Source organism: Micromonospora thermarum, assembly GCF_012034245.1.
Taxonomy (GTDB): Bacteria; Actinomycetota; Actinomycetes; order Mycobacteriales; family Micromonosporaceae; genus Micromonospora; species Micromonospora thermarum.
Window position 1 is genome coordinate 1 of record NZ_JAATEO010000021.1, and the last position, 57,671, is coordinate 57,671.

46 protein-coding genes and 4 pseudogenes (1 of these 50 running past the window's edge) are annotated in these 57,671 nt (G+C 73.9%); 18 read left to right on the forward strand and 32 right to left on the reverse strand.

Annotated features, from left to right (window positions below):
• Positions 1-576 precede the first annotated feature (576 nt).
• From HCJ94_RS19175 to lysS, 3 genes are all read right to left on the reverse strand, one after another.
• A complete protein-coding gene (locus HCJ94_RS19175) occupies positions 577-3,108 on the reverse strand; it encodes an ATP-dependent Clp protease ATP-binding subunit (RefSeq protein WP_168002413.1) in 2,532 nt (843 codons plus the stop codon).
• Positions 3,109-3,674: 566 nt separating this feature from the next.
• Positions 3,675-4,025 carry a histone-like nucleoid-structuring protein Lsr2 gene (locus HCJ94_RS19180; protein WP_168002414.1) on the reverse strand — a complete coding sequence of 117 codons (351 nt, stop codon included), beginning with the start codon at positions 4,023-4,025 and terminating at the stop codon, positions 3,675-3,677.
• 110 nt (positions 4,026-4,135) lie between these two features.
• On the reverse strand, positions 4,136-5,644 hold the full coding sequence (gene lysS / locus HCJ94_RS19185; protein WP_168002415.1) for a lysine--tRNA ligase: 1,509 nt from the start codon (positions 5,642-5,644) through the stop codon (positions 4,136-4,138).
• A gap of 91 nt (positions 5,645-5,735) precedes the next feature.
• On the opposite strand from lysS, the gene HCJ94_RS19190 reads away from it, so the two are divergent.
• On the forward strand, positions 5,736-6,482 hold the full coding sequence (locus tag HCJ94_RS19190) for a class I SAM-dependent methyltransferase (RefSeq protein ID WP_168002416.1): 747 nt from the start codon (positions 5,736-5,738) through the stop codon (positions 6,480-6,482).
• A gap of 5 nt (positions 6,483-6,487) precedes the next feature.
• Here the strand turns inward: HCJ94_RS19190 and HCJ94_RS19195 are convergent, their stop codons facing one another.
• A complete protein-coding gene (locus tag HCJ94_RS19195; RefSeq protein ID WP_168002417.1) occupies positions 6,488-7,246 on the reverse strand; it encodes a type III pantothenate kinase in 759 nt (252 codons plus the stop codon).
• A gap of 119 nt (positions 7,247-7,365) precedes the next feature.
• Here HCJ94_RS19195 and HCJ94_RS19200 point away from each other — a divergent pair, with 119 nt between their 5' ends.
• Positions 7,366-8,448 (forward strand): DUF5919 domain-containing protein, encoded by a 1,083-nt coding sequence (locus HCJ94_RS19200; RefSeq protein ID WP_168002418.1) that lies wholly within the window; start codon positions 7,366-7,368, stop codon positions 8,446-8,448.
• 4 nt (positions 8,449-8,452) lie between these two features.
• Here HCJ94_RS19200 and nadC read toward each other — a convergent pair whose 3' ends face one another.
• The 7 genes from nadC to HCJ94_RS19235 form a co-directional block, all read right to left on the reverse strand.
• Positions 8,453-9,349 carry a carboxylating nicotinate-nucleotide diphosphorylase gene (nadC, locus tag HCJ94_RS19205; protein WP_168002419.1) on the reverse strand — a complete coding sequence of 299 codons (897 nt, stop codon included), beginning with the start codon at positions 9,347-9,349 and terminating at the stop codon, positions 8,453-8,455.
• A gap of 55 nt (positions 9,350-9,404) precedes the next feature.
• Positions 9,405-11,099: an L-aspartate oxidase gene (locus HCJ94_RS19210; RefSeq protein WP_168002420.1), complete on the reverse strand. Its 1,695-nt coding sequence runs from the start codon at positions 11,097-11,099 to the stop codon at positions 9,405-9,407.
• 106 nt (positions 11,100-11,205) lie between these two features.
• Entirely contained in the window at positions 11,206-12,096 is an 891-nt protein-coding gene (locus tag HCJ94_RS19215; RefSeq protein ID WP_168002421.1) for a septum formation family protein, read from the reverse strand.
• A gap of 192 nt (positions 12,097-12,288) precedes the next feature.
• Positions 12,289-12,717 (reverse strand): aspartate 1-decarboxylase, encoded by a 429-nt coding sequence (gene panD / locus HCJ94_RS19220; protein ID WP_168002422.1) that lies wholly within the window; start codon positions 12,715-12,717, stop codon positions 12,289-12,291.
• Positions 12,718-12,747: 30 nt separating this feature from the next.
• Positions 12,748-13,596: a pantoate--beta-alanine ligase gene (gene panC / locus HCJ94_RS19225; RefSeq protein ID WP_168002423.1), complete on the reverse strand. Its 849-nt coding sequence runs from the start codon at positions 13,594-13,596 to the stop codon at positions 12,748-12,750.
• Positions 13,593-14,534, reverse strand: a complete 942-nt coding sequence (locus HCJ94_RS19230; RefSeq protein WP_168002424.1) for a Rossmann-like and DUF2520 domain-containing protein — start codon at positions 14,532-14,534, stop codon at positions 13,593-13,595. The genes panC and HCJ94_RS19230 overlap by 4 nt, the downstream gene beginning before the upstream one ends.
• A 160-nt stretch (positions 14,535-14,694) precedes the next feature.
• Complete coding sequence (locus tag HCJ94_RS19235; RefSeq protein ID WP_168002425.1) at positions 14,695-15,957, reverse strand: phytase; 1,263 nt, start codon at positions 15,955-15,957, stop codon at positions 14,695-14,697.
• A 54-nt stretch (positions 15,958-16,011) separates the two neighbouring features.
• Here HCJ94_RS19235 and HCJ94_RS19240 point away from each other — a divergent pair, with 54 nt between their 5' ends.
• Entirely contained in the window at positions 16,012-17,139 is a 1,128-nt protein-coding gene (locus HCJ94_RS19240; RefSeq protein ID WP_168002426.1) for an SAM-dependent methyltransferase, read from the forward strand.
• On the forward strand, positions 17,136-18,302 hold the full coding sequence (locus tag HCJ94_RS19245; protein WP_205801551.1) for an NADH-quinone oxidoreductase subunit D: 1,167 nt from the start codon (positions 17,136-17,138) through the stop codon (positions 18,300-18,302). Before HCJ94_RS19240 ends, HCJ94_RS19245 begins: the two co-directional genes overlap by 4 nt.
• A 19-nt stretch (positions 18,303-18,321) precedes the next feature.
• Here HCJ94_RS19245 and HCJ94_RS19250 read toward each other — a convergent pair whose 3' ends face one another.
• The 4 genes from HCJ94_RS19250 to HCJ94_RS19265 all read right to left on the reverse strand — a co-directional run bounded on the left by HCJ94_RS19250 (position 18,322) and on the right by HCJ94_RS19265 (position 22,864).
• Complete coding sequence (locus HCJ94_RS19250) at positions 18,322-20,013, reverse strand: hypothetical protein (protein ID WP_168002428.1); 1,692 nt, start codon at positions 20,011-20,013, stop codon at positions 18,322-18,324.
• A gap of 155 nt (positions 20,014-20,168) precedes the next feature.
• Entirely contained in the window at positions 20,169-21,173 is a 1,005-nt protein-coding gene (locus HCJ94_RS19255) for a glycine betaine ABC transporter substrate-binding protein (protein ID WP_168002429.1), read from the reverse strand.
• 196 nt (positions 21,174-21,369) lie between these two features.
• Positions 21,370-22,092, reverse strand: a complete 723-nt coding sequence (locus HCJ94_RS19260) for an ABC transporter permease (protein WP_168002430.1) — start codon at positions 22,090-22,092, stop codon at positions 21,370-21,372.
• An 82-nt stretch (positions 22,093-22,174) separates the two neighbouring features.
• Positions 22,175-22,864, reverse strand: coding sequence for an ABC transporter permease (locus HCJ94_RS19265; protein WP_168002431.1), 690 nt, complete (start codon positions 22,862-22,864; stop codon positions 22,175-22,177).
• A gap of 2 nt (positions 22,865-22,866) precedes the next feature.
• Here HCJ94_RS19265 and HCJ94_RS19270 point away from each other — a divergent pair, with 2 nt between their 5' ends.
• Complete coding sequence (locus HCJ94_RS19270; RefSeq protein WP_168002432.1) at positions 22,867-23,865, forward strand: ABC transporter ATP-binding protein; 999 nt, start codon at positions 22,867-22,869, stop codon at positions 23,863-23,865.
• Between the two features lie 110 nt (positions 23,866-23,975).
• Here the strand turns inward: HCJ94_RS19270 and HCJ94_RS19275 are convergent, their stop codons facing one another.
• The 7 genes from HCJ94_RS19275 to folP all read right to left on the reverse strand — a co-directional run bounded on the left by HCJ94_RS19275 (position 23,976) and on the right by folP (position 28,589).
• Complete coding sequence (locus HCJ94_RS19275; RefSeq protein ID WP_168002433.1) at positions 23,976-24,473, reverse strand: hypothetical protein; 498 nt, start codon at positions 24,471-24,473, stop codon at positions 23,976-23,978.
• 51 nt (positions 24,474-24,524) lie between these two features.
• Positions 24,525-24,839: a hypothetical protein gene (locus HCJ94_RS19280; RefSeq protein ID WP_168002434.1), complete on the reverse strand. Its 315-nt coding sequence runs from the start codon at positions 24,837-24,839 to the stop codon at positions 24,525-24,527.
• 78 nt (positions 24,840-24,917) lie between these two features.
• Positions 24,918-26,144 carry an ABC transporter permease gene (locus HCJ94_RS19285; protein ID WP_205801562.1) on the reverse strand — a complete coding sequence of 409 codons (1,227 nt, stop codon included), beginning with the start codon at positions 26,142-26,144 and terminating at the stop codon, positions 24,918-24,920.
• A 103-nt stretch (positions 26,145-26,247) separates the two neighbouring features.
• Positions 26,248-26,784 (reverse strand): DUF3180 domain-containing protein, encoded by a 537-nt coding sequence (locus HCJ94_RS19290; RefSeq protein WP_168002436.1) that lies wholly within the window; start codon positions 26,782-26,784, stop codon positions 26,248-26,250.
• 19 nt (positions 26,785-26,803) lie between these two features.
• Positions 26,804-27,331, reverse strand: coding sequence for a 2-amino-4-hydroxy-6-hydroxymethyldihydropteridine diphosphokinase (gene folK, locus HCJ94_RS19295; protein WP_168002437.1), 528 nt, complete (start codon positions 27,329-27,331; stop codon positions 26,804-26,806).
• A complete protein-coding gene (gene folB / locus HCJ94_RS19300) occupies positions 27,328-27,693 on the reverse strand; it encodes a dihydroneopterin aldolase (RefSeq protein WP_168002438.1) in 366 nt (121 codons plus the stop codon). The genes folK and folB overlap by 4 nt, the downstream gene beginning before the upstream one ends.
• Positions 27,690-28,589, reverse strand: a complete 900-nt coding sequence (gene folP / locus HCJ94_RS19305) for a dihydropteroate synthase (RefSeq protein ID WP_168002439.1) — start codon at positions 28,587-28,589, stop codon at positions 27,690-27,692. The genes folB and folP overlap by 4 nt, the downstream gene beginning before the upstream one ends.
• A 341-nt stretch (positions 28,590-28,930) precedes the next feature.
• On the opposite strand from folP, the gene HCJ94_RS19310 reads away from it, so the two are divergent.
• The 8 genes and pseudogenes from HCJ94_RS19310 (at position 28,931) to HCJ94_RS19340 (ending at position 37,355) form a co-directional block, all read left to right on the forward strand.
• Positions 28,931-29,245, forward strand: a complete 315-nt coding sequence (locus HCJ94_RS19310) for a hypothetical protein (protein WP_168002440.1) — start codon at positions 28,931-28,933, stop codon at positions 29,243-29,245.
• A 13-nt stretch (positions 29,246-29,258) separates the two neighbouring features.
• On the forward strand, positions 29,259-29,621 hold the full coding sequence (locus tag HCJ94_RS19315; RefSeq protein ID WP_093409867.1) for a hypothetical protein: 363 nt from the start codon (positions 29,259-29,261) through the stop codon (positions 29,619-29,621).
• 34 nt (positions 29,622-29,655) lie between these two features.
• Positions 29,656-29,982: pseudogene (locus HCJ94_RS31635) on the forward strand (ATP-binding protein); the annotation flags it as partial.
• A 327-nt stretch (positions 29,983-30,309) separates the two neighbouring features.
• A pseudogene (locus HCJ94_RS19320) lies at positions 30,310-33,096 on the forward strand (ATP-binding protein); the annotation flags it as partial.
• Between the two features lies 1 nt (position 33,097).
• Positions 33,098-35,032, forward strand: coding sequence for an MFS transporter (locus HCJ94_RS19325; protein ID WP_168002442.1), 1,935 nt, complete (start codon positions 33,098-33,100; stop codon positions 35,030-35,032).
• A 4-nt stretch (positions 35,033-35,036) separates the two neighbouring features.
• Positions 35,037-35,585: a hypothetical protein gene (locus HCJ94_RS19330; protein ID WP_168002443.1), complete on the forward strand. Its 549-nt coding sequence runs from the start codon at positions 35,037-35,039 to the stop codon at positions 35,583-35,585.
• Positions 35,582-36,748, forward strand: a complete 1,167-nt coding sequence (locus HCJ94_RS19335) for a M23 family metallopeptidase (RefSeq protein ID WP_168002444.1) — start codon at positions 35,582-35,584, stop codon at positions 36,746-36,748. Before HCJ94_RS19330 ends, HCJ94_RS19335 begins: the two co-directional genes overlap by 4 nt.
• 13 nt (positions 36,749-36,761) lie before the next feature.
• Positions 36,762-37,355, forward strand: a complete 594-nt coding sequence (locus HCJ94_RS19340; protein ID WP_168002445.1) for a hypothetical protein — start codon at positions 36,762-36,764, stop codon at positions 37,353-37,355.
• Here the strand turns inward: HCJ94_RS19340 and HCJ94_RS19345 are convergent, their stop codons facing one another.
• Positions 37,356-37,913: a hypothetical protein gene (locus HCJ94_RS19345; protein ID WP_168002513.1), complete on the reverse strand. Its 558-nt coding sequence runs from the start codon at positions 37,911-37,913 to the stop codon at positions 37,356-37,358.
• A 195-nt stretch (positions 37,914-38,108) separates the two neighbouring features.
• On the opposite strand from HCJ94_RS19345, the gene HCJ94_RS19350 reads away from it, so the two are divergent.
• Complete coding sequence (locus HCJ94_RS19350) at positions 38,109-40,724, forward strand: FtsK/SpoIIIE domain-containing protein (protein WP_168002446.1); 2,616 nt, start codon at positions 38,109-38,111, stop codon at positions 40,722-40,724.
• Positions 40,721-41,458 (forward strand): hypothetical protein, encoded by a 738-nt coding sequence (locus tag HCJ94_RS19355; protein WP_168002447.1) that lies wholly within the window; start codon positions 40,721-40,723, stop codon positions 41,456-41,458. The genes HCJ94_RS19350 and HCJ94_RS19355 overlap by 4 nt, the downstream gene beginning before the upstream one ends.
• A gap of 51 nt (positions 41,459-41,509) precedes the next feature.
• On the opposite strand, the gene folE is transcribed toward HCJ94_RS19355, so the two are convergent.
• The 4 genes and pseudogenes from folE to HCJ94_RS29670 all read right to left on the reverse strand — a co-directional run bounded on the left by folE (position 41,510) and on the right by HCJ94_RS29670 (position 45,406).
• Positions 41,510-42,172 (reverse strand): GTP cyclohydrolase I FolE, encoded by a 663-nt coding sequence (gene folE, locus HCJ94_RS19360; protein WP_168002514.1) that lies wholly within the window; start codon positions 42,170-42,172, stop codon positions 41,510-41,512.
• Between the two features lie 35 nt (positions 42,173-42,207).
• A pseudogene (gene ftsH, locus HCJ94_RS19365) lies at positions 42,208-44,230 on the reverse strand (ATP-dependent zinc metalloprotease FtsH).
• 361 nt (positions 44,231-44,591) lie between these two features.
• A complete protein-coding gene (hpt, locus tag HCJ94_RS19370) occupies positions 44,592-45,167 on the reverse strand; it encodes a hypoxanthine phosphoribosyltransferase (RefSeq protein ID WP_168002448.1) in 576 nt (191 codons plus the stop codon).
• 101 nt (positions 45,168-45,268) lie between these two features.
• Complete coding sequence (locus HCJ94_RS29670; RefSeq protein WP_205801553.1) at positions 45,269-45,406, reverse strand: hypothetical protein; 138 nt, start codon at positions 45,404-45,406, stop codon at positions 45,269-45,271.
• Between the two features lie 150 nt (positions 45,407-45,556).
• Here HCJ94_RS29670 and HCJ94_RS19380 point away from each other — a divergent pair, with 150 nt between their 5' ends.
• Complete coding sequence (locus HCJ94_RS19380) at positions 45,557-46,519, forward strand: GlxA family transcriptional regulator (RefSeq protein ID WP_168002449.1); 963 nt, start codon at positions 45,557-45,559, stop codon at positions 46,517-46,519.
• Between the two features lie 40 nt (positions 46,520-46,559).
• On the opposite strand, the pseudogene HCJ94_RS30345 reads toward HCJ94_RS19380, so the two are convergent.
• The 4 genes and pseudogenes from HCJ94_RS30345 to dacB form a co-directional block, all read right to left on the reverse strand.
• Positions 46,560-48,001 (reverse strand): annotated as a pseudogene (locus HCJ94_RS30345) (gamma-glutamyltransferase family protein).
• A gap of 148 nt (positions 48,002-48,149) precedes the next feature.
• A complete protein-coding gene (tilS, locus tag HCJ94_RS19390) occupies positions 48,150-49,142 on the reverse strand; it encodes a tRNA lysidine(34) synthetase TilS (protein WP_168002451.1) in 993 nt (330 codons plus the stop codon).
• 10 nt (positions 49,143-49,152) lie between these two features.
• Positions 49,153-50,223 carry an Rv3626c family coenzyme F420 biosynthesis-associated protein gene (locus tag HCJ94_RS19395; RefSeq protein ID WP_168002452.1) on the reverse strand — a complete coding sequence of 357 codons (1,071 nt, stop codon included), beginning with the start codon at positions 50,221-50,223 and terminating at the stop codon, positions 49,153-49,155.
• 79 nt (positions 50,224-50,302) lie between these two features.
• A complete protein-coding gene (dacB, locus tag HCJ94_RS19400) occupies positions 50,303-51,724 on the reverse strand; it encodes a D-alanyl-D-alanine carboxypeptidase/D-alanyl-D-alanine endopeptidase (protein ID WP_240944347.1) in 1,422 nt (473 codons plus the stop codon).
• A 776-nt stretch (positions 51,725-52,500) separates the two neighbouring features.
• Here dacB and HCJ94_RS19405 point away from each other — a divergent pair.
• Entirely contained in the window at positions 52,501-53,007 is a 507-nt protein-coding gene (locus HCJ94_RS19405) for an inorganic diphosphatase (protein WP_168002454.1), read from the forward strand.
• A gap of 36 nt (positions 53,008-53,043) precedes the next feature.
• On the opposite strand, the gene eccD is transcribed toward HCJ94_RS19405, so the two are convergent.
• A complete protein-coding gene (gene eccD, locus HCJ94_RS19410) occupies positions 53,044-54,447 on the reverse strand; it encodes a type VII secretion integral membrane protein EccD (RefSeq protein ID WP_168002455.1) in 1,404 nt (467 codons plus the stop codon).
• Positions 54,448-54,548: 101 nt separating this feature from the next.
• Here eccD and eccCa point away from each other — a divergent pair, with 101 nt between their 5' ends.
• Positions 54,549-57,671 carry the 5' portion of a type VII secretion protein EccCa gene (eccCa, locus tag HCJ94_RS19415; protein ID WP_168002456.1) on the forward strand. 858 nt of this gene lie beyond the right edge of the window, so only the first 3,123 of its 3,981 coding nucleotides appear in the window; the start codon lies at positions 54,549-54,551; its stop codon lies off the right edge, out of view.

The window sequence follows — 57,671 nt, forward strand, 5'->3', positions numbered from 1 at the left end:
CAAAAAAGGGGGGACAGCGCCGGCGCGCTAGGAAAGGTGGACCAGCCCGGCGGAGGTGCTCGGGCGTCCGGGGGGATCAACCCGGCCTGCTGCTCGGGCGTCCCGCAGATGTAACCGACCCGGGTCCCGGGCCATTCCGGGTCCCCGGGGCCCGGACTCCACCCCCGCCGGAGGCGGGCAGCGGACCGAGCCGGGCACGGGGCCCTGCGGTCACGGCATGTACAACGACCCGACCCACCCACCGATTCCACGACGAGGGTGGCCCCGACCACGGCACACCCCACCCGAAACCGGACACGCACCCCTGACGCCCCAACCGGAACCGGACATCCCACCCAAGACCACCCCGGCGGCCGGATGCGACGCAACCACACCATCGGGATCTTGGAAGGCAATGACGGGCCCAAGGGAAGGCATGCCGGCGGCACCGCTTCGATCATCGGGACCGGCAGGGCCGCGCCGACCAACCGTCGCGACCCCTCGCGGCGGGTTCATCGGGTTGGCGACGAACGCAGACAGGGCGACGGCCCGGTGGCGGTTGCCACCGGGCCGTCGCCCGTCGTGCGGTGTGTGCGCTTACTCGTCCGCGCCAGCGGTGGCCGCGCCACCGAGGTCGGCCGGGACGGCGTCCGGCACCTCGACCGGCTTGTCCGCACCGCGGAAGACGAGCTTGGACTTGTCGATGTTGTTCGGGTCGCCCTCGCAGTCCACCACGACGATCTGACCCGGGGTCAGCTCGTTGAAGAGGATCCGCTCGGACAGGTTGTCCTCGATGTCGCGCTGGATCGTGCGACGCAGCGGACGCGCACCGAGCACCGGGTCGAAGCCCTTGGTCGCCAGGTACTTCTTGGCGTTCTCGGTCAGCTCGAGACCCATGTCCTTGTTCCTCAGCTGGGTCTCGATGCGGGAGATCATGATGTCGACGATCGACAGGATCTCCTGCTGACGCAGCTGGTGGAAGACGATGGTGTCGTCGATCCGGTTGAGGAACTCGGGCCGGAAGTGCTGCTTGAGCTCGTCGTTGACCTTCTGCTTCATCCGGTCGTAGTTCGACTCGGAGTCCTCAGAGGCCTGGAAGCCCAGCGACACCGCCTTGGCGACGTCCCGCGTGCCGAGGTTGGTGGTCAGGATGATGACCGTGTTCTTGAAGTCCACGATCCGGCCCTGACCGTCGGTGAGCCGACCGTCCTCCAGGATCTGGAGCAGCGTGTTGAACACGTCCGGGTGGGCCTTCTCGATCTCGTCGAAGAGGACCACCGAGAACGGCCGACGCCGCACCTTCTCGGTCAGCTGCCCGCCCTCGTCGTAGCCGACGTAGCCGGGAGGGGCACCCACCAGCCGGGACACCGTGTACCGGTCGTGGAACTCGGACATGTCCAGCTGGATCAGCGCGTCCTCGCTGCCGAACAGGAACTCGGCGAGCGCCTTGGACAGCTCGGTCTTACCGACACCGGACGGGCCGGCGAAGATGAACGAGCCGGAGGGGCGCTTCGGGTCCTTCAGGCCGGCCCGCGTACGCCGGATGGCCTTCGAGACCGCCTTGACCGCGTCCTCCTGGCCGATGACGCGCTTGTGCAGCTCGTCCTCCATGCGCAGCAGGCGCGAGGTCTCCTCCTCGGTCAGCTTGTAGACCGGGATGCCGGTCCAGTTGCCGAGCACCTCGGCGATCTGCTCGTCGTCGACCTCGCTGACGACGTCCAGGTCACCGGCCTTCCACTCCTTCTCCCGCTGCGCCTTCTGACCGAGGAGCTGCTTCTCCTTGTCACGCAGCTGGGCGGCGCGCTCGAAGTCCTGCGCGTCGATCGCGGACTCCTTGTCGCGGCGCACCTGGGCGATGCGCTCGTCGAAGTCGCGCAGGTCTGGCGGCGCGGTCATCCGGCGGATCCGCATCCGGGCACCGGCCTCGTCGATCAGGTCGATCGCCTTGTCCGGCAGGAAGCGGTCGGAGATGTACCGGTCGGCCAGCGTGGCGGCGGCCACCAGCGCGGCGTCGGTGATGCTCACCCGGTGGTGCGCCTCGTAGCGGTCGCGCAGGCCCTTGAGGATCTCGATGGTGTGGGCCAGCGACGGCTCACCCACCTGGATCGGCTGGAAGCGGCGCTCGAGAGCGGCGTCCTTCTCCAGGTGCTTGCGGTACTCGTCGAGCGTGGTCGCGCCGATGGTCTGCAGCTCGCCACGGGCCAGCATCGGCTTGAGGATGCTCGCCGCGTCGATCGCGCCCTCGGCGGCACCCGCGCCGACCAGGGTGTGGATCTCGTCGATGAAGAGGATGATGTCGCCCCGGGTGCGGATCTCCTTGAGCACCTTCTTGAGGCGCTCCTCGAAGTCACCGCGGTAGCGGGAACCGGCGACCAGCGCACCGAGGTCGAGCGTGTAGAGCTGCTTGTCCTTCAGAGTCTCGGGCACCTCGCCCTTGATGATCTTCTGGGACAGCCCCTCCACCACGGCGGTCTTGCCGACGCCGGGCTCACCGATCAGGACCGGGTTGTTCTTGGTACGGCGGGAGAGCACCTGCATGACCCGCTCGATTTCCTTCTCGCGCCCGATGACCGGGTCGAGCTTGCCCTCGCGGGCGGCCTGGGTCAGGTTACGGCCGAACTGGTCCAGCACGAGGCTGGTCGACGGCGCGGCCTCACCCGGCGCGGCACCGGCCGCGGCGGGCTCCTTGCCCTGGTAGCCCGAGAGCAGCTGGATCACCTGCTGGCGGACCCGGTTGAGGTCGGCCCCCAGCTTGACCAGCACCTGGGCGGCGACGCCCTCGCCCTCACGGATCAGACCGAGCAGGATGTGCTCCGTGCCGATGTAGTTGTGGCCGAGCTGCAGCGCCTCACGCAGCGACAGCTCCAGCACCTTCTTGGCCCGCGGCGTGAACGGGATGTGCCCGCTCGGCGCCTGCTGGCCCTGGCCGATGATCTCCTCGACCTGCTGACGGACGCCCTCGAGGGAGATGCCGAGGCTCTCCAGGGCCTTTGCCGCGACACCCTCACCCTCGTGGATCAGGCCCAGCAGGATGTGCTCCGTACCGATGTAGTTGTGGTTGAGCATCCGGGCCTCTTCCTGGGCCAGGACGACAACCCGTCGCGCTCGGTCGGTGAACCGCTCGAACATGCCCTCGTGCTCCTCACGTGCCGTGCGCCTTGATGGTCTAGATCTTGGCGGGGCCGGTGCGCGGACGTCCGGGACGGGCGTCCTTGCCTCATTACTCTATCGCCGCGGACCGACTCAGCTGAGGTCGTGTGTCCCCGCCAAATGCCGTGTACGCGTCGTTTTGCACAACCGTCCGCGCTCAGAAGGTGTTCCGGTAGCCCGGCCTCTACGCGCAGAGCGAAATTCGGCGACCTCCCGGACACCGCCCAGAGGGCGTACGGGGGCGCCTCAAGACCCGGATCCGAGCCGCCAGGACCCGTCCACAGGCTGTGGACAGGATCCCCACCGGCTGTGGACAACGCCCGTCCCCCCGGGTTTCTTCCCCATGGACCGGCCCGCGTTCCGCCCACCGGCGCGACACGCGCCGCCCTCCGGCGTCGACCGCCGGCCCACCGCCCGGGCCCGCGGGCCCGCCCCCGGATCCGCCGTCCGGGCCGACCGGGAGCCAGGGCGTCCGGGGCAGCCCGGAAAACGGCGACGCCGGCCCGGAGCGGTGCTCCGGACCGGCGTCGAGGCCGCGCGATTGCTCAGTGGCCGGCGCGGGAGTGGTACTCGTCGACGATCTCCTGGGGGATGCGGCCCCGGTCGGAGATGTCCTTGCCGGCCTTCTTGGCCCAGGCGCGGATCGCCCTGTTCTGCTCGCGGTCGGCGGTGGCGCCGCCCCGGCCCCGGGCGGCCCGGCCACCCACGACCACGCCGCCCCGGCCGACCTTGCTGCCGTGGGCGATGTACGGAGCGAATACGTCCCGCAATTTCTCGGCGTTGGCGCTCGACAGGTCGATCTCGTACTGAACGCCGTCCAGGGCGAACTTGACGGTCTCGTCAGCGTCCCCGCCGTCCAGGTCATCGACCAGCTTATGAATGATCTGCTTGGCCACGTCCCACATTCCTTTCGAGCAGGGTGCACCTGCGTATCGCAGGCAACAATAACCCGTATGGCGCGCGGCGCGTCAATAGGATGCGGTAAAGAGTCGGAGAGGTCGACCGCTCACTCGGGGCGGACCAGCGGGAACAGGATGGTTTCCCGAATTCCCAGGCCGGTCAGCGACATGAGTAGCCGGTCGATTCCCATTCCCATGCCGCCGGCCGGCGGCATTCCGTACTCCATCGCCCGGAGAAAGTCCTCGTCGAGCCGCATGGCCTCGTCGTCACCGCGCGCGGCGAGCTGCGCCTGCGCCACCAGGCGCTCCCGCTGCACCACCGGGTCCACCAGCTCCGAGTACCCCGTGCCGAGCTCGAAACCGAGCACGTAGAGGTCCCACTTCTCGGCCAGCCCCGGTTCGCTGCGGTGCGCCCGGACCAACGGGCTGGTCTCCTCCGGGTAGTCGCGGACGAAGGTGGGCTCGATCAGACCTGGGACGACCAGTTCCTCGAACAGTTCCTCGGCGAGCTTCCCCGGACCCCACTTCGGGTCGACCGCGAGGCCCACCTTGTCGGCGTACTCGACCAGGCGCGCCCGCTCGGTGCGGACGGTGACCTCTTCGCCGAGCGCTTCGGAAAGGGACCCGAAGAGGGTCACCGAACGCCACTCACCGCCGAGGTCGAACTCCCGGCCGTCCGCGTGGGTCACCACGGTCGAGCCGCTGACCGCGATCGCCGCCCGCTGGACGAGATAGCGAGTCAGCTCGGCGATCGTGTCGTAGTTGCCGTAGGCCTCGTACGCCTCCAGCATGGCGAACTCGGGAGAGTGCGAGGAGTCGATCCCCTCATTACGGAAGTTGCGGTTGATCTCGAAGACCCGGTCGACACCGCCCACCAGCGCGCGCTTGAGAAACAGTTCCGGCGCGATTCGCAGATACAGATCGGTGTCGAGCGCATTGCTGTGGGTCACGAATGGGCGGGCGGCCGCACCGCCGTGCAGCAACTGGAGCATCGGGGTCTCGACCTCGATGTAGCCCCGCTCGTGCAGCGAATCGCGCAGGCTGCGGACGGCGGTCGCCCGGGTACGCACCATCTGGCGCGCCTGCGGACGCACGATGAGGTCGACGTAGCGCTGCCGGACCCGGGCCTCCTCGCTCAGCGGCTTGTGCGCCACCGGCAGCGGGCGCAGCGCCTTGGCGGTGACCGCCCACTCCTCCGTCAGGACGGACAGCTCGCCGCGCCGGCTGGTGATCACCTCGCCGGTCACCCCGACCTGGTCGCCCAGGTCCACCAGGCGCTTCCAGTCCTCCAGCCGCTGCGCGCCGACCCGGTCCAGGGAGAGCATCGCCTGCAACTCGGTGCCGTCGCCGTCCCGGAGGGTGGCGAAGCAGAGCTTGCCGGTGTTGCGGATGAAGATCACCCGGCCGGTGACCGAGACGCGGTCCCCGGTGGCCGTGTCGGTGGGCAGGTCGGCGTACTTCTGCCGGATCGCGGCCAGCGTGCTGGTACGCGGGTAGCCGAGCGGGTACGGCTCGACGCCGTCGGCGAGCATCCGGTCCCGCTTCTCCCGGCGGACCTTCATCTGCTCGGGAAGGTCGTCGGCGGGGTCCACTGGCACGGCGTTCTGCTCGGTCACGGCACGCTTCCTCAGAAGGAGAATTCGGGCGGGTACAGGCCCCGAGCGTACTCAAGGGTCTGCGCGGTGGTTACCGGATAACCTGCCCGCCATGACTCACCCCACTGAGGCGCTGTCGTTCGGTGCTGCCGCAGCCGACTACGACCGGTACCGCCCCCGCTATCCCGAGGCCGCGCTGCGCTGGGCGCTGGAGGGCCTCGCCGCGCCCGCCCGGACGGTCGACCTGGGCGCCGGCACCGACATCCTCGCCCGCGGCCTGCTCGCCCTCGGCCACGAGGTGACCGCCGTCGAACCCGACCCGGGGATGCGGGCGCGGTTCGCGGCGACCACTCCGGACGCGCCGGCGCTGGCCGGCAGCGCGGAGTCGGTCCCGCTCCCCGACGGGTACGCCGACGCGGTGCTGGTCGGTCAGGCGTACCACTGGTTCGACCGGGAGCGGGCGCACCCGGAGATCGCCCGGGTGCTGCGGCCGGGCGGGGTCTTCGCGGCGATCTGGAACCTGCGCGACGACCGGGTCGGGTGGGTGGACGAGCTGAGCCGCATCGCCGAGATCGGGGACACCGTGGACCACCTGCGGGAGTTCGTGACGGGGTTCAGCGCCCACTTCAGCGAGCCGGAGTGGGCCGAGTTCCCGCACGCCACCACGCTGACCCCGGACGAGCTGCTCGGAATGGTCCGGACCCGTTCGCACTACCTGGTCGCCGACCGGGAACGGCGGGCGCGGGTCGACCGGGAGCTGCGCGACCTGCTCGACACGCACCCGGATCTGACCGGCCGGACGGCGATCGACCTGCCGTACCGCACGCTGGCCATCCGCGCCCGGACGGTGCGGTCGTAGCCCGCTCAGACGTTGCGGTCGTAGACCATCCGCAGGCCGATCAGGGTGATCATCGGCTCGTGGTGGGTGATCGTCCGGCACTCGTTGATCACCAGGGAGGCCAGGCCGCCGGTGGCGATCACCGCCTTCACCTCGCCCAGCTCCTCGCTCATCCGCTCGACGATCCGGTCCACCTGGCCGGCGAAGCCGAAGTAGAGGCCGGCCTGGAGGCACTCGACGGTGTTCTTCCCGATCACCGAGCGCGGCCGGGTCGCCTCGACCTTGCGTAGCTGGGCGGCGCGGGCGGCGAGCGCGTCGAAGGAGATCTCGATGCCGGGCGCGAACGCACCGCCCAGGAACTCGCCCCGGGCGCTGATCACGTCGAAGTTGGTGGTGGTGCCGAAGTCCACGACGATTGACGGCCCGCCGTAGAGGGTGTGGGCGGCCAGCGTGTTGACCACCCGGTCGGCACCGACCTCCTTGGGGTTGTCGATCGCGAGCTGCACGCCGGTGCGCACCCCCGGCTCGACGATCACGTGCGGCAGGTCGGCGTAGTAGCGGTCGAGCATCGTTCGCAGCGAGCGCAGCGCGGCGGGCACGGTCGAGCAGGCGGCCACCCCGGTGATCTCGACGGCGTCGCCGGCCAGCAGGCCGCGGAACATCAGGCCCAGCTCGTCCGCCGTCGACCGCGCATCGGTCTTGATCCGCCACGAATGCACCAGCTTGTCACCGTCGAACGTCGCCAGGACGGTGTTGGTGTTTCCGATGTCGATGCAGAGCAGCACGCTCGCAGCCTAGACAACGCCGATATCGGCGAAGCGCGCAGCGGCCGGTGAACCGTATCCTGGTCCACATCGCGACATGAACATCGGTCTATCCACGGCGCGCCGGACGGGGAGCGGACATGTCGGGGATCTGGTGGATCCGCGGGCGCAACGCGTTGCGCCGGCGCCGCCGGCACGTGCTCGTCCTCGCCGCCCTGGCCGGCGGGGCGCTCTGGATGGTCGTCCAGGCCTGGCGGTCCGGGCAGACCTTCCGGGGTGACCTCTACCTGAACGTCGGCGCCGCGCTGATCATGACCCTGCTGACGTACGTCGTGCTGAACCCGCTCTTCCGGGAACTCCAGACCGCCAGCATCATCGAGCACCCCCGCCTCGACCGGGACGCCCTGATCGAGCGGGTGGCCCAGTCCCGGGAGACGGTGGCGATCCTGGAGACGTGGACCAGCATGTTGGAGGGCCCGTACGCGGCCCGGTTCTCCGACGCGCTGCGGTGCGCCCTCGCCAACGGCGCCACCGTACGGATGCTGCTGCTCGACCCGGACTCGCCGGCGGTCCGGCTGCGGGGCGCGGAGCTGCGCCGGCGGGACGCCTCGGTGGCGATCCTCAACAACATCTGGCACCTGGCGCGGCTCCGGGAGGACCTGCCGGAGTCCAGCCGGGCGCGCCTTCAGGTGCGGGTCTACAACGCCGCGCCGTCGGTGCAGATGTACCGCTGGGACGGCAAGGCGTTCATCTCGTTCTTCCCGGTCCGGGGCAGCACCTTCGACACCCAGCAGATCGAGGCGTACGTCTCCACGCCGCTCGGTGAGTTCGTGGCCGACCGGTTCACCGAGCTGTGGGAGACCGCCCCGGTCCAGGATCTCGAGTCCTGCCTGACGCTGCGGCTGTGCCTGCGCCAGGCCGGGCGGGAGCTGGAGACCTGCGAGGCGCTCTACGTCCGGGTCGACGGCGACTGGTACATCGCCGGGCGCGACCTGGTCCGCAACGTCGCCCGCCACGGCCTCGGCGGGCTGACCGTCGTCCTGGAGCGGCCGGAGGCCGCCGGCGAGGTGTTCGACCTCGGGGAGGCCGACGAGCTGGCCCCGGAGGTGTACCGCCGGGTGGTGGAGCTGTTCCGCGCCAAGTACGGCCTCGACGGCCGGCACGACACCGAGAACCGGGTGATCTTCAACCTGGTGGACCCGCGGCTGACCCGCGCCGCGTGACGGGTCACTCCGTCCGCAGGTCCAGGGCGATGTCCAGGATGGGCGAGGAGTGGGTGAGCGCCCCCACCGACAGGAAGTCCACGCCGGTGGCCGCGTACTCCGCCGCCACGCCCAGCGTCAGCCCGCCGGTCGCCTCCAGCTGGGCCCGGTTCCCGACCGCGCACACCACCTCGCGCAGCATCTCCGGTCTCATGTTGTCGAGCAGCAGGAAGTCCGCCCCCGCCTCGACCGCCTGGATCGCCTCGGCGACCGTGTCGACCTCCACCTGCACCGGCACGTCCGGGAACGCCGCGCGGACCCGGCGGAACGCCGCCGCGACCCCGCCCGCCGCCAGCTTGTGGTTGTCCTTCACCATCGCGACGTCGTGCAGGCCCATCCGCTTGTTGGTGCCACCGCCGGCGCGGACCGCGTACTTCTCCAGCGCCCGCAGCCCCGGCGTCGTCTTGCGGGTGTCGAGCACCATCGCCTTCGTACCGGCCACCGCGTCCGCCCAGGCCCGGGTGTGGGTGGCCACCCCGGACATCCGGGAGAGCAGGTTGAGCGCGGTGCGCTCGGCGGTGAGCAGCAGCCGGGTCGGGCCGGTCACCGTCGCCAGCACGTCGCCGCGGGCCACCCGCTGCCCGTCGTGGGCCACCAGGGACACCCGCACCGTACCGGCGGCGCCGGTCACCTCCCCCACCAGCTCGAACACGGCGGCCGCCACCGGCAGCCCGGCCACCACGCCGTCGGCGCGGGCCACGAGGTCGGCCGTGTCCGTCTGGGTGTCGGGGATGGTGGCGACGCTGGTGACGTCGAGGAAGTCCGGGCCCAGGTCCTCGACGAGCGCGTCGGTCACCACCCGGCGTACCCGCTCCGGGTCCAGGCCGGCGTCGCGCAACGCCCGCTCGGTCGCCTCCGTCACTGTGCCTCCTTCGTTCGCGACTGCGAGGCTCGCAAACCCGGCTCGCTCCTCGCGCTCACCGTGTCTCCTCCCACTCTCGCGTCAGCCGGCCCTGCGCCCCGATCGAGCCGACCAGGTGGCCGTGCCACCGCTCGTCGGCGACCGGGAAGTCCTCCCGCCAGTGGCAACCCCGGGTCTCCTCGCGGGCGTACGCGGCGGCCACCAGCGTCGACGCCACGGTGAGCAGGTTCGTGGCCTCCCAGTCCGGGGTGCGCGGCGTGCCCCGGCTGTCGCCCAGGGCGCCCAGCGTGGCCGCCGTCTCGGCCAGCGTGGCGGCCGACCGCAGCACGCCGGCGCCCCGGGTCATCGCCCGTTGCAGGGCCGGTGTCCCGGTGGCCGGCAGCACCCACCCCTCGCCGCCGGTCCAGGCCCCGGTGCCCGCCGGCTTCGCCTGCTCCGGCAGGCCGGTCGCCAGGTCGTCGGCGATCCGCCGGGAGAACACCAACCCCTCCAGGAGGGAGTTGCTGGCCAGGCGGTTCGCGCCGTGCACGCCCGTGCAGGCGACCTCGCCGCAGGCGTACAGGCCGGGGATCGAGGTGCGGCCGTGCAGGTCGGTGCGGACGCCGCCGGACGCGTAGTGGGCGGCCGGGGCGACCGGGATCAGGTCGGTCGCCGGGTCGACGCCGATGGCCAGGCAGGAGGCGACGATCGTGGGGAACCGCCGGGCGAGGAACTCGCCGCCGAGGTGCCGGGCGTCGAGGAAGACGTGGTCCGCCCCGGTGGCGAGGAGCACCCGGTGGATGCCCTTGGCGACCACGTCCCGGGGCGCCAGCTCGGCCAGCTCGTGCTGCCCGACCATGAACCGCTTGCCGTCGCCGTCCACGAGGTACGCGCCCTCGCCGCGCAGCGCCTCGGAGACCAGCGGCTGCTGGGCGTGCCCGGCGCCGGGCGTCCGGGCGTGCTCCGGGACGATGAGCGCGGTGGGGTGGAACTGGACGAACTCCACGTCGGTGACGGCGGCACCGGCCCGCAGGGCGAGCGCCACCCCGTCGCCGGTGGAGACCGCCGGGTTGGTGGTGGCCGCGAAGATCTGGCCCATCCCGCCGGTGGCGAGCACCACGGCGCGGCCCAGGATCGCGCCGACGCCGTCCTCGCTGCCCTCGCCGAGCACGTGCAGCGTGACGCCGCAGGCCGGGCCGAGCCCGTCCGGGCCGTCACCGGGCGCCCGGAGCAGGTCCAGCACCAGGGCGTGCTCGACCAGGCGGATCCACGGGTCCCGGCGGACGGCGGCGTGCAGCGCCCGCTGCACCTCGGCCCCGGTGGCGTCGCCGCCGGCGTGCACGATGCGGTCCGCCCGGTGCCCGCCCTCGCGGGTCAGCATCAGCGAGCCGTCCGGGTTGCGGTCGAACTCGGCGCCGATCCGCATGAGCTCGCGGAGGCGGGTCGGCCCCTCCTCGACCAGGACGCGGACCGCCGCCGGGTCGCACAGCCCGACGCCGGCGATCTCGGTGTCCGAGGCGTGCGCCGCCGGGGTGTCGTGGGGGTCGAGCACCGCCGCGATGCCGCCCTGCGCCCAGCGGGTGGAGCCCTCCTCGATGTCGACCTTGGTGACGACCGTGACGTGCAGGCCCGCCTCCCGCAGGTGCAGCGCGGCGGTCAGCCCGGCGACGCCCGAGCCGACGACGACCACGTCGGTCGTCTCCACCCAGCCGGGGGCCGGGGCCGCCAGCAGGCGGGGCAGGGCCGGCAGGTCGACGGTCGGTAGGTCCATGCCACCAGTCAACCCGAAGGTGCCTCACGCGGGGCGGCGGGGGCGGGACGAGTGGTTTGGGCTACGCCGTGCCCGGCGCGGCCGGTGCGCGCCGGACGCCCGGTCCTCAGCGGGAACGGACCGGCAGGCCGGTCGCGCCCGCGCCCTTGAGCGAGCCGGTCACCGTCCGGTCGCTGAGCCACAGGTAGCAGCGCACGCCCCGGTCGCCGACCCGCCACCGGCCCGCCCCGGGCGGGCGGACCACCACGTCGGCGCGGAACCGCAGCGTCAGGTCGTCGGGTACGCCGGCGTACCGGGCGATCGTGCTGCGGCAGCCCGCGTAGAGGGGTGCCCAGTCGGCGTCCCGGGCCGGGTACGGGCGATCCGGTGCCCGCCACACCCCCACGAACTCGGCGTCGTGGCGGGTGCCGCAATCCACCGGGAGCAGTGTCGCCACGCCCCCGCCCCGGTCGCGCCGGCTCTGCTGGCAGCCGAGCCGCAACGGCGACGGGCCGGCCAGCGCGCCCCGGAGACTGCCGGTGCGGGTGACCACGGTGGCGGCGGCCTCGGTGGTGGTCACCTCGGCCAGGTCGCACCGGTACCAGCGGGAGCCGGACGTCCAGCCGGGAGCCGACGGCACCGCCACCGACAGCCGCAGCCGGCCGGCGCGCCAGTCGTCGCCCACGTACGCCGTGGCCCGGGTGTCGCACTCGGCGAACGCGCCCCGGAAGTCGGCCGAACCACCGGCCGGCGGGGCGGCCTGGCCGGCGGGGAACGCCCCCACGTGCACGGCCTCGACCCGGTGCGGTGCCGCACAGTCGACCGGCCGGTACGCCTCCAGCGTCACCACGTCCGCGACGTCGGCGTGGCAGATCCCGCCCTCCGGCGTGAAGGGACCGGCCGCCGGGAACGCCCGCCAGTCGTCGGTCAGATCACCGTCGTCGGGGCCCGCGCACCCGGCCAGCAGCGCTCCCACGACAAGAACCGCGACCACACCGCGCCCGATCCGGTCCCCCACGCCGCCTCCCCAGCCGACGCCCGCCCAACGGGACGGTCTGACCAGAGTAACCATGAATGACGCCCCGGTGACAGACCGCATGTGCGCCCCGAACCCCGCGATCTTGCAGTTTGTGCCCCGACAAACCGGTCGCAACAGCCCGAATGAAGGGCCGAAACTGCAAGATCGCGCGGGGATGGGCGCGGGGTCAGGTCAGGAGAGGGAGGCGGCGAGGGGGTTCGGGATCGGGTTGCCGGCGGTGCCGGGGGCGGCCGTTGTCGGGTCGGTGTTCAGGTGGACGACCTGGTTGTCGGCGTCGACGTGCACGACGCGCGGCTGGTACGTGCGGGCCTCGGCGTCGTCCATCTGCCCGTACGAGATGAGGATGACGAGGTCACCGGGGTGCACCAGGTGGGCGGCGGCGCCGTTGATGCCGATCACGCCGCTGCCCCGCTCGCCCGGGATCACGTACGTCTCCAGCCGGGCGCCGTTGGTGATGTCCACGATCGCCACCTGCTCGCCGGGCAGCAGGTCGGCCGCGTCGAGCAGATCCTCGTCCACCGTCACCGACCCGACGTAGTGCAGGTCGGCCTGGGTCACCGTGGCCCGGTGGATCTTCGACTTGAGCATGGTGCGCAGCATCGGGGCGGCCTTTCCAGGATGTGGTGGGGGTCAGGATCGCGGGGCGAGGTGGACCGGCGCGTTGTCGATCAGGCGGGTGGTGCCGACCCAGCCGGCGACGAGCAGCCGCGCCGGACCGGCCACCGGCCCCGGCTCCAGATCCGGGTCGGTGAGCACCAGGTAGTCCAGCTGCGCGCCGGGCGTACCCGAGCCGAAGGCGGCGTGCGCGGCGGCCAGGACGGCCCCCGCGTCCGCGCCCGCGTCGGCGGCCTCGGCACCCGCGCGCAGCGCCGCCGACAGGCTCAGGGCGGCCCCGCGCTCGGCCGGCGACAGGTAGCGGTTACGGCTGGACAGCGCCAGCCCGTCCGGCTCCCGGACCGTCGGCACGCCGACGATCTCCACCGGCACGTCGAGGTCGCGGACCATCCGGCGGACCAGGGTCAGCTGCTGGTAGTCCTTCTCGCCGAAGAAGGCCAGGTCCGGGCGGGTGAGCTGGAGCAGCTTCAGCACCACGGTGAGCACACCGTGGAAGAAGCCGGGCCGGCTCTGCCCCTCCAGCTCCTCGCCGAGCTGGCCCGGGTTGACCCGGACCCGGGGCTGGCCGTCCGGATACATGTCCGGCACGGCGGGCGCGAAGACCACGTCCGCGCCGGCCCGACGGCAGATCTCCAGGTCGGCGTCCAGCGTGCGCGGGTACCGGTCGAAGTCCTCGTTCGGGCCGAACTGGAGCGGGTTCACGAAGATCGTGACGATCACGCTGTCGGCCCGCTCGCGGGCGGCCCGCAGCAGCGTCTCGTGCCCGGAGTGCAGGGCACCCATGGTCATGACGACGCCGACGTTGCCCTTGAGCCCGTCACGCGCCGCCGCCAGGTCGGCGCGGGTGTGCACCAACTCGGTCACGCGGCCACCTCCCGGTCCCTCCCACTCAGCACGTCCAACAGCGGCTCCGCGTCCATCGGGCGCAGCCGACCGGCCGCGATCGCCCGGTCCGCGGTCCGTCGTGCCAACGCCAGGTAGGGGGCCACGGATTCCGGCGCGGTCGCCGCGAGCCGGGCCAGGTGCCGCTCGACGGTGCCGGCGTCGCCCCGGGAGACCGGGCCGGTCAGGGCGTCGTCGCCGAGGCGCAGCGCGTTCTCCAGGGCCGCCCGCAGCAGCGGGGCGAGCACCTTCTCGGGCTGGCCCACGCCGGCGTCGCGCAGCCGGTCGGCCGCCTCGTTGACCAGGGTCACCAGGTGGTTGGCGCCGTGCGCCAGCGCCGCGTGGTAGAGCGGCCGGTCCGCCTCGCCGATCCACTCCGGCACCCCGCCGAGGTCGGCGACGAGCCGGGCGGCGAGCGGACGCAGCTCCGCCGGGGCCGTCACGCCGTACGAGATGCCGGCCAGGCGGGTCAGGTCGTCCGGCGTACCGGTGAAGGTCATCGCGGGGTGCAGGGCCAGCGGGCGGGCGCCCACCTCGGCGGCCGGGGCCAGCACGGCCAGCCCGTGCGCGCCGGACGTGTGCGCGACCACCTGGCCGGGGCGCAGCGCGCCGCTGCGGGCGAGCCCGGCGACCACGCCGGCGAGCGCGTCGTCCGGCACCGCGAGCAGCAGGAGGTCGGTGGCGGCCCGGGCCACCGAGGTGGCCGAACGGCGCGGGACCGAGGGGAGCAGCAGCGCCAGCCGGGCGCGCGACGCGCCGGACACCGCGGCGGCGGCCACCACCCGGTGGCCGGCGGCGGCGAGGGCGGCCCCCAGGACGGCACCGACCCGGCCGGCGCCGATCACGCCGACGGTCAGGAAACGGGGAGCGGGCGCGTCGACCGGCCGTGCGGCGGGACGCGGGCGCAGGGGAGCGCTCATCGTGACGATCCAGTCCTCGAGAAGGGGTACCGGTCGATCGCAAGTATGCGCCGCAGCGGCGGAGCCGAAACAGAAGGTGTGAAAACCTTCACCAATGGGCCGACAGGGGGTTAAGAAGGGCCCTTCCGCGACCGATGACGTGCGGACGGGGCCCGTCCTCTCACCTCAGGAAGCCGGCGTCCAGGAACTTGAAGTTCGTGTCCGGGCGGGCCTCGCCGTCCCGGCCCGGGGTCTCCGGAGTGTTCCGCCCGTCGTGCACCACCAGCAGGCCGCCCGGGAAGCCGGGCAGCGGCGTCGCGACGACCGCCGCGCCGTCGCACTCCTGCGCGCCGTCCACCCGGCCGTCGACCACGGCGAAGCGGCCCGTCGGGCGGTTGGTGCGCCGGTCGTACGTGTAGAAGCTGTCGTCACCCTGGCTGGACACCACCAGGGTGCCGGTGAGACGGCCCGTCGGGTAGATCGTCAACCCCTCCACGTCCTGCGCGATCCGGCCGCCGAAGCCCGGGTCGGCCGCGTGGTCGGTCACGCAGTCCTCCTCCGGGTCGTAGCTCGCCGGGATCCCGAACTCGCGGACCCGCTCGACCGGCACCGGCGCCTCGGCGAACCGGCCGCCGGCCAGCCGGGTCCGCCACAGGCCGACCTTCTCCTGGGCCAGGTACACGACGCCGGTGGCCGGGTCGACCACCGTCCCCTCCACCTGCGGGCCGTCCCCTGGATCGGTGCACGGCGACCAGGAGCTGCCGTCCGGCAGGGTGAACGTCGACGGCAGCGTCAGCCGGTCCACCGGCCGGTAGGTGACCTGCCCGGCCCGCTCCACCAGCCGGAACACCCCCACCTCCGGGGTGCTGCGCCGGCTGACCACCGCGTACACGCGCCCGTCCCGGTCGGTGAACGTGCCCAGCCCGTACGCGGTCCGCTGGGTGTTCACCTCGGCCTGGTCGCTGCTGAAGGCGTACGGCACATCCGGTGCGGTGACGTCGACCAGCCGCCGGGTCACCGGGTCGATCCGGTAGAAGCGAAGCTGGTCCCGCCCCCGGTCGGTGACGACCGCCAGGTCGACCGCCCGGTGACCGAGCCGGAATCCGCGCACCAGGTCCACGTTGTTGAACCGGCCCGCCTCTTCCTCGGGGCCGGGCGCCGCCGGGGTCGGGATCGACTGCCGCTCCCGCGCCCGCAGGTCGTACACGCGCAGGCCGCCGTTCTTCGCGGTCGCCACGACCAGGCTGCCGGCCGGGTCGGTCGGGTGCACCCAGATCGCCGGGTCGTCGGCGTCCGCGTCACCGCCGGCTTCGTCGTCGAAGAGCGAGGGGGTCTCGGCCACGGCCCGCACCGGCCGGGGCGCGTCGGCGGGCGCGGCGCCGGCCGGGACGCCGGCCAGCAGCAGGGGTACGACCGCCAGGGCGGGGATGGTGAGTAGCCTCATGTGCGCTCACCGTAGGGTCGGTACGGTGACGCACGCTGAAATCAGGATGAACTGATGTCGATGCGCTGGCGGGACGCCATGGACCGGGCGCTCTACGGCCCGGGCGGCTTCTTCGTCTCCGGCCCCGGACCGGCCGACCACTTCCGTACCAGCGTGCACGCCTCGCCGGCGTTCGCCTCAGCCCTGCTCCGCCTGATCCACCAGGTCGACGCAGCCCTCGACCATCCCCCGGCGTTCTCCGTCGTCGACGTCGGGGCGGGGCGCGGTGAACTCGTGCGTTCCCTCGCCGCGCTGGTCACGGCCGCCGCCCGCCCGTTGCCCTCGTCGCCGGGGTCCGCCGGTCCGTCGGCCGCCGCGCCGGTGCCGCTGGCCCAGCGGGTACGGTTCACCGCCGTCGAACTCGCCCCGCGCCCCGAGGACCTGCCCGAGCAGATCACCTGGGTGGCCGAGATCCCCTCCGGCATCACCGGCGTGCTCCTCGCCACCGAGTGGCTCGACAACGTCCCCCTGGACCAGGCAGTTCATGTCGAGGATGCCTGGCGCTACCTCCTGGTGGACCCGGCCTCCGGCGAGGAGACCATCGGCGACCCGGTCAGCTCCGCGGATGCCGAGTGGCTGACCACTTGGTGGCCGGTCCCCGCCAACAGGCCGTCGATCAAGAAGTTTTCGGCTTCGGACGGTCTTGGCGTTGACGAAAAGCTCTTGATCGACGAGGTGGGTGGCCGGGCGGAAGTCGGGCGGAGTCGGGATGAGGCCTGGGCGGACGCTCTGCGACACGTCGACCGGGGACTGGCCGTGGCCGTGGACTACGGGCACCTGCGGGCGGAGCGGCCACTTGACGGGTCGTTGGCCGGGTATCGGGGTGGGCGGCAGGTTCGTCCGGTGCCGGACGGGTCGTGTGATGTCACCGCGCACGTCGCCATGGACTCGGTCGCCTCCGCCGGTGAGCGGGTCGCGCGGTGTGCGTACTCCCTGGTGTCGCAGCGGGAGGCGCTGCGGGCGCTCGGGGCCGACGGCGGGCGACCGCCGCTGAGCCGGGCCGCCGGCGACCCGGCGGGGTACGTGCGGGCGCTGGTCGCCGCGTCGGCGGTGGCGGAGCTAACCGACCCGGCCGGCCTCGGTGGACACTGGTGGCTGCTCCAACCGGTCGGCGTCGCCCTCGACCCGCTCGTGGCACGATGACGGGCATGACCACGGACGCCGACCTCCGCGAACTGACCGTCGGCACCGGCGCCGGCGGGGAGCAACTCGGTGCCGACATGGTGCTCAACATCGGCCCGCAGCACCCGTCCACGCACGGCGTGCTCCGGCTGCGGCTGGTGCTCGACGGCGAGCGGGTGGTGAGCGCCGAGCCGATCGTCGGGTACATGCACCGGGGCGCGGAGAAGCTGTTCGAGGTCCGCGACTACCGGCAGATCATCGTGCTGGCGAACCGGCACGACTGGCTGTCGGCCTTCGCCAACGAGCTCGGTGTGGTGCTCGCCGTGGAACGGCTGATGGGCATGGAGGTGCCGGAGCGGGCCACCTGGCTGCGGATGGCGCTCGCCGAGCTGAACCGCGTGCTCAACCACCTGATGTTCCTCGGCTCGTACCCGCTGGAGATCGGCGCGATCACGCCGATGTTCTACGCGTTCCGTGAGCGGGAGACCCTCCAGGCGGTGATGGAGGAGGCGTCCGGCGGGCGGATCCACTACATGTACAACCGGGTCGGCGGGCTCAAGGAGGAGGTGCCGGCCGGCTGGACCGGCCGGGCCCGGGCGGCCATCGGCGAGGTACGGCGGCGGATGCCGGACCTGGACAACCTGATCCGGCGCAACGAGATCTTCCTGGCCCGCACCGTCGGCGTGGGGGTGCTGTCCGCGGCGGACGCCGCCGCGTTCGGCGCGTCCGGGCCGGTCGCCCGGGCCTCCGGGCTCGACCTGGACCTGCGCCGCGACGAGCCGTACCTGGCGTACGACCAGCTCGACGTGCCGGTGGTGACCCGCACGGCCGGGGACTGCCACGCCCGCTTCGAGATCCTGCTCGACCAGGTGTACGCGTCACTCGACCTCGCCGAGCAGTGCCTGGACCGGGTGGACCGGCTCGCCGGCCCGGTGAACACGCGGCTGCCGAAGGTGCTCAAGGCGCCCGAGGGGCACACCTACGCCTGGACCGAGAATCCGCTCGGCATCAACGGCTACTACCTGGTGTCCCGGGGCGAGAAGACGCCGTGGCGGCTCAAGCTGCGCACCGCGTCGTACGCCAACGTGCAGGCGCTGGCCACGCTGCTGCCCGGCTGCCTGGTCCCGGACCTCATCGCGATCCTCGGCTCGATGTTCTTCGTGGTCGGCGACATCGACAAGTAGGCGGGGCGGCCCGCCGGGGTCAGCGCCAGCGGTCGGTCGAGCGGGGGCCACCGGCACGGGGGGCGTCGTCCCGGGGCGGGTAGCCGTAGCGGCCGGGCTCGGGCGCCCGTTCGGGTTCCGGCTGCCGCTGCCGGGGAACCCGCCACTCGTCCGGCACCGGCACTCCACCGGCCGGCAGCGCCGCCCGGTCCTCCGGCTCGGCCCACGCGCCCCGCCACGCGTCCGCGCGGTCCCGCCCCGGCTCGTCCCGGCGGACCGACGCCCACCGGTCCGCCACCCGGAACTCGGTGCCCGTCTGGTCGGCGAGCACCTCGGCCCGCCGCTCGCCCATCCGCATCTCGCGACCCCGGTCGTCCTCGCGGACGGCCGCCCACCGGTCCCCGGCGCGGAGCTGCGACCAGTACTCGCCGTCCTCGCCATCACCGTCCGGCTCGCTCGACCGCCCCCGGCCGTACGCCTCGGCGGACGTGTCCCAGGACTGCTCACCGCCCCAGCCGCGGTCGTCGCGCTGCTCCGACCAGCCGCGATCGTCCCATTGCTGCCCGGCTCGGGCGGGCTCGTCGCGCTCGCCCCACCCGCGGTCGTCGCGCCGGTTGCGCTCGTCGCGGCCCGACCACGACCGGTCGTCGGTGTCCGGTTGACCGGACCAGGAACGGTCCTCGCCGTCCCCGGTCCACGGCCGCTCCTCCGGGCCGGGCGACCAGCGGCCGGCGTACCCGCCGTACCGGGTGCCGGTCTCGCCGAGCACCGGGCCGCCACCGTCCACGATGGTGTGCCGGGTCGTGACGTGCACGGTCTCGGTGTGCCGCACCACTCCCATCGGCCGGTGACCGGGTTGGGCGTCGTCCGCCGGCCAGGGGCCGTAGCCCGCCCGCTCGGCGCCGTAGCCGGTGCCCGAGCGCTCACCGCCGTAGGTGCCGCCGGAACGCTCCCCGCCGTACGTGCCGCCCGGGGCATGGTCGCCGCCGCCGTAGGTGCCGCCCGAGGAACGGTCAGCGCCGCCGTAGATGCCGCCCGAGGAGCGGTCGCCGCCGCCGTAGGTGCCGCCCGAGGAACGGTCGCCGCCGCCGTAGGTGCCGCCGGCGGAGCGGTCGCCACCCCCGTAGACGCCCGGCGCAGGGCGGTCACCGCCGTACACGCCGGCCGAGCCGGTGGCCGGTCGGTCACCGCCGTAGACACCCGCCGAGCCGGTCGCCAGGCGGTCGTTCGGGTGCGGGTCGGCGCGCCAGGCCGTGCCCTCGTCATCGCCCTCCGAGCCACCCCAGCGGGGATCCTCGGCCGGCTCGTCGGCGGCGCCCACCCGGGCGCGGCCCGCGCTACCCACGTCGGCCGGCCCGGCGAGGGCCGCGGTGCCGGCGTCGAGACGCCGGCGCAGGGCCCCGACCGCCTCCTGGGCCCGGTGAGCCTGGTCGAGGGCCTGGTTGCCGCGCTGGGCGGTGGCCACGATCTCCCCGCGCAACTCCCGCCGAAGCTCCTCGATCTCCTCGCGCAGTTCCTCGCTCGCCGTGCCGCCGTCGGCCCGCAACGCGATCGACAACCCGATCAGCACCACGGCCAGGATCGCAAGGACGGCTGCGAAGCGTAGCGGGCCGTTACCGTCCGCGACGAGAAGGATCAGCGCCGCGACCGGCGCAAGGGCCACGCCGACCCAGAAAAGCACCGTCAGCAGGGACGGATTACGGGTGTCGGTGGTGTCGGCCGGGGCGGGCATGGCTGTGCAGCCTACCGAGAGTTGCGTCACCTGGGAACGGTCGAAAGCGCCGTCCGACCTGGTTACTCAAGAGTAGTTTTCGCAGGTGACATGGGCCGGCCGCCGGTGCCCCAGGGCGACCGGTTGCCGGCCCACGTCGTGCCGCCGCTGGACGGTCAGCCGGCGGCGAGCGCCCCGTCGGAGGAGAAGACGAGACCGACGCTGGCGGCGCCCGTCTTCAGCGCGTTCTTCGTCTGGGGACCACCCGCGTCGAGGGAGCTGAACGACCCGGCCTTGAAGTTGTAGACCTCGATCAGCCCGGCCTGGCACTTCGGCCGCTGCGGGCACTCCGGCGGGCCGGCCAGCACCGTGGCCTGCCCGGAGCACTTCTCGGCCAGCTCGGAGAGGGTGCGCACCCCGTACTTGTCGGCGAAGGCACCGGTGACCGCGAACGCGTTCTGGTCCTGCGCGGCGGACGGCGTGCCGAACACCAGCCCGGCCTTGTCGCCGGCGGCCTTCAACGCGGTGACGGTCTTCTCCAGCTCCGGCGAGGAGACCGGCTGGGCGTCCTTCCCGTTGGCCTTGGTGTTGAGGAACTCCGCCATGGTGGCCGCGTACTCCGGAACGACCTGGATCTCGCCCTTCTCCAGGGCCGGCTCGTACAGCTCGCGGCTGCCGATCTGCTGCACCGTCACCTGGTATCCGGCCGCCGTCAGCGCGATCTTGTAGAGCTCGGCGAGGGTCTGGCTCTCGCTGAAGTTCGCGGCACCGACCACGATCCGGCCACCGCTGCCCTTCGCGATGCCGGCGGTCAGGTCGTTGGCGGTGGCGAACTCGCTCGCGGCGACCGCCGGCGTCTTGCGGTCGATGTCGACGGTCTTGTTGAGCTGGATCAGCTTCGGCGTGTCCAGCGCCGCGGAGACCTTGTCGAGCGCGGCGATGAGCTGCGGCGTCGCGACGTCGGCGTTGACCGCGGGGATGACGTTGTCGGTGTTCTGCAGCTTCTTGTCGTCCTCCAGGACGACGAGCTGGTCACCGGCGACCGGGGCGCAGCCGGCCCCGGACGCGGCCTGCTCCGGCGCCTCGGTGCCGGACGAGCCGGCATCGCCGCAACCGGTCAGCAGCCCGGCCGCGGTGAGAGCGCCGACCGCTCCGATCGCCAGGCGTGTGCGTGCGCGCATGTGTGCCCGCCTTCCGTGTCCCGGCGCGACCCCTTCGGGCCGGCCGCGTGTCCGACGGGCGATCCCGAGCCGCCCGCGCGTTCCACCCAACATCCTCCACGCAGGTCCGACAAACTTCGGCCGGGCTTTGTCACCCGATCGTCACCCGCCGATCATCCGCCGGGATTCGAGGCGCGACGCCGGCCGCTCCGGGCCGTCAGGCGCCGGCGACCGCGTCGGCCGCACGGCGGCTCGCGCGGCGCCGGCCGGTGCGCAGCGGGCGCGGGGTGACGAGCCGCTCGACCAGGGCCAGGAGCAGCTCGACCAGCACGGCGAGCCCCGCCACGAGCAGGCCGCCGGCGAGGATCTGCCCACCACCGACGGCGATGTCCAGGCCGAACCCCGCGCGGATGATCTGCCCCAGGCCGCCGCCGTTGACGAAGGAGGCCAGCGCCGCGGTCGCCACCACCTGCACAGCCCCGGTCCGGAAGCCGGCGGCCAGGTACGGCACCGCGAGCGGCAGTTCGACCCGGCGCAGCAGCTGCCAACCGGAGAAGCCCATCCCGCGCGCCGCGTCCCGGGCCTCCGGGTCGGCCTGGCGCACCCCGGTGTACGCGTTGGCCAGCAGCGGCGGCACCGCGAAGACGGCCAGCGCCACCACCACCGCCGGCCGGCCGAAACCGAGGAAGGTGAGCGGGAGGATGGTGAGCAGGGCCAGCGTCGGGACGGCGAGCGTGAGGTTGGCCACCAGCACCACCAGCCCGCCGCCCCGCCCGGTGTGCCCGAGCCAGAGCCCGATCGGCCACGCGACCAGGCAGCCCAGGGCCACCGCCGCCGCCGACATCGACAGGTGCTCGCCCAGGCGGTCCAGGATGCCGCCCGGGTTGGTCCAGTTCAGCGGGTCGTTGAGCCAGACCACCGCCGCCTCGATCGGGCTCACCGCCACCGTCCTCCCGTACCCCCGTAGGTGTTCCGCCGGGACGCGCCGTCAGCGGCCGCCCGGACCGTCGGCACCGCGGCGCTCACGTCGGGCTCCGGCGGCGCAGCCACGGGGTGAGCAGGCGGCCCACACCGGCGAGCAGCAGGTCCAGTACGAGGGCGAGCAGGACGCAGAGCAGCGTCCCGGTCATGATCTGGGCCTTGTAGAAGTTGTTCTGGAAGCCGCCGAAGATGAGCTGGCCGAGACCACCCCGCCCGACCACCACACCGACGGTCACCAGCGCCACCGTGGACACCGTCGCCAGCCGCAGCCCGGTCAGGATGCCGGGCAGGGCGAGCGGCAGCTCGATCCGGAACAGCCGCCCCCAGCGGCCGTACCCCATCCCCTCCGCCGCCTCCCGCACCTCGGGAGGCACCTGCGTGAGCCCGGCCAGGGCGTTGCGCACGATCACCAGCAGGGCGTAGAGCGCCACCACGCTGAGCACGGTCACCGCGCCGATGCCCAGGTACGGCGCGAGGAACGCGAACAACGCCAGCGACGGGACCGTGTAGAGGATGCCGGTGACCGCCAGGATGGGGCCCGCCAGCGGGCGGAACCAGTACGCCGCCACCGCCAGGGGCAGCGCCACCAGCACGGCGACGAGCACCGCCCGCGCGGTCAACGAGGTGTGGTCACGCAGCGCGGCGAGGATCGTGTCAGAGTTGTCCCGCACGTACTGCCAGGAGAACCACGGGTTACCCGGGTCGGCCCGGTAGCTCAGGCGGAAGGACATGTGTGGACGTTACCCCGGAGGGGACCGCCGACGACGGGGCGCGGGCGGCGTCGATCACGCTCGACGCGATCAGCAAACGCTACCCGGACGGCACCGAGGCGGTCCGGGAGCTGACCCTGGACGTCGCCGCCGGTGAGCTGGTGGTCCTGATCGGCCCGTCGGGCTGCGGCAAGTCGACGGTGCTCCGGATGGTCAACCGGCTCATCGAGCCGACCGGCGGCCGGATCCTGCTCGGTGGGGAGGACGTGACGCGCGTCGACCCGGTGCGGCTGCGCCGCCGGATCGGGTACGTCATCCAGAACGTCGGCCTCTTCCCCCACCAGACCGTGAGCGCGAACGTCGCCACCGTGCCCCAACTGCTCGGCTGGCCCCGGGAACGCCGTCGCGAACGGGTCGCGGAGCTGCTCGAACTGGTCGGGCTGGACCCGGCGCAGTTCGGCCGCCGCTACCCGCACGAGCTGTCCGGCGGGCAGCGGCAGCGGGTGGGCGTGGCCCGGGCGCTCGCCGCCGACCCGGTGGTGCTGCTCATGGACGAGCCGTTCTCGGCGGTCGACCCGATCGTCCGGACCCGGTTGCAGGAGGAGTTCCTGCGGTTGCAGGCCGAGGTCCGCAAGACCATCGTGCTGGTGACCCACGACCTCGACGAGGCCGTCCGGCTGGGTGACCGGATCGCGGTGCTCTCGCAGGGCGGCCGGCTGGAGCAGTACGACACACCCGCCGCCGTCCTGGGTTCGCCGGCCACGCCGTTCGTCCGCGAGTTCGTCGGCGCCGACCGGGGCATCCGCCGACTCGCCGTCACCCCGGTCACCCGGGAGGCGGTCGAGCCGCTGCCCGCGGGATCGGACGGGCTGCCCACGGTCCCGCTCGGCGGATCGGCGTACGACGCGCTGGGCGTCCTGCTGACCTCCGCCGCCGACCGCGTGGTGGTGACCGAGGACGACCGGCCGGTCGGTGTGCTCACCCGGGCGCGGCTGCTCGACCTGGGCCGCCCGGCGACCTGACGGCAGCCGGGCTGCTTGCGGCCGCCGTCATGCGGCCGCTGGTGCCGTCACCGGGTTCCCGCGGCCGTCCGGCGGCCGTCGCCTCGCGCAGCCGTCGGTCGGCGGCGACGTCAGGCGCGGCCGCCGAGGCTCGCCGTGCCGACGATCCAGCCGGAGAGGAAGCCGTACGTGGCGCCGGTGCCGCCGGACTGCACGGCGGTGAGCAGGGACGGGTCGGGGCCCGCGGACGCGGCCACCAGCGAGGCGAGGCCACCGGCCAGCGCGTACGCGGCCCAACCGGTGAAGAACTGGCTGGCCGAACCGGGCACCCGGGCCGCCTGGGCGGCGGGCAGCAGGTAGAGCAGGCCCGCCGCGAGGACCACCAGCAGGACGGCACGCAGGTTGGCGGCGAACAGCCCGCCCGGCACCTCCGGGTCGTACGACCACGCGGGCCAGGCGAGCAGGCGGAGGAACCACCCGCCGGCGGACGAGGAGTCGGTGTTGCCGCCGGCCCACCCGACGTACGCCGGGCTGCCGCCGACGGCGACCAGGATGAACGCGGCGGCCGCCCCGGTGCCCGCCGCCGTCCCGTACCGGCCGGTGGCGCCGGTCCGGTTGGTGAGCGTCATGATCAGTTCAGTTCCCGGGCGGCGGCGGGGCCCAAACCTGCCCGGCCCCGGTCACTCCGGGTGCTTCATGAGGTAGTCGATGAAGGCCGCGCGCAGCAGCGGGGCCGACTCCTCGTAACCGTGACCGGTCAGTTCCCGCCACAACGCCACCGCCTCGTCGATGGTCGGCCCGACCGAGTTCGGCGCCCCGTCGAGGGCCGCCGCCTCGTCGGCGTTCGGCAGATGCCGCAGCACCGACCAGAAGAAGCGCACGTCACGGTGCTCCCGGGCCACCGCGAACGCCTGCTCGCGCAGCTCCTCGGTGGACCGTGCGTCCAGTTCCTCGAACGACCGGCCGGTGGGGGACGTCGATGGTGTCTCGGTCATGTCGCCGAGCCTAACCGCCGAGATCACCGACGGCCCGGTGGAACGCGGGGCTGCGCGCCGCCGAGCACGCGGCGGAGCTCACCGGTCGCCGGAGTCCCAGCGGCGGCCGGCGTCCCACTGCGGGACGTTCCACGGGTCCACCGGGTTCTCGGCGTGGTGGGTCGGCAGGGCCGGCGGCCACTCACCGATCGGGTCGGCGCGCTGCACCGCCCAGCCGCTGCTGATCCGGCCGTCCGGGTCCAGGATCCCGTCCGTCGCGGACGCGCCGGCCCGCGGCCGTCCGTACGTCTCGACCAGCCGGGTGGCCAGCAGCCCGACGCCGAGCGCCGCCGCACCGACCGCCCACCGGCTCACCGAGTGGTCCTCCGCCCGGAGGTCCGCCATGACGAGCGTCACCAGCGACACCGCCAGCAGCGTGCCGAGGATCCCGCCGCGGCGGCCGAAGGCACTGGTGCCGGCGAGCAGGGACGTGCCGACGGCCAGGACCGTCCAGTCGAGTCCGGTCACCGGGGCGACCGGACCGGCGTCGCCGGTCCCCAGCAGGGCCCCGGCGAGCGCCGCCAGCACGGTGGACGCGACCAGCGCGGCGCCGGCCACCACGCCGGCCAGCGCGCCCCGGCGGCGGGCCGGGTCGACGACCGGCCGGAACCGGCCGATCAGCCGGCGGACCGGCCGGAGCGCGGCGAACAGCCCGGCGAGCACCGCGACCGCCGCGAACCCGGCGGCGAGGTACAGCGCATCCCGCGCCGGATCGTAGTCACCCTGCGGCAGGACGGGCGCGGACCGCTGCTCGATGAACACGACCACCGCCGCGCCGGCGGCGAGGCTGGCCGCCCAGCTGGGCACGTGCAGCACCACCACCGCGAGCGCCAGGACCAGCCCGCCGAGCGCCGCGGCGACGAGGGCCGGGCCCACGGCCGCCGGCATCCCCCGGTCGCCCTGTTCGGCCACGTGCAGGGCCGCCGCGACGGCCACCGGCCCGATCGCCAGGTTGACGGCGGCGGTACGCAGGCTCAGCCCGGCGGCGAACGCCAGCAGCCCGAGCACGACCGCGTCGACGAGGAGCCGGCGCAGGCCGTCGCCGCGGAACGTGTCCGGGGCCTCCCGCCAGAGCAGATAGGCGACGCCGGCCAGCCCGGCGAGGAGCAGGACCTCCCACCCGATGTGGACGACGAGCCGGTCCCGGCCGGGCTCGCCGTGCGCCGGGTCGTCGAAGACGTTCTCCAGCACGGAGGCGGGGATCCCGGACGAGGTGTCGGCGGACTCCCGCCCCGGTTCGTCGTACCCCATGCGCCCGCCTTCCAGGTGGCCGCCCGTCCAGGGTCCGACGCGCGGGCGGACCGGCGCGGCCGTTGCTCTCCGGTCGCAGGCACCGTACCTGTGCGCGAAGGCTGGCGAAAGCCCCTGCTCAGCGCCGACCCGGGCGGCCCTCCCGGTCGCCGGGCTCCCGGTCCTCGTCGACCTCCTGCTCGGGGACCCGGCACGACCGCTCCAGCCAGAGCGCGGCACCCACCAGCGCCAGGGAGGCGAGCAGGCCCGCGCCGGCCACGGGCCGGTCGTCCATCGCGGCGTCCGTGGTCTCCACGAACAGCCACCCGGTCAGGCCACCGTAGAAGCCGGCGAAGATCGCGCCGGCCAACGCTGATGCCTTGGCCAGCACCACGAAGCGGGCGACCAGCAGCGGATTCACCGGTTCACGACCGGGCCGCCGCTCGATGCGCCCCCGGGTGTTGACGGCGGCGTACGCCTCCAGCACGGCGAGCGCGGCCAGGGTGACCACCGGCAGCCACGGCAGGTCGGGCAGGTAGTCGTAGTACAGGAAGCTGATCAGCAACCACGCCACCGCGGCGGCCGCGAGACCGGCCACCACCAGCGTGGAGATCCGCGTGGGGCCCATCCGACCGGAGCCCGTGCCACCCGGAGGTGGCGACTGCGCCTGCGTCATGTCGGACGGCTCCACTGCCTCATGCCGTCGACTCTAACCCCAGATCGGGACGAGGGCGCAGTTCCAGCGCGTCCGCGGCGATCGGCTCGGCGTTGAGCAGATCGGTCAGCCAGCCGTGCCCGGGCAGGCTCCCGTACGGCTGGATGTCGATCCACGGCCGCAGCACGAACGCCCGCAGGTGGGCGCGGGGATGCGGCAGGGTCAGCTCCGGATCGTCGCGGAGCACCGGCTCGCCGTCGTCCGTCCAGACCGCGATCACGTCCACGTCCAGGGTGCGCGGCCCGAAGCGCCGCGCGGGGTCGCGTTCGCGCCCGGCCGCGCGCTCCGCCGCCCGGGCCCGCTCCAGCCAGTCGTCCGGGGTCGCGGCCGGATCCTCCGCCAGCACCGCCGCGTTCAGGTACGCGGGCTGGTCGGTGTCGCCCCACGGCGGGGTCTCGTAGACCCCGGAGACCAGCAGGACCGACTCACCCAGAGCGCTGACCGCCGACCGCAGGTGATCGAGGCGGTCGCCGAGGTTGCTGCCGAGGGAGAGCAGGGCGCGGGTCACCGGGCACGCGTCCGGGTCATCGTGACGGCCACGTCGGTGAAGGCGTGCGGCACCGGCGCCTCCGGCTTGTGCACGGTGACCGTCGCGGTGTGCACCCGGGGGTCGGCCAGGCAGACCGCGAGCAACCGGTCCGCGAGCGTCTCGATGAGGTTCACCGGCTCCCCGGTGACCACCGCGACCAACCGCTCGGCCAGCTCGCCGTAGTGGACGGTGTCGCCCACCTCGTCGGAGCGGGCGGCGGGCGCGAGGTCCAGCTCCAGGACGGCGTCGACGACGAAGTCCTGCCCCTGGGCGCGCTCGAAGTCGTACACCCCGTGCCGGCCGTGGGCCCGCAGCCCGGTCAGGGTGATCCGGTCGGTCATCGTTCTCCTCCCTCGACGGCCGGCGCCGGCCGGGCCCCCTCACCCGCGCGCCCGCCGGGCGCCAGGCGGGGCGACCCGGTCGCCTGCCAGACCGCCAGCGCGTCCACGGTGGCCCGGACATCGTGCACCCGCACGCCCCAGGCACCGGCCGCCACCGCGAGCAGGCTGGTGGCGACCGTCGCGATCTCGCGGCCCCCGGTCGGCCGTGGGGTGCCGTCGGGCGCGGCCAGCAGCGCACCCAGGTACGACTTGCGGCTGGCCGCGAAGAGCAGCGGGAAGCCCAGGTCGAGCAGCTCGGGCAGCCGGGCGCTGAGCTCCCAGTTGTGCGCGGCGGTCTTCGCGAAGCCGAGCCCCGGGTCGATGACGATGCGGTCGGCCGCCACTCCGGCCCCCAGCGCCGCCTCGACCCGCTGCGCCAGCTCGGCCCGGACGTCGGCGACCACGTCGCCGTAGCGCGCCAGCTCGCGCATCGTGCGGGAGTGGCCACGCCAGTGCATGAGCACCCAGGGGCACCCGGCGTCGCGTACGACGCGGGCCATGTCGGGGTCGGCCAGCCCTCCCGAGACGTCGTTGACCACGGCGGCGCCGGCGGCGAGCGCCAGCTCGGCGACCCGCGCCCGGGTGGTGTCGATGCTGACCCGCACTCCGGCGGCGGCGAGCTCGCGGATCACCGGCACCACCCGGGCCGCCTCGGTCTCCGCGTCGACCCGGTCGGCGCCCGGCCGGGTGGACTCGCCGCCCACGTCGACCAGGTGGGCGCCGTCGGCCCGCAGCCGCACGCCGTGTGCGACGGCGGCGTCGAGGTCGGCGTACCGTCCGCCGTCGGAGAAGGAGTCCGGCGTGACGTTCAGGACGCCCATCACCACCGGGGCCGGAGCCCGTACCAGATCGGTCACGGGTAGACCGTACCGGTCCTCGCCGACGGCCTCGTGCAGCCCGGCCCGGGGGTGCTGACATGCGGGTTAGCACACGTGTACGATCGGACGCCGGGGTCGGATCGGGCTGACTCTTCGCGGGTTGTCGCAAACAGTGGGTGGCCGTACGCTTTGGAATTGCCCAGCATCGAGATGGCGAAGCCTGGAGGGAGGGCCGAAGCGGGAAAATCCGCCCAGAGCTCACCACTCGCCGTGGTGGGTGACGAACGCGGCGTCGTGGCCGCGCGACGTGAGCACCGTTCCCGCCAGGCATGCCTACTGCACCGCCGCGGCGCCGCCGGCCGCGATATGGGGAGGTTCCAGTGATCGCCATCGAGCTGATGGAGACGGCGTCGTCCGCCGCCGCCCACGCTCTCTCGACCCTGGCGTCGGCGCCACTCGCCGAGCCGGCGCCCAAGGGCATCGACACCGAGGGTGTCGTCACCTTCTTCGCCAGCAAGATCGCCCCGATCCTGCTGGCCGTGCTGGGCGTGATCTTCATCGGGCGGGCCAGCCGGGGTGAGATCTCCAAGGTGCTGACCAGTTCGGCCATCGCGATCGTCGGGCTGGCCTTCATCGCCGGAGCCGCCACCCTCTTCTTCGTCGGCGACTACCTGATCGACCTGATCTTCGAATAGGCGCGGGCACGACATGCGGCTGCGCACCGACGACGACATCTACCGGGCTCGCCTGGTCTACCTCGGGCCGCCCGGCTACACCCTTCCGGTCCATCTCCCGTACGCCCAGTACGGGCTGTTCATGCTGCTCGTTCCCCTCTACATGTTCATCCACTGGTTGTTCACGTTGCAGGTCGAACTCTTCCCGGCGTGGGAGATCGCGCTCGCCATCGTGACGACCTCGTTCGTCTTCCGGTACGTCGACCCGGACCGGCCGGCGCGCATGGTGATCCGCACCGCGCTGACCGACTGGCGGCGCACCCGGGAGCCGGCCGCCGAGCAACGCGACCCCCGTCTGGTCGGCAGCCGGATCAGGATCCGGGAGGAACTGGCATGACCGGGCAGTGCAACGACGCGGGTGAGGCGGTCGCATGAGTCGCTCCTCCACGCCGGGATCCCCGGCCGGACGCCCGGCCGCGCAGCACGGTGACCGTACGCGTTCGTACGACTACGCGGACGAGCCGGAGCTGGACGAGGCCACCCTCGACCCGGCTCTGGTGACGACGCCGGGCCACGGTGGCGTCGGCGTCTTCCAGGCCCCCCGCCCGCTGCAGCGGCGGGCACCGGCGGAATCCGTCCCCGCCGACGGCACGGACATCGACTCCCCCTTCCTCGACCTGTTCGGCGGGGCCCGCCCGGCGCGGTCCACGTCGGCGCTTCCACCCGCACGCGAGCAGCCCCCGATCCCCCATCAGCCCGCCGCCGTCGACCCGGCCGGCCCGGGGGCTCCACCGGCACGGCGGCAACCGACCGCCCCGGCCCCGCCGGCCGCGCGGGTGCCGCCGGCCCGGCCACCGTCCACGCCGGTCGAGCCCCGGCCGGAGGGCAACGGACGGTCGACGGGCGAGCAGCCGACGGTCGCCCCGCCGCGGAGCCGGTCCGGATGGGCCACCGGCGAGCAGCCGACGGTCACCCCGCCCCACGCCCGCGCCGGTGGGGTCACCGGCGGGCAGCCGGTCGCGGCGCCCCCGGTGCCGGTCGAACCCGCGTCGGCCCCGTACGACGACGAGGTCGAGCCACCCGCCCGGCCCACCCGCGTCCCGCACCAGGTCGGCGACCGGCTCCCCGCGCTCCATCCCCCTTCGGACGAGCCGGCCACCATCGGCTCGGCCGCGACCGGGCCGCGACAGCGCCGGGCCGGGGAGCACCTGCCCGACCGGACGGGCACGCGGGACGTGACGCCGCCCCGGCAGCGCTCCGCCAGCCGACGGGACCGTCCGACCAAGCCGGTCCGGGTCAAGGCTCCGAAGATCAAGTTCGGCGACCGGGACCCGGCGGTCGAGCTGGCGATCACCGAGATCGCCGGGCACCTCACCTTCACGCCGAACACAGTCACCGCCTGGTACTGGCTGCCGGAGGTGCGCTGGGCGTTCCGCCCGGACGCCGAGCGGGAGGCGCTGCTCTCGGCCATCAGCGAGCAGTACGCCGGGCTGGCCGGGTTCCGGCTTCACCTGCGGCGGACCACCCGCCCGTTCCCGGCCGACGAGTGGGCCCGCACCATCGACGCGCACACCCCGTCGCCGCTGCCCGACGTGCCCGGCACGCCGGGCTGGGGGGACCACCTCGTGGCGGCCCAACGGCACCTCATGTCGGTCAACCAGGCCGAGGGGCAGACGTACCTGGGGGTCACCTTCGCCCGGCGTTCCCTGGGCGACTCGCTGGTGGAGCGTATGCTGCGGACCTTCGGTCGCGGTGTGGCCGAGGGCGAGCGGCTCAGGCTCGGCCGCACCGTCGAGCAGTTCGACGAGGTGCTGGGCGCCTTCGGCATGCGCGGGCGACGGGTCACTGCCCAGGAGCTGGAGTGGCTGCTCTACCGCTCGGTGGCGCTCTGCATGGCGCCGCCCGGTCAACTCTCCCCGATCACCGACGGGCGCTGGGAGCGCGGTGACCTGCTCGCCCTGACCGAGCAGGTAGAGCGCTACCGCACCCCGTACGGCTCGACGGTCAAACTGGTCAACCGGATGACCGGCGAGGAGCGGCACGTCGCCGTGCTCGCCGTGGGCCGGATGGAGCCGCTGGAGATTCCCGAGCGACACGAGCCCTGGCTGCACTTCCATGAGCGGCTGCCGTGGCCGATGGAGCTGTCGAGCCGGGTCGACATCCTGGGCTCCGGCGACTCCTTCCGCAACCTGGAGCACCGGCTGCGGATGATCCGCTCGCAGCAGCTCGACTACGCCGAGCACGGCATCGACGCCCCGCCCGAGCTCGAACGCCTCGCCAAGCGGGCGCTGGTGATCGGCGACGAGATGACCACCGGGCTGCCCGTCGACTCGGTCCGTGCGCACGGCTGGCACCGGATCGCGGTGGGTGGCCGGACGCGGGAGGAGTGCCTGGAACGCGCCCGCCGGCTGATCCAGCTCTACTCCCGGGAGCTGCGGATCTCCCTTCAACACCCGAAGAACCAGGACTGGCTGGCCCGCGAGTTCATCCCCGGCGAGCCCATTGCCAACACCGGCTACGTACGACGGATGCCGGTCAACCTCCTGGCCGCCGCGCTTCCGCAGGCCGCCTCCACCGTCGGTGACCGGCGTGGTGACCTGATCGGGCGGACCGCGGGCACCTGCCGCCGGCCGGTCTTCCTCGACCTGCACTTCCCGATGGAGGTCCGGGAGCGCTCGGGGCTCGCGGTCTTCGTGGCCGAGCCGGGCGGCGGCAAGTCCACCCTGCTCGGCGCCCTCGGCTATCTGGCCGCACGACGCGGTGTCCAGGTGACGCTGCTCGACCCGTCCGGCCCGCTGGCCCGGCTCTGCGCCATGCCGGAACTGGCGCCGTACGCACGGGTGCTCAACCTGACCGGCTCGGAGCACGGCACGCTCGCTCCGTACTCGCTGATCCCCACCCCGCTGCGCAGCGAGTTCGCGGCCGGCGCGGCGGGCGACCGGGAGTTCGAGATCGCGGTCTCCAACGCCCGGGCCGAGCGCCGCATGCTCGTCCAGGACATCTGCATGATGCTGGTGCCGCCGCAGGTGGCCCGCGAAGCCTCCACCGCCACCCTCTTCCGCCACGCGGTACGCCAGGTGCCGGCGGAGGAGACGTCCACGTTGGACAACGTGGTGACCTGCCTGGGCCAACTCGACGACGACGCCGGCAAGGAGCTGGCCAACCTCCTGCTGGACACCGCCGAGATGCCGCTCGCGATGCTGTTCTTCGGCCGCCCGCCGGAGGGGCTGCTGGGCCCCGACGCCGCTCTCACCGTGATCACCATGGCCGGGCTGCGCCTGCCCGACCTGAAGATCGAGCGCGAGTACTGGTCGGCCGAGGAGGCGCTCGCCCTCCCCATGCTGCACACCGCCCACCGGCTCGCCGTCCGCCGCTGCTACGGCGGCTCGATGTCGTCCCGGAAGCTGGTGGGCCTGGACGAGGCGCACTTCATGGAGGGGTGGCGCTCCGGCCGGTCGTTCCTGGTCCGGCTCGCCCGCGACTCCCGCAAGTGGAACCTCGCGGCGCTCGTCGCCTCGCAGAACCCGAAGGACATCCTCGGCCTCGACGTGCAGAACCTGGTCTCCACCGTCTTCGTCGGCCGGATCGCCGAGGACGCCGAGATCGCCTCCGAGGCGCTGCGCCTGCTGCGCGTACCGGTCGACGACGGGTACGAGGCGACCCTCGCCTCCCTCTCCACCGCCGACGCCACGTCGGCCGCCCGGCTGGGCTTCCGCGAGTTCGTCATGCGGGACGTCGACGGGCGGGTGCAGAAGGTCCGGGTCGACGTCTCGTACGTCGACGGGCTGCTCGACCACCTGGACACCACGCCCGCGGCGGTCGCCGCCGCGGCCGGGGTGCTGCCGTCCGTCGCAGCTGATCTGGAGGCGTGAGATGGCCGGGGCCCGGGCTCGGACAGCGGCACTCCTGCTCGCCCTCGGCATCCTGGCCGGAGCCACGATCGGTTGGCCGGCGGTCGGCGCGTCGGCCGCACCGGCCGCACCGCTGACGGCAGCGGCTCCCGCTGACCTCTGCACCACCCAGGAGTGGCAGGCCGACTTCCGCGCCTGCGTCGCGCGGCTCGAGGAGGTGGCCGAGGACGAGGTCAACTGCCGCAACGCCCCGACCCCGACCGCCCCGGACTCCGGTATCGCCGGCTGGTTCGCCTCCCGCCCGGAATCCGCGAAGCAGCCCGGGCCGAAGGGCTTCTACAGCGACTACGGCTACGCCGGATACAGCTACACCACGTACGACGTCGACACCGGTTGCGCCACCGCCGTGCTGCACCCGGACTACAAGTTCACCAACACGGTGGCGAACGGCGAGTTCATGATCGCCACGGCGATCGTCGGCGCCTCGAACGCCCTGCGGGAGCGGGCCTGGGACCCACGGTCGATGTGGGGCTGGGCGGATCCGCTGGTGGACCAGGCGACGAAGGCCGTCTACCAGAAGGTCTTCAGCGTCTTCGGCATCGTCACGCTCTGCGTGGTCGGTCTCTACCTGCTGTGGCGCTCCCGCCAGTCGGACATGAGCAACGCGATGACGACCGCCGCGTGGGCACTGCTGGTGATGGTCGCGGTGACCGCCCTGGCCGCGTGGCCGGTGAAGTCCGCCAACATCGCGGACGGCACCCTGATCACCACCCTCGGGGTCGTCCACGACGCCGTCGGCCCGTCCTCGAAGGACACGCCACCTGACAAATGCGTACTGCCGAATCCGGACGCCTGCGTCGACAAGCGGCCCCCGGCCGTGCGTGCGAGTGACACGGCAACAGAGGCGATGCTCTACCGAAACTGGCTGCGGGGAGTACTGGGTTCGGCCGACAGCGAGACCGCCAAGAAATACGGCCGCGCTCTTTACGACGCAAAGTCTCTGTCCTGGGATGAAGCAGAGAGGCTCCGATCCAACCCGGCAACGCGAGAACTGACGATCAAGATTAAGCAGCAGCAGTGGGCCCGCGTCGCGCAGCAGATCAAGACGGAGGACCCCGAGGCTTACGAGTACCTCCAAGGGGTCCGGGACATGGACCGTGTCGGGGCCGGGTTCATCGCAGTGCTCGCCGCGCTGCTCTTCGCCATGTTCGACCTGACCGCCTCGGTGCTGGTGCTGCTGGGCTTCCTGATCTTCCGCTGGGCGGTGATCGCCGCACCGATCCTCGGGACGGTGGGGCTGCTGCGGCCGGCCAGTGCCGGCCTGCGCCGGCTGGGCAACGCCGTCGTCGCCGCGATCTTCAACATCGCCATCTTCGGCACCGGCGCCGCGATCTACCTGTTCGCGGTCGACCTCATCATGAGCACGCCGACCCTGCCCGGCTGGTTGCAGGTCGTCCTGGTGTGGCTCTGCGGCGTGGTCGGTTGGTTGCTGCTGCGCCCCTACCGGCGGATCACCCAGCTCGGCGGCAAGGACAGCAGCGAGGCGGTCAGCTCCGCCGGCTCCTGGCACCGGCGGTTCTTCCGCGACATGCGCGCTGCCGCGCGGCTGGACGTCGCCGAGCCCGGCGGCACCGCCGAACCGACGATGGGCCGGCGCCGACCCGTCGTCGCGGAACAGACCACCCTGCGACCGGAGGCCCGGCGCGAGGATCCGGTGCACGCCGGCGATCCTGGGAGCCGCCCGGACGGCCGGCAGCGGCCCGACGGGTCGGCACCGGCACCCGAGGAACGGGCGGCCGCCGGCCGGTCAGCCGCCCCTCGGCAGCGGCGGCAGTCGTCCGCCTGGACCGAGCCGGACGTCCCGGAGGAGAGCCCGTCCTTCGTCGTCTACCGGCCCGGCTCGGCCGACACCGCCCCCGAGCGCAGCACCCCGCGGATCCGATCCGAGGCCCGGTGACGCGGTGCGACGCGCGGTCGAGTCTCTCCTCACCCGGGTGCTCCGATCCCGGATCGGCATCGCACTCGCCCTCGCCGTGGTCGTGTTCGGCATCATCGGCGCCGCCCGGCTGGTCGGCGGTTCTCCGGATCCGGGAGTGGGGCTCAGCAACCGCCCGGACCGGCCGATCACGACGGTGCCACCGACCGCGGGCGACGACGGGGCGATCGCGACCGGAGCGCCCCCCGCGCCGGTCACCCGGGCCGGCGAACTGACGCCGGAGCAGGCCACCGACCGGTTCGTCGCCGCCTGGCGCGGGCGGCCGGGCCTCACCGCCGACCAGTGGCACGCCGACCTCCGGCCGCTGTCCACACCGGCGCTGACCGAGAAGCTCGCCGGCGCCGATCCGGCGGGCGTCCCCGTCGGCCAGGTGGCCGGCGACCCGACGGTCCAGCCGAGGTCGGAGACCTTCATCGAGGTGCTGGTGCCGTTCGACACCGGCCGCCTGCGGCTCGAACTGGTGGCGGCGGACGGGCGGTGGCTGGTGGACGCGGTGGACTGGGAGCAGGAATGAGCGACGGAACCCGACCCCACCGACGTCTCCGCGTCGGCGCGCTGGCCGCCGCGCTCACGGCGACCCTGGCGCTGCTCTGCTGCACCGGCGGGGCCGGCGCGTTCTTCCTCACCGAGCTGGGCGGGGACGGCGGCGACGAGTTGCGGCTGGCGAGCCAGGACTGCACCGGCGACTTCCGCGTCGAGATCACTGGTCAGATGCCCCGGATGTCACAGTACGGCGAGGTCCAGCTCCGCAACGCCGCGCGCATCATCAAGGTCGGCCAGGAGATGAAGGTGCCGCCGCGCGGGTGGGTGATCGCGGTCGCGACCGCGATGCAGGAGTCGCGGCTGCGCAACCTCGCCAACCCGACGGTGCCCGGCTCGCAGACCCGCCCGAACGAGGGGGTCGGCTCCGACCACGACTCGGTCGGCCTGTTCCAGCAGCGGGCGAGCTGGGGCACGGTCGCCCAGCGGATGACGCCGGAGTACGCCGCCCGCAAGTTCTACGAGAAGCTGCTGCAGGTGGCCGGCTGGGAGCGTATGCCGCTGACCCGGGCGGCACAGGCCGTGCAGATCAGCGCCTTTCCGGACGCGTACGCCAAGCACGAGACGCTCGCGTCGACCATCGTCAACGCGTTGGCCGGCGGCGCGGCCCGCACCGTGCCGGTCGGCGGAGGCCAGGCCTGCGACGCGGCGGCCGTCGGTCGGATCGCCGCGTCGGGATGGACCGCGCCGATCCCCGGCGGCGTAGGCTCCGGCTTCCGCACGGCGGACCGCCCGGCGCACAACGGGGTGGACATCGCCGCACCGAAGGGCACGCTGATCCGGGCCGCCGCCACCGGTCGGGTGCTGGTCTCCCGCTGCGACCCGGACCGGGCCGGCCGACTGAGCTGCAACGTGGACGGCTGGCCGGACAAGGGTGGCTGCGGCTGGTTCGTCGACATCCTGCACGCCGGCAACTTCGTCACCCGCTACTGCCATATGGTGACCAAGCCCCGGGTCCGGGTCGGCCAGACGGTGGAGGCCGGCGAGGTGATCGGCCAGGTCGGCAGCAGCGGCAACTCGTCCGGCCCGCACCTGCACTTCGAGGTGCACACCGACGGCGACCGCAGCAGCCGCGGCGCGATCGACCCGGTGCCGTTCATGCGGGACCGGGGGGCACCGCTGCGGGGCGCGGAATGAGGCGCTTCCCGTCATGACCGACCCGCTGCCCGACCCCTTCGCGGGCCAGCCGGACTGGGCGCCGCTGCCGCCCCGACCGATCGAGATCGTGCCCGCCACCGCCCGGGTGGACCTGCGCGGGCGCCGGGTGCTCGTCGGGCTGCCCGGCCTGGGCTGGCGGGGTGACCTCCGGGCCGACGACCGCGTGGTGCAGGGCAGCCGCACCTACGTGCCGGTCATCCCCGAGCACGAGTGGTACCGGGCGGAGGCCGACCAGGTGGAGGTCTTCGCGCCGCTCGTGCCCGTGGACCGGGTCTGGGTGGAGACCGTCGGTGCCCGCCGCGAACCCGCCAGGCGGGAGACCGACCGCCTCGTGTCGCTGGACGCGCCGGCGCACCGCGCCCCGACACCGGTCTTCGAGGCGGACGCCGTCGCCGGCCGGCGGGTCGTGCACGTGGCCGACTCGGTCGAGCACCGGGACCTGCGGGCGGTAACCGAGACCTACTCGGGCGCCGAGGGGGACATCTGCGTGCGGATCACCCGGGAAGTCGAGTGGTACCGATGGGCCTGGCGCGGCCAGTCACCCACGACGCTGGAGGTGCCGGTTCACCTGCTGTGGGTCGAATGATCAGCCGGCCCTGGATCCAGCGCAGACTCGCCAGTCATCGGTCAGGCGGGTGGTGAATCGCCACGGCTGTCGATCAGTCTGTGCGATTCCGTCTACATAGGCGGAAATAATCAGTTCTACCTCAACAATGGCTTCATCACCCTCGCGCTGGACCATGAGGCTCCCCCAGCTGACCGAGATGTCGGTGGCGAAACGCTCCTCCCGCGAAACAAGGTCGCCTCGCAGGGCTTTCAGGTCAGCTAGGGAAGCACCTTCGCGGCAAGTGAATCCAGCGGCCCGTGCGTCGTTGCGGTCCACAAGAAACGCATGGAGGTAGCCGCTTACCACCACGTCGGGTGCGCTGCGGTCCGGGGCGGTGGCGCGGTCGTACAGCACGTAGCCGGCGGCCAGCCCGCCCAGCAGAAGTGCCACCAGCACGGCCACGGCGACGGTGACGATCGTGCGGATCCGGCGGCGCTGCGGGACCGGGGCCGGCGCGGAAGGCGGGGGCGCCAGCTGGTCCGAGGGGGGCCGCTGCGCCGGTACGCGGGAGACCTGGGAACCGGCGGGGGGCTGCACTGATTCCACCCCCTGAGGCTAGCGGCTGCCGCCGGGAGACCCAATGCCCCAGATTTCGCGGATCGTGACGGACCCCTCCCCTCCGGTGACATCCACAACAACACCGGCGCACTGCCGCCGCGCGTCCGCCGGGAGAGGGTCATCCTGGGTTACCGTCTCTGCGCGGGGAGGGGTTGCCGACCTCGCGCAGAGGGGGTGGACACGGTGGCCGGTGCGAGGACACGGGCGAGCCGGGCCGCCGCCCTGCACCGTCGGGCCGCCGCCACCGCGATCGCCGCCGTGGACGTCCTCGACGGCATCCGTCCCGTTCCCGCCGACCACGGCCGCCAGTACGAGCTGGCCGAGCGCCTGCGTACGGCCGCTGCCCTGCTGGCGCCGGGCTGGGCGGGCGCGGCGCTGGACACCCTCGCACCGTCCACTCCGGCCGGGGAGGGCCCACCGTCGTTCGTCCGGGTCGGTACGGCGGCCCCGCTCGACGACGCCCGGTTCCCCGCCCTGGTTCCGTTGATCGGCACGGGGAACTTCGCGATCGACGCCGACGCCCGCGATCCCCGGGTGGCGGGGCTGCTCCGGGCCGTACTGCTGCGTCTGCTGGCGGCCACGCCCGCCGGGTCGCTGCTGGTCCGCGCGGTGGACGGGACGGGTACGGTGCTGACGCCGTTCGCGGCGCTGGCGGACGCCGGGATCCTGCCGCCCCCGGCGACGGACGTCGCCGGCCTGCGCGCGGTGCTGTCCGAGGCGGAGCAGTGGGTGGTGCCCGGCACGAGTGGCCGTCGCCGGCACGACCGTGTTCTCCTGCTGGTGATCGCCGCGCTGCCCGAGCCGACCGGCCCCACCGACCTGGCGCGGATCGAGACGCTCGCCGAGCAGGGCCGTTCCAGCGGTCTGCACCTGCTGGTGGCGGGCTGGCCGGCCGGCCGGCCGCCGGTGCCCCGCGCCACGCCCCTCGCGATCCGCACCGCGTACGCCCTGCTCGGTGACCCACCGGGCACGTCGTTCGCCGGTCCGCGCGCCCCCGCCCAGGCCGTGGCGCCCCCCGATCCGGCCGCACCGGTCGGCACCCCCGACACCGACGCCCCGGGCATGGACGGCGATCCGTCGGGAGGCCTCAACTCGCCGGTCTTCATCGAGCCGGACCCGCCGTCCGACCTCGTCGGGGCGGTGTGCCGCCGGCTGGCCGACCAGGTGGAGGCCGGCACGCGGTTGGCGCTGGCCGACCTGCTACCGGACCGGGACGAGGCATTGTGGACGGCGAGTTCGGCCGGTGGCCTGTCGACGACGGTCGGCGACGCCGGTGGCCGGCCGGTGTCCCTGGGCTTCACCGAACTGACCCCGCACTGGCTGGTCAGCGGGCGCTCCGGCGCCGGCCGGTCGACCTTCCTCACCACCGCCCTGCTCGGCCTGACCGCCCGGTACGGCCCCGACGAACTGGTCGTCTACCTCGCCGACCTCGGCGCCGGTGAGTCCTTCGTGGAGTTCCTCCAGACGGAGCGGGACCGCTCGTGGATTCCCCAGGTACGCGCCGCCGCGATGGCCGCCGACCGCGAGTACGTGCTGGACCTGCTCGATCTCCTGGCGACCGAGGTGCGCCGCCGGGAGGACGCCGGCGCCCGGGCCGGCGGGCAGCGGTTCGCGGAGCTGCGGCAGCACCGGGAGCTGCCCCGGATCGTGTGCGTGGTCGACAATCTCCCGCTGCTCCTCGCCGGGCGGGACCGGATCGCCACCGAGGCCGCCGCCCGGCTCGACGCCGTGGCCCGCGCCGGCCGGTCGTACGGGGTGCACCTGGTCCTGGCCGGTGAGGGCGATCTGGGTCTGGGCAGCCGGACGGACCGGGACTCGGTGCTCGGGCAGTTCCCGGTGCGGGTGGCGCTGCCCGGCGGCGGCGCGGTGCTGGAACCGACCAACGACTCGGCCGCCGGGCTGCCGGTGGGCGGTGCGGTCGTGAACACCGCCGGCGGGCTCGGCGGCCCCCGGGGTGCCATCCGCGGGCACGAGCGGATGGTCCGCTTCCCCGACCCGCAGGACCACCCCGACGTGGTGGAGGAGTTGCGGCACCGGCTGTGGGACGCCCGCGCCGAGCGGGCCGCGCCGCCGGTGGTGTTCGCCGGGTACGCGCGCCCGTTGCTGCGCAACGATCCCCGATACCGGACGGCGCTCGCCGGCGGGGCACCGGGGCCGGCCGCGCTGCTGGGGCGGGCGCTGGACGTGACCCGGTCGACGGTCGCGGTGCCGCTGGGGCCTTCGCCGGGGCGCAACCTGGCCGTGCTGGGGCACGGCCCGGAGTCGGTCGGGCTGCTGGTCACCGCCGCCCGCAGCGTCGCCGCCCATCACCCGCCGGGTGCCGCTCACTTCGTGGTGGTGACCCCGGAGGACGGCCGTTCGCTCGCCGAGGCGCTCGCCGCCGAACTTGCCGAACGGCACCCGGTCGAGACGGTCGACCGCGCCGGCCTGCTCGACACTCTCGACACGACCGGGCCGGCCTACGTGGTCGCCTTCGACCTGGACGGTCCGTCGGAGCAGCTCCCGCCGGACCGGTTGGGCGCGCTGCTGCGGGAGGGGCCGCCCGCCGGCCGGCACCTGCTGGGCCGGTGGCGGACCGTACCGTCGTTCGCTGCCCTGCTGGAGCCGGAGGGCGAGGTGAGCAAGGTCGCCGCGGTGGCGGTGGTGGACGTGCCCGGGGCGCAACTGGCGACGGTGTTCGGCCGCGCGGTCGAGTGGCGTCCCCGGGCGGGCCGGGCGGTGCTCTGGGACGGCCCGGGTGAGCAGGGCACGGTCCTGGTCCCGTTCGCCGAGGACGGAGCGCCGGCATGAGTCGCGCCCGCACCCGCGGCACCAGCCCCGGACGCCAGCGGACCGCCGCCGACACCACGTCGGCCGACACGGCGCCCACCGGGTCCGGACGCGACCCGGTCGCCACCGCCTGGACGGAGTACGTCGCGGCGACCCGTCAACTGGACGGGGTCCGCCGGGACGCCGCCACCGCCGCGGGCGAGCAGGCCCGCACGGTCCAGGCGGCCCGGGAGGAGTTGGCGACGGTACGCACGCGCCTGGCCGCGCAGGAGGCGCGGCTGCGGGAGGCCGGCGTACCGCCGATCTCGCTGGTGCCGACACCGCCGGAGCTGACCGAGGCGACCCGGTCGATGACGAGTGGACCGGCTGCCGTGCTGGCGGCGCTCCGGATGGCCGGCAGCCGCGCGGACGCGGCGGACGCCGCGCTGGCCGCGCGTGGGCTGGTCGGCGCGGCGGGTTGGCCCGCCGCCGCCCGCAACCTGCTCGTGTACGCGCCGCTGGCCCTCCTGGTGCCGCTGATCCAGGTGGTGCTGCTCGTGGTGGCCGGTCCGGGCCCGGTGACCGCCGCCGCGCTGATCTGCGGGCTGCCGATGCCGGCGGTGGCATTCGCGGTCGGCTGGCTGGGAGTCGGGCGGTTCTTCCCGTCCGCGGCCGGTGGACGGGCGGACCGTACGGCGCGGCTGGGTGCGCTGGTCTGTCTGGTGCCGGCGGTGCTGGTCAGCGCCGTACTCCTGCTCGCGCTCCTGGCCGGCTGAGCCTGCCGCCCCGCGGCATGGCGACGGCCAGCCGTCGCGGGCCGGCTCAGGTCAGCGGGAGTTGATCAGGGCCATCGCTTCGGAGCGGGACTTCGCGTCCCGCTGGAGCGTGCCGCGTACCGCGGACGTGATGGTCTGGGCGCCCGACTTCTGGATGCCGCGCATGGCCATGCACATGTGCTCGCACTCGAGCACGACGATCACGCCGCGCGGGTCGAGCCGCTCCATGAGCAGGTCGGCGATCTGCGAGGTGAGCCGCTCCTGCACCTGAGGGCGCCGGGCGAAGACCTCGACCAGCCGGGCCAACTTCGACAGACCGGTGATCCGGCCGTCCGGGCCGGGGATGTAGCCGATGTGGGCGCTGCCACGGAACGGCAGCAGGTGGTGCTCGCAGAGGCTCATCACGTCGATGTCCCGGACGAGGACAAGCTCCTCGTGGTTGGCCTCGAACGTGGTGGTGAGCACCTGCGCGGGGTCGACGCGCAGACCGGCGAACAGCTCGGCGTACGCGCGGGCGACCCGGGCCGGCGTCTGCTGGAGCCCGTCGCGGTCGGGATCCTCCCCGACCGCGATCAGGATCTCGCGGACCGCCTTCTCGATCCGGCCGAGGTCCATGGTGTCCTCGACGGGACGGCCGGTGAGCTTGCCACTGATCAGCCGGGCGGCGACGTAGTCCACGGCGTCGTCGTCGGGTTCGGTCGCGGAGGCGGCCAGCCCCCGGTGAGGGCTGGCCGCCGCGTCGTCGGTGCTCAGTGCGTACCGTCCGAGTTGTTCGAGGCAGCGGGGCCACTGCTGACGGGAGGCACCGTCGGCCTGGGCCTGCGCCTTGAGCGCCTCCTTCTCGGCCGGGGTCAGCACCGGCGGCTCGGTGGAGGGCTGGCGCTTGCCGAAGCCGTTGTACGGGGCCATCGGCGGGCGCTTCGCCACCCGGGCGCAGATGCGGGCCATGTCGGCGGTGGAGAGCGTCTCCTTCTCCATCAGCTCGAGCACGATGTTGTCCAGGACGTCCCGGTACTCCACCAGGATCTCCCAGGCCTCGTCGTGCGCCAGCTCGATCAGCGCCCGCATCTCGGCGTCGATCTCGGCGGCCACCGCGTCGGAGTAGTCCCGCTCGTGGCCCATGTTGCGGCCGAGGAACGGCTCGTCGCCGCTGGTGCCGTACTTGATGGCACCGAGCTTGGAGCTCATGCCGTACTGCGTGATCATCGCGCGGGCCAGCTGGGTGGCCTTCTCGATGTCGTTGCCGGCGCCGGTGGTCGGCTCGTGGAACACGAGCTCCTCGGCGGCCCGGCCACCCAGCGCGTACGCCAGGGTGTCGACCATCTCGGCACGGGTCTGGGTGTACTTGTCCTCGGTGGGCAGGACCAGGGTGTGGCCCAGCGACCGGCCCCGCGACAGGATCGTCACCTTGTGCACCGGCGCGGCGTGCGGCAGCGCCCAGGCGACCAGCGCGTGCCCACCCTCGTGGTACGCGGTGATCTTCTTCTCCTGGTCGCTCATCACCCGCGTGCGGCGCTGCGGGCCGGCGATCACCCGGTCGATCGACTCCTCCAGGGAGTCGTTGGTGATCGCCCGCTGATCCTTACGGGCGGTGAGCAGCGCGGCCTCGTTGATCACGTTGGCCAGGTCGGCCCCGCTGAAGCCCGGGGTCCGGCGCGCCACGGAGTCGAGGTCGACGTCCGGCGTGAACGGCTTGCCCTTGGCGTGCACCCGCAGGATGGCCTTGCGACCCTCCATGTCCGGCGCGTCCACCGGGATCTGCCGGTCGAAGCGGCCCGGCCGCAGCAGGGCCGGGTCGAGGATGTCCGGCCGGTTGGTGGCGGCGATCAGGATCACGCCGCCCTTGGTGTCGAAGCCGTCCATCTCGACGAGCAGCTGGTTGAGGGTCTGCTCGCGCTCGTCGTGGCCGCCGCCCATGCCGGCGCCACGGTGTCGGCCGACCGCGTCGATCTCGTCGACGAAGACGATCGCCGGGGCGTTCGCCTTGGCCTGCTCGAACAGGTCGCGGACGCGGCTGGCGCCGACACCCACGAACATCTCGACGAAGTCGGAACCGGAGATCGAGTAGAACGGCACCCCGGCCTCGCCGGCGACCGCGCGGGCCAGCAGCGTCTTGCCGGTGCCGGGCGGGCCGAAGAGCAGCACGCCCTTCGGGATCTTGGCACCGAGCGCCTGGTACTTCGCCGGGTTCTGCAGGAAGTCCTTGATCTCGTGCAGCTCCTCGACGGCCTCCTCGGCGCCGGCCACGTCCGCGAACGTGGTCTTCGGCGTGTCCTTGGTGATCATCTTGGCCTTGGACTTGCCGAAGTTGAGCACGCGGGAGCCGCCGCCCTGCATCTGCGACATGAAGAACAGCAGCAGGAGCACCAGCAGGGCGATGGGGAGCAGGTTGACCAGCAGGCTCACCCAGATGCTGTCGGACGACACCTTGACGTCGGCCGGGCCGGTGACCCGGTTGTTCGCCTTGGCCTCGAGGACCTCGTTCCAGACCTCGTCGCCGACCTCGTACGGGAACTGCGCCTCGATCCGGTCGGTGGTGGTGTCACCGAACTTGACCTTGTCGGCCAGGTCGAGCTGGATCGTCTGCTCCTTGTCCTGGAAGACGACCTTCTCGATCTTGGGCGTGCCGGTGTTGAGGTGATCGAGCGCAACGGAAGTGTCCACCCGGTGGTAACTGGGACCAGCGGTGAACAGCTGACTGAGCACAACGGCGCCGAGGATGACCAGGATGATCCAGACCACCGGTCGGCGGAAGAAACGCGTACGTTCCATACTGTTGTCGAGCGCCGTGACGCCCGCATCCTCCTGATCGACGTCCTGACCGTCTGATGGTGTCGCCGCCAGCGCGGCGGCCGAGCCGCCGTGCGGGCCGGCATCGACCCCGAGGCGCCGAATCGCGCCGCGGTCATTCGACCGTACACCGTGCGCGCGAGGTATGAGCTTGCCAGCCGGGCACTTACGCGCAGGGCGAACCGGGGTTTCAGCCGGCGCGGCGGGAGCTCCGCACCCGGCCACCCGACCGCCCGGTCACGCGGGTCGAGGGGTCGGGCGTGGAGGTTGCCTCCACGCCACCGGCCTCCACCGTAGTCCGCCTGCCTGAGAGTCCGCTGAACGTCGGCCGGGACGTCGCCGTTCAGGAGCGGGCGTAGACCTCGGGCTTGAGCACCCCGACGTAGGGCAGCTCACGGTAGCGCTCGCCGAAGTCGAGGCCGTAGCCGACGACGAACTCGGTCGGGATGTCGAAGCCGACGTACTTGACCGGGACCGGCACCTTGACCGCGTCCGGCTTGCGGAACAACGCGACCACCTCGACGCTCGCCGCCGAGCGGGACTCCAGGTAGCGCAGCAGCCAGGAGAGGGTCAGCCCGGAGTCGACGATGTCCTCCACCACGACCACGTGCCGGCCGGCGATGTCCCGGTCCAGGTCCTTGAGGATCCGCACCACGCCGGAGGAGGTGGTGCCCTGGCCGTACGAGGAGACGGCCATGAACTCCAGCTCGGCCGGCGGGCCCTGGCGGCCCAGCGCCCGGGCGAAGTCGGCCATGAACATCACCGCGCCCTTGAGGACGCAGACGAGCAGCAGCCCGTCCTCGACGTCGGCGTAGTCCGCCGAGACCTGCTTGGCGAGTTCCGTGGTCTTCTCGCGGATCTGCGCCTCGGAGATGATCACGTGGTCGATGTCGGCGTCGTACCAGGAGCCGTCAGCCATGGCTCCTAGCCTGCCGTACGCCGGATGGCCCCCGTCGGCGGGGCCGCCCCTTTTGGGCACGGTCCCGCCCGGGATCTTTCCGGCGAAGGCCCCCAGAAGGCTCAGCAGGCACGGGACCGCCACCGCCGGCCACCGTCGGTCGACTTCCAGTCGGCCGAGTCTCGGCTGTCGGCGGTGAGGCCGACCGCCGAGGCGGAGGCGAGGAGGACGAGGAAGAGAAGGAACAGCAGAAACTCCATGGCGGCGCTCACTTTCGCGATGTTCGTGTCGGTTTCGCCGCCGGTGCGCACCGGACTGACACCAGTCTCCGCCGCACCCACCAGACCGGACAGTGGCAGGATTGCCGCTGTCCCTCGATTTTCTGCCACCCCTGCGGTTACCCTCGTCACATGCTCCGCTCCGTCGCCGTCATCGCCCTCGACAACGTCGCGCCGTTCGAGCTCGGGGTGCTCGCCGAGGTCTTCGGCACCGACCGCACCGCCGACGGCTTCCCCGGCTACCGCTTCTCCGTCTGCACCGCCGACGGACGGCCCGTCCGCACCTCGTCGGGCTTCCACCTCACCCCGCACGGCGACCTGACGGCGGTCGACGAGGCCGACCTGGTGGCCGTGCCGGCGCACAAGCACGGCACCCCGGTTCCGCCGGCCGTGCTCGCCGCGCTGCGCCGGGCCGCCGACCGGGGCGCGTACGTGCTGAGCGTCTGCTCCGGCGCCTTCGTGCTCGGCGAGGCGGGGATCCTCGACGGCCGGGAGTGCACGACCCACTGGAAGTACGTCGACGACCTGCAGCGCCGCCACCCCACCGCGAAGGTGCAGTGCAACTCCCTCTATGTGCAGGACGGGCGGCTGCTCACCAGCGCCGGCACCGCCGCCGGCATCGACGCCTGCCTGCACCTTGTGCGTCAGGAGCACGGGTCGGCGACCGCCACCCGGCTGGCCCGGCGAATGGTGGTCCCCCCGCACCGGGACGGCGGGCAGTCCCAGTACGTCGAGGCCCCGATCCCCAAGGCTCCCGAGGCGCCCACGCTGGAGCCGGTGCTGGAGTGGCTGATGGGTCACCTGGACCGGCCGCTGACCGTGGACGACCTGGCGTCCCGCGCCGAGATGGCGCCCCGGACGTTCGCCCGGCGGTTCCGGGCGGAGACCGGCACCACCCCGCACGACTGGCTCACCAACCAGCGGGTGCTGCTGGCCCGGCGGCTGCTGGAGGAGACCCGGCTCACCGTCGAGGAGGTCGCCGACCGCGTTGGCTTCTCCGACGCGGCGGCCCTGCGCCACCACTTCACCCGCCGGGTGGGGGCCACCCCGCAGGCGTACCGCACCACCTTCCGGGACCGCACCCTGGCCGGCTGACCCGGCCGGGCCTCCGTTCCGGTCGGTCCGGGCCGCGGCGTCAGAAGCCGACCAGCCCGCCGTCGACCCGGGACTCGGAGCCGGCGACGTACCCGCCGTCGCGGGATCGCCAGATCGCCTGCCCGTACCCGAAGACCGACGGCTCGGCCGGGACGGCGACCTCGTGGCCCCGGGCGCGCAACCCCGCGACCAGGCCGGGCTCCGCCGCCAGGCCGGGCTCGACGAGCAGGCTCCGCCTGGCGTGCCAGTACCAGCGCGGTGCGTCCAGCGCCGCCTGCGGATCCAGCCCGCCGTCGAGGGTCGCCGACACGAGCTGTACGTGGCCTGCGGCTGCATGTGCCCGCCCATCACCCCGAACGGGCCGACCGGGGCACCGTCGCGGGTCAGGAAGCCCGGGATGATCGTGTGGAACGGCCGCTTCGCCGGCGCGACGACGTTGGGATGATCCGGGTCGAGGCGGAAGCCGAGGCCACGGTTCTGGAGCGCGAAGCCGTACCCGGGCAGCACCACGTGCGACCCGAAGGCCAGGTAGGTGGACTGGATGAGGCTCACCATCATCCCGTCCGCGTCGGCGGTGCAGAGGTAGACCGTGCCGCCCCGCTCGGGGTCGCCGGCCACCGGTTCCCCGGCCCGGTCGGTGACGAGCGCCCGCCGGGCGGCCGCGTACCCCGGGTCGAGCAACGCCGCCGTGGGCACGGCCGCGCGGTCCGGGTCGGCGACGTGGGCGTGCGCGTCGGCGAAGCCGAGCTTGACCGCCTCGACCTGGCGGTGCACGCGCTCGACCGGCGGCACGTCCGCGAGCTCCAGGCCGTCCAGGACGTGCAGGGCGAGCAGGGCGGCGAGGCCCTGCCCGGGCGGCGGCAGCTCCCAGACCTCGTGTCCCCGGTAGCGGGTGTGCACCGGCTCCACCCAGGACGAACTGTGCCGGGCCAGGTCGTCGCCGGTGAGGACGCCGCCGGTGCGCGCGGCGTACGCGTCCAGCGCGGCGGCGACGGCACCCCGGTAGAAGTCCTCCGCCCCGCTCGCGGCGATCCGCCGCAGCGTCCAAGCGGCGTCCGGGTTGCGCCACCGCTCGCCCGGCCGGGGCGCCCGACCGTTCGGCGCGAACACCCGCGTGAACTCGGCGTACTCCTCCCCCACCAGGCCGGCGTGCCCGGCGAGGGCCCGCTCCCAGGCCGCCGCCACCCCGGCGGACACCGGGTGGCCATGCTCGGCGTACCCGATCGCGTCGCTGAACAGCTCGGCGAACGGCAGCGACCCGAACCGGTCGTGGAGATCCCGCCAGCCGGCCGGCGCGCCGGGCACCGTCACCGGCAGCCAGCCCCGGGCCGGCATCGCCGGACCGCGTCCCTGCGCGCCACCCAGCGCGGCCACCGGCTCGGCGCCCCCACCGCCGGTCGCGGTCAGGACCAGCTCGCTGGTCAGCGCCGCCGGGGACCGGCCGGCGGCGTTCAACCCGTGCAGCCGGTCGCCGTCCCACACGATCGCGAAGAGGTCACCGCCAATGTCGTTTGGACGGCGGCCGCACCACGGTCAGGGTGGTGGCCGTCGGCAGAGGGTCGACAGGCCCGCCCACCGACGGGCAACCGCAACTGTCGCTGCTCCGGTGACGTGCCGGGCGGTGCGGGGTTCAGCGAGGCCCGACGGCGGTGAGGCGGTCGGCGCGGCGGAACACGCGAATGCCCCCGGGCAGGTGCGCCGCCCCCTGCCCACGCCAGCCGGTGACCAGGGCCTCCAGCGCGGCCACGTGCCGGTACGACAGCGCGGCCGGCGGCGCGCCCAGCTCCCGGGCCCACGCATGCAGCACCCGGCCCCGGACGGCGGGCGCGAGACCGGCGAGCCCGGGTACCGACAGCGCGCCGCCTGGCTCCCGTACCGCGTCCAGCGCGCCCGCTGCCAGGTCGTCGAGCGCCTCGTTGTCGGCGGCGACCAGCCGGGCGGTGCGGGCCAGGTTGTCCAGCACCCCGGGCCCGAGCGCGCGGACCAGCCCCGGCAGCACGTCGGCCCGGACCCGGGCGCGGGCGTACGACGGGTCGGCGTTGTGCGGGTCCTCCCAGGGACTGAGCCCGAGCACCGCGCACGCCGTACGGGTCTGCTCCCGGCTCACGTCCAGCAGCGGCCGCAGCAGCGGCACGCCGTCCAGCCTCCGGCGGGCCGGCATCCCGGCCAGCCCGCGTGGGCCGGCTCCACGGGCCAGCGCGAGCAGGACCGTCTCCGCCTGGTCGTCCCGGGTGTGCCCGGTGAGCAGCGCCGCCGCGCGGTGCCGGCCGGCGACCTCGGCCAGCGCCTGGTAGCGGGCATCCCGGGCGGCGGACTCCGGACCACCGGGTCGCCCGGCCACCTCGACCCGGACCGACTCGACCGGGTCGAGGCCGGCCTCCCGGCCCCAGGCCACCACCGCCGCCGCTCGCTCCGCCGAACCCGCTTGGAGGCCGTGGTCGACCGTCACCAGCCCGGCGGCACGGCCCAGCCGCGGCGCCACGAAGGCGGTGGCGGCGGCGAGCGCCAGCGAGTCGGCACCCCCCGAGCAGGCCACCAGCACCGGCCCGGAGCCGGGCAGGCCGGTCAGCGCCCGGCGGACGGCGACCCGGATCGCGGCGACCGGCGGTGCGAGCGCGGCCACGGGCGGACGGTCAGCCGGCGGCCGGCAGGGGGCCCGCCGACCCGTGCACCCGGCCCACCCAGGCGTCCGGGTCACCCAACTCCTCCAGCCGGGGCAGGGTGAGCGGCGAGGCGAAGACCCGGTTGAAGCCCTCCATGCCGACCCGGTCGACCACACCGTGCACGAACTTGCGGCCCTCGGCGTACTGGCGCATCTTGACGTCGACGCCGAGCAGCCGGCGGATCGCCTTCTCCAGCGGGTTGCCGGCCTCCCGGCGGCGGTTGAACGCCGCCCGGATGCGCTCCACGCTCGGGATCACCTGCGGGCCGACGCCGTCCATCACGAACTCGGCGTGTCCCTCCAGCAGCGTCATCAGCGCGGTCAGCCGGTCCAGCACGGCCTTCTGAGCCGGGGTCTGGACGAGGTCCAGCACGCTGGTGCGGCTCTCCGGATCCTTCACCGCGTCGGAGAGGGTGGCGACGCCCCGGCGCAGCCGCTCCAGCAGGTGGTCGCCGCCGGCCGAGGAGGCGTCGACGAACGCCTGCACCTCGCTGAGGAAGTACGCCCGCATCCACGGCACGGCGGTGAACTGCGTCCGGTGCGTGACCTCGTGCAGGCAGACCCAGAGCCGGAAGTCGCGCTGGTCGGCCCCGAGCTTCCGCTCGACCTCGACGATGTTCGGCGCGACCAGGAGCAACTGCCCCGGGTCGGCGGAGAACACCTCGTACTGGCCGAGGACGCGGCCGGACAGGTATGCCAGCACTGTCCCGGCCTGCACACCCGTGATGCGCGAGCCGACCGCCTCGGTCAGCGCGCCGGGCTGCTTGTCCTTCGTGAGCCGGCTGACCAGCGGGCCGATGACCTCGCGCAGCCCGGCGATGTTGGTGGCCGCCCAGTCGCGACGGTCGACCACCCGCACCGGCGGGTGCGACACCTGCGACCGCAGCCCGGTGTAGTCGACGACGTGCCCGGCCGCCTCGTCGGTCAACCGCCGCAGATCGCCGACCACCTCGGTGGCCTCCGCGTACGACACGCGCGGGCCCGATTTGCCCAGCGCCCCCGCGGTCGCGGCGGCCAGATCCCAGTCCACGAACTGCGCCATGGACCCACCGTACCCGCGCCGCCACAACCCGACCCGGGCTCGACCGCCGCGCGGGGAGCACCCACCTCCCGGGGAGGCCCTAACGGCAGCCGCAGCCGGCGAGGGCGGCGGCGATGCGGTCGAGGGCGGCGCGGGGCGCGTCCTGCCCGTCGGGCGTCCGGTCGGTGAGCACGGCGAAGCTCAGCAGTCGTCCGTCCGCCGTGGTCACCACACCCGCGATCGCGTGCACACCGGTCAGGGTCCCGGTCTTGGCGCGGACCACGCCGGCACCGGCCTTCGCCGCCGCGCCCGCGTACCGGTCGGCGAGCGTGCCGGACCAGGCGGCGACGGGCAGGCCGCCGAAGATCGCGGCCAGCTCGGGGCGGCTGCCGTTGCCGGCGAGGGTGATCAGGTCGGTGAGCAGCGACGGGCTGATCCGGTTGGTCCGGGACAGGCCGCTGCCGTCGGCGAGGGAGAGTTCGTCGGCCGGCAGGCCCAGCTCGGCGGCGACGGTGTCCATCGCCTTCGCCGCCCCCACGAACGACGCGGGCTGGTCCCGGGCCACGGCGACCTGCCGCGCCAGGGCCTCCGCGACGATGTTGTCGCTGTCGCTGATCATGATGTCGACCAGTCGCACCATCGGCAGCGAGTGCACGACACCCAGCTCGCTGCCCGGTGCGCCGGCCGTCGCGTCCGCACCGGCCGCCGGGGCCTTGCCGCGCGTCACGGCGTCGGTCGGTACGCCCAGCAGCCGGGCGAAGGCGCGGCCGGCGGCGAGGTCCGGCTGGCTCACCCGCTCGGCGGCGTGGTCTCCGTTGTCGTGGTCCTTCTTGGCCTGCGGGACGTCGCTGCGGGCGCCGTCGGTCATCAGGGCGGTGATCGACGCGCCGTAGCCACCGATCGGGATGTCGTCGTCCCAGCCGGGCTCGTGCGCCGGGCCCGCGTAGAGCGACGAGTCGACGACCACCTTCGTGGGGTTGGTGCCGCCGAGGGCCTGCTTCACCTGTGCGGCCAGGTCGTCCAGCCGGGCCGCGCCGGGGTAGAAGCCGTTCTTGTCGACGGCGAGAGTCGGATCGCCGCCGCCGACCAGCACCACCTCGCCCGGGTTCGCCCCGGCGATCGCCCGGGTGGGGATCCGGTACCCGGGGCCGCGCGCGGCGAGCACGGTCACCCCGGTGACCAGCTTCGTCACCGAGGCCGGCACGGTGCCGTCGTCCGCGCCCCGGCCGTAGAGCGACTCGCCGGTGGCGACGTCGGTCACCGACACGTTCACCCGGTCGCCGAGCGCGGCGGCGCGGACCAACGGGTCGAGCTCGGCGCGTACCCCCGCGGCGGTGGGCAGCGGCGCGTTCGCGTCGGCGGCGGCCAGCACCGCCCCGGGCGCCCGCTCCGGCGTCGCGGCGACCCGGTCGCCGGCCGGCTCGTCGCCCAGCCACTCCGCCATCGGGCCCGGGCGGACCACGACGACACCCACCGCGGTCAGCACCAGGAGCAGGACCGACGCCAGTACGGCCGGCAGCAGCCGGCGACGGCGCGCCGGGGGTGTGGGGCCGGCGGGCGGTGCGGACCCGACGGGCGGGCCGGCCGGCGGCCGGGCCGACCCCGACGGCGGTGGGCCGGCGGGTGGGCGGGAGGCGGCGGCCGCCCAGAGGTCGAGTGGCTCGGGCCGGGGCGCGGCGCCGGGGGTCACGGCAGCCCGGCCGTGACCGTTGCCGGGCGGCGGAACGGACCCGCCGGCCGGTGCCGGACCAGGACCGTTCCAGGCCGGCACCGGACCAGGACCGTTCCAGGCCGCCGCGCCGGGGCCGTTCCAGGCCGGTGCCGGTTCGTGACCGTTCCAGGCCGCCGCCCGACCGGGGCCGTTGCCGGCCGGTGCCGGCCCGACGGGCGGCGTCGAATCGGTGCGGCCGAGGGCGGGGAAGCGCGCGGGGTCGGGCCCGCCGGGCGGTGGCCACGACGCCGGAGCCTCCTGACCGCGGGTGGGCGGGTCGGCCGGCGAGCCGTACATGCGACCGGGTGGCGGGGTACGGGAGGGGTGGGCGTCGGGTACGTGAACCCGACCGGTGGCACCGCCCCGAGCAGATCCGCCGGTACCCCGTCCAGCGCCATCCTCCGGGCGGTAGTGTGAATCTTCCCTCCCCACGACCCCCTCCTCCCGCTGCGAAAATCTGCTTGGGTGACACTACTTCGGTCCGAACACTATGCGGGGGCCGGAGCGCCGGTCAGGGTTTCGCCCTGTCCGGAGAGCGACGACGCCGCTGGTCCGTTGCCAGCGTGGGCAGACGAGGGAGCGTGCAGATGGATTTCGACGTCACGGTTGAGATCCCCAAGGGTCACCGCAACAAGTACGAGGTCGACCACGCGACCGGCCGGATCCGGCTGGACCGTACCCTCTTCACCTCCACGCAGTACCCGGCCGACTACGGCTTCATCGAGGGCACGCTGGGTGAGGACGGCGACCCGCTGGACGCGCTGGTGCTGGTCCCCGAGCCCACCTTCCCGGGCTGCCTCATCCGCTGCCGCACGATCGGCATGTTCCGGATGACCGACGAGAAGGGCGGCGACGACAAGGTCCTCTGCGTGCCGTACGAGGACCCGCGCCAGGAGCACCTCCGCGACATCCACCACCTGGGCGAGTTCGACCGGCTGGAGATCCAGCACTTCTTCGAGGTGTACAAGGACCTGGAGCCCGGCAAGTCGGTCGAGGGTGCGACCTGGGTCGGCCGCCAGGAGGCCGAGGCCGAGATCGCCGCGTCGTACCGGCGCGCGCAGGAGGCCGCCGAGCGCGGCGAGTCCGCGCACTGACGCGCACCAGCAGACACCGGCGGGCCCGGGGGCCGCTCAGCCGAGCAGCCCCCGGGCCTGTTCGTACAGGTCGAGGACCGCGCAGGCGACCGGGACCACCGAGACCACCAGGGCGGTGTCGGCGAGGTCGGCCGCCCGCCCGACGTACGGGGAGACCGGCCGCCGGGCGTACGTGGTGCCGGCCGCGACCGTGACGAGGGCCAGCGCCAGCCCGCCGAGGGTCAGCGCGAGCAGTCCCCCCGGGTCCGACCGGTCGGCGAGCACGGCGCCGAGCACGGCGTAACCTGCGAGACCGGCGACCACCGCCGGCACCCGGTGGCGGACGGCCACGAACAGCCGGGCACGCAGCAGCAGCACGGTCGCGGCGACACCGACCAGCACCCAGCCGGCGACGTCATCGGTGAGCCCGAGCAGCAGGGCGGCGAGGGCGGCCAGCACCGCGTGCCCGACGAGCATCCCGGTGAGCATCTCGTCGGTGCGGGCCACCGCCGCGTGGACCCGCTCGCGGTCCGGCAGGTCCCGGACCCGGTCGAGGCCGCCGCCCGCGTCCCCGGTCGGCAGGGTGATCGGCGGCAGCGGCACCTTCCCGAGCCGGATCGCCAGCAGCGGGATCGCACCCACCGCGAAGACGAGCACGCAGAGCAGGACCGCCGCGGCGCCGGCCGGGGCCAGCAGCATCCCCCCGATCGCCGCGACCGCCCCGCCGAGCCCCACCACCGCGCCGGCGACGAAGACCCGGACCCGGGCCGCCACGCCGACCAGGGCGAGCACCGAGGCCAGCAGCAGCGCTGTCGCGCCGGCGAGCAGTTCGGGTACGCCGAGCCACCGCAGCCCCGGCACGACGCCGACCGGATCCCCGCTGCTGACCGCGAGCGCGCCGGCCACCGCGGCGTACGGCAGCGCGTACCCGCCGAGGGTGGCCCCGGCCGCGCCGTCCGCGTACGCCCGCGAGGCCACTGTCCCGGCGAGGGTGAGCAGCAGGGCGACCACGGCGGCGGCGGGCCAGCCGGCGGGGTGGCCGGGACCGCCGGCGAGCACGGCGAGCAGGCCGACGGCCAGCGGCACCGCCGCACCGGTGAGGGCGGCGACCCGGGTGGCGACCGGCGACCAGGCGGCGCCACGCCGCCGTGCTCCGTCGGCGATCGCCTCGACGACGTCGTCGTACTCCAGCTCCGGCCACTGCGCGCGGGCCGGCACCAGGTGCAGCACCTCGCCGTCGCGGACGCCCTGCGGCAGCAGGGCCTGGGCGGTGGCGAGCGCCGCGCCGTCGCTGCGCCGCAGCACCCAGCCGCCGTGCCCCTCACCGTCGTCGGCGAGCCCTTCGCCCGCGTGGCGCAGCACCTCGGGCAGCAACTCGGCCAGCGGCACCTGCTCCGGCAGGGCCACGTCGAGCCGCCGCTGGGGAGCGTTGATGGTGACCCGGGCCAACCCGACATTCATCGAAGAATCTCCATATCGAGCGGGGTTGGTGGCTGCGCGGACGACAGGACTCTACCTACGATGAGCCAGGCTCGGGTTACCGAGCGCTGTCAGGAGGTCGTGTGTCCACTGTCGTCATCAAGCGGCCACCCCGCCGCCCGGCGCCGGAGATTCCGGTCGGTGAACTGCCGGTGGAGGCGCCTCCGGAGATCCCCCCGGTCACCGGAGGGCGCTGGCAGCAGCTGCTCATGGTGCTGCCGATGCTGGGTGGCACCGTGGCGATGGCGATGATGTTCGGCCGCGGCGGCGGCGCGTACTCCTACGTGGTCGGCGGGATGTTCGGGCTGTCGTCGCTGGCGATGCTGGTGACCTCCTGGGGCAGCGCCTCCGGCACCCCGAAGAAGTCGGAGATGATGGCCGCCCGGCGGGAGTACCTGCGGCACCTCACCGGGCTGCGCCGGCGGGTCCGGGAGACCGCCGGCCGGCAGCGGGCCGGGCTCTACTACCGGCACCCGGATCCCGGCCGGCTCTGGTCGACCGTCGACAGCCACCGGGTCTGGGAGCGGCGGCCCGCCGATCCCGATTTCGCGGTCGTCCGCGTCGCCGTCGGTCCGCAGACCCTGGCGACCCCGCTGGTCCCCCCGGTCACCCGGCCGCTGGAGGAGCTGGAACCGATGACCGCCGGCGCGCTGCGCCGGTTCCTGGACGCGTACTCGGTGGTGCCCGACCTGCCGGTGGCCCTCTCGCTGCGCAGCTTCGCCCGGGTCCACGTCCGCGACACCGCCGCCGGGCCCGGCGGGTCGCCCGCCGCCGCCCAGGCGCTGGCCCGGGCGGTGCTCACCCAGCTCGCCGTCTTCCACGCCCCCGACGAGCTGCTGATCGCGGTGTGCGCGGGGCCCGAGCGGCGGCCCTCCTGGGAGTGGGTCAAGTGGCTGCCGCACGCCCACCACCCCACCCGCACCGACGCGCTCGGCCCGGTCCGGCTGGTGACCAGCTCGGCGGTCGAGCTGGAGGGGCTGCTCGACGAGGTGCTGGGCAGCCGCTCCCGGTTCAGCCCGGCCGGGCCGGCGACCGACGGCCCCCACGTGGTCGTGGTGCTCGACGGCGGTGACCTGACCGGCGCGTCCGACCTGACCGGGGAGAGCGGCATCGACGCGGTCACGGTCATCGACCTGGACACGCCTCCCCCGCGCCTGCTGGACCGGTACGCCCTGCTGCTGGAGCTGCGGTCGGGCCGGCTGCACTCGCACTCCGCCGACGGGCACGCCGAGGTCGGCACGGCCGACCGGCTCCACCTGGCCGACGCCGAGGCGGTGGCCCGCCGGCTGGCGCCGATGCGGCTGGCCACCGCGGTGCGCGGCGGCGACACGGCCCCGGGTGCCGACCTCGGCCTGCTCGACCTGCTCGGCCTGGGCGACGCGGAGAGCTTCACCGCCGAGCAGGGCTGGGCGCCCCGGCCGCCGCGCGACCGGCTGCGGGTGCCGATCGGGGTCGGCGCCGACGGCGGCACGGTCGAGCTGGACCTGAAGGAGTCGGCGCAGGACGGGATGGGCCCGCACGGGCTGCTCATCGGTGCCACCGGCTCGGGCAAGTCCGAGCTGCTCCGTACGCTGGTGCTCGGGCTGGCCGCCACGCACAGCTCGGAGCAGCTCAACTTCGTGCTGGTCGACTTCAAGGGCGGTGCCACCTTCGCCTCGTTCGACCGGCTGCCCCACACCGCGGCGGTCATCACCAACCTGGCCGACGCGCTGCCGCTGGTCGACCGCATGGTCGACGCGATCAACGGCGAGCTGGTCCGTCGCCAGGAGCTGCTGCGCCGCGCCGGCAACTTCGCCAGCGTGCGCGACTACGAGCGGGCCCGGGCCGCCGGCACCCCGCTCGCCCCGCTGCCGTCGCTGCTGCTGGTCTGCGACGAGTTCTCCGAGCTGCTGTCGGCGAAGCCCGACTTCATCGACCTGTTCGTCCAGATCGGCCGGTTGGGCCGGTCCCTCGGCGTGCACCTGCTGCTGGCGTCCCAGCGCCTGGAGGAGGGCCGGCTGCGCGGGCTGGACACGCACCTGTCGTACCGGATCGGGTTGCGGACCTTCTCGGCGCTGGAGTCCCGGACGGTGCTCGGGGTGCCCGACGCGCACGAGCTGCCGCGCTCTCCCGGCCACGGGTTCCTCCGCTCCGGCACCGACCCGCTGGTCCGCTTCAGGGCCGCGTACGTCTCCGGGGCGGTACGCCGGCGCGGCGCGGCCCCGGGTGGGGACGCGGCCGAAGGCTCCCGGGTGCTCGCCTTCACCTCCCACCTCGTCGCGGTCCCGGAGCCGGTCGGCCCGCCCGCCCTGCCGGCGGCCGAGGAGGAGGGCGGCACGACCCTGCTGGAGCTGCTGGTCGGCCGACTGGCCGGGCAGGGGCCGCCGGCACACCAGGTCTGGCTCCCCCCGCTCGGCCCGGCGCCGGCGCTGGACGAGCTGCTCGGCCCGGCCGCCGTCGACCCGGCACGCGGCCTCACCGTCGGCAACCCGGAGCTGCACGGCGCTCTCCAGGTGCCGGTGGCCGTCGTCGACCGGCCCTTCGAGCAGCGGCGGGACCTGCTGTGGCTGGCCCTCGACGGGGCGGCCGGGCACGTGGCCGTCGTGGGCGGGCCGCAGAGCGGCAAGTCGACGGCGCTGCGCACCCTGATCGCCGCGCTGGCGCTCACCCACACGCCGGCCGAGGTGCAGGTCTACTGCCTCGACTTCGGCGGCGGGGGGCTGGCGGCGCTGCGGGAGCTGCCGCACGTCGGCGGGGTCGCCGGCCGCGCGGACCCGACGGCCGTCCGGCGCACCGTCGGCGAGGTCACCACCCTGCTGGCCGACCGGGAACGCCGCTTCGCCGACCTCGGGGTGGAGTCGATGGCCGCCTGGCGGCAGCGGCGCGCCGCCCTGGCCGGCACCGCCCAGCCGGCCGCCGATCCGTTCGGCGACGTGTTCCTGGTGGTCGACGGCTGGGCCACGCTGCGCGGCGAGTACGACGACCTGGAGCCGTCGATCACCGACCTCGCCACCCGCGGCCTGTCGTACGGGGTGCACGTGGTCGCGACCGCCGTCCGCTGGCTGGACTTCCGGCCGGTGATCCGGGACCTGTTCGGCTCCCGGCTGGAGCTGCGCCTCGGCGACCCGTCGGATTCGTTGATCGCCCGCCGCGCGGCGGCGAACGTCCCGGCGAAGACGCCGGGCCGGGGGGTCACCGCCGAGAGTCTGCACTTCCTCACCGGCCTG

Excerpts from the sequence above, each read along its gene's own strand:
- HCJ94_RS19405 (WP_168002454.1), top strand. The coding sequence starts at position 52,501 with ATGGATTTCGACGTCACGGTTGAGATCCCCAAGGGTCACCGCAACAAG.
- HCJ94_RS19275 (WP_168002433.1), bottom strand. The coding sequence starts at position 24,473 with ATGACGCTCACCAACCGGACCGGCGCCACCGGCCGGTACGGGACGGCG.
- HCJ94_RS19210 (WP_168002420.1), bottom strand. The coding sequence starts at position 11,099 with ATGGACCTACCGACCGTCGACCTGCCGGCCCTGCCCCGCCTGCTGGCG.
- HCJ94_RS19250 (WP_168002428.1), bottom strand. The coding sequence starts at position 20,013 with ATGCCCGCCCCGGCCGACACCACCGACACCCGTAATCCGTCCCTGCTG.
- HCJ94_RS19240 (WP_168002426.1), top strand. The coding sequence starts at position 16,012 with ATGTCGATGCGCTGGCGGGACGCCATGGACCGGGCGCTCTACGGCCCG.
- panD (WP_168002422.1), bottom strand. The coding sequence starts at position 12,717 with ATGCTGCGCACCATGCTCAAGTCGAAGATCCACCGGGCCACGGTGACC.
- HCJ94_RS19290 (WP_168002436.1), bottom strand. The coding sequence starts at position 26,784 with ATGACGCAGGCGCAGTCGCCACCTCCGGGTGGCACGGGCTCCGGTCGG.
- HCJ94_RS19230 (WP_168002424.1), bottom strand. The coding sequence starts at position 14,534 with ATGAGCGCTCCCCTGCGCCCGCGTCCCGCCGCACGGCCGGTCGACGCG.
- HCJ94_RS19355 (WP_168002447.1), top strand. The coding sequence starts at position 40,721 with ATGAGTCGCGCCCGCACCCGCGGCACCAGCCCCGGACGCCAGCGGACC.
- hpt (WP_168002448.1), bottom strand. The coding sequence starts at position 45,167 with ATGGCTGACGGCTCCTGGTACGACGCCGACATCGACCACGTGATCATC.
- HCJ94_RS19200 (WP_168002418.1), top strand. The coding sequence starts at position 7,366 with ATGTCGGGGATCTGGTGGATCCGCGGGCGCAACGCGTTGCGCCGGCGC.
- HCJ94_RS19255 (WP_168002429.1), bottom strand. The coding sequence starts at position 21,173 with ATGCGCGCACGCACACGCCTGGCGATCGGAGCGGTCGGCGCTCTCACC.
- folB (WP_168002438.1), bottom strand. The coding sequence starts at position 27,693 with ATGACCGACCGGATCACCCTGACCGGGCTGCGGGCCCACGGCCGGCAC.
- HCJ94_RS19340 (WP_168002445.1), top strand. The coding sequence starts at position 36,762 with ATGACCGACCCGCTGCCCGACCCCTTCGCGGGCCAGCCGGACTGGGCG.
- HCJ94_RS19380 (WP_168002449.1), top strand. The coding sequence starts at position 45,557 with ATGCTCCGCTCCGTCGCCGTCATCGCCCTCGACAACGTCGCGCCGTTC.
- eccD (WP_168002455.1), bottom strand. The coding sequence starts at position 54,447 with ATGAATGTCGGGTTGGCCCGGGTCACCATCAACGCTCCCCAGCGGCGG.
- HCJ94_RS19395 (WP_168002452.1), bottom strand. The coding sequence starts at position 50,223 with ATGGCGCAGTTCGTGGACTGGGATCTGGCCGCCGCGACCGCGGGGGCG.
- HCJ94_RS19235 (WP_168002425.1), bottom strand. The coding sequence starts at position 15,957 with ATGAGGCTACTCACCATCCCCGCCCTGGCGGTCGTACCCCTGCTGCTG.
- HCJ94_RS19315 (WP_093409867.1), top strand. The coding sequence starts at position 29,259 with ATGCGGCTGCGCACCGACGACGACATCTACCGGGCTCGCCTGGTCTAC.
- HCJ94_RS19265 (WP_168002431.1), bottom strand. The coding sequence starts at position 22,864 with ATGTCCTTCCGCCTGAGCTACCGGGCCGACCCGGGTAACCCGTGGTTC.
- HCJ94_RS29670 (WP_205801553.1), bottom strand. The coding sequence starts at position 45,406 with ATGGAGTTTCTGCTGTTCCTTCTCTTCCTCGTCCTCCTCGCCTCCGCC.
- HCJ94_RS19280 (WP_168002434.1), bottom strand. The coding sequence starts at position 24,839 with ATGACCGAGACACCATCGACGTCCCCCACCGGCCGGTCGTTCGAGGAA.
- HCJ94_RS19190 (WP_168002416.1), top strand. The coding sequence starts at position 5,736 with ATGACTCACCCCACTGAGGCGCTGTCGTTCGGTGCTGCCGCAGCCGAC.
- HCJ94_RS19175 (WP_168002413.1), bottom strand. The coding sequence starts at position 3,108 with ATGTTCGAGCGGTTCACCGACCGAGCGCGACGGGTTGTCGTCCTGGCC.
- HCJ94_RS19335 (WP_168002444.1), top strand. The coding sequence starts at position 35,582 with ATGAGCGACGGAACCCGACCCCACCGACGTCTCCGCGTCGGCGCGCTG.
- HCJ94_RS19245 (WP_205801551.1), top strand. The coding sequence starts at position 17,136 with ATGACGGGCATGACCACGGACGCCGACCTCCGCGAACTGACCGTCGGC.
- HCJ94_RS19325 (WP_168002442.1), top strand. The coding sequence starts at position 33,098 with ATGGCCGGGGCCCGGGCTCGGACAGCGGCACTCCTGCTCGCCCTCGGC.